This is a genomic window from Streptomyces sp. NPDC051555 (assembly GCF_044454405.1).
Taxonomy (GTDB): Bacteria; Actinomycetota; Actinomycetes; order Streptomycetales; family Streptomycetaceae; genus Streptomyces.
This window is the reverse complement of sequence record NZ_JBITDP010000001.1, coordinates 749310-806980: the sequence shown is the minus strand read 5'-3', so window position 1 is coordinate 806980 and position 57671 is coordinate 749310. Positions and strand designations below refer to the sequence as shown.

The window sequence follows — 57671 nt, the reverse complement described above, 5'->3', positions numbered from 1 at the left end:
AGCCGGGCGGGAGCCCCGGGGCCGCGGGGATGCTCGGCGCGGCCTGCGTCGGCGCGGCGGCCACCGCGTGACCGGTCGGCGCGTACGGGTGCGCGCCGCCCGGGGGCGGGGTGTGCGGGGAGTACTCGGTCGGCGTCGGCGCGACGGACGGCTGCTGCGGGGGCGGGGTGGGCGCGGGGGCGGGGAGTCGCAGCCGCTCGGTGATCGAGCCGGCGACCTTGCGGGGCAGCCAGTCCTCCCCCTGCCGCAGCGGTTCGGGCGAGATCTGCTGGCACAGCTCGATGATCTCGGTCAGCGCGGGACGCGCGGCGGGGTCGCGGCTGAGGCACCGGGTCACCAGGGGCCGCAGCTCCTCGGGCAGCCCACTGAGATCGGGGTCCTCGTGAACGATCCGGTACAGCACGGCGTGTGACGGACCGTCACCGAAAGCGGGGGCGCCGATCGCGGCGTAGGCCATGATCTGGCCGAGCGCGAAGACGTCGGTCGCGGGGGTGATCGTACCGGCCGAGGCCTGCTCGGGCGCCATGAACGCGGGGGTGCCGACGCTGACGCCGGTGCTGGTCAGGGCGGTGGTGTCGGCGGCCCGGGCGATGCCGAAGTCGATCACGCGGGGGCCGTCGGCGGCGAGGAGCACGTTGGCGGGCTTCAGGTCGCGGTGGACGATGCCCGCGCCGTGGATGACGTGGAGGGCCTCGGCGACCCCGACGGTCAGCAACAGCACGCTGCGCAGCGGCAGTGCCCCGTTCAGGGCGACGGCGTGCGCGAGCGAGGGGCCGGGCACGTAGGCCGTGGCCAGCCAGGGCTGCTCGCCCTCGGTGTCCGAGTCGATGACCGGGGCCGTGTACAGGCCCTGCACCCGCTCGGCGGAGCGCACTTCCTGCTGGAAGCGCCGCCGGAACTCGGGGTCTTCGCCGAACTCCGACCGGATCACCTTGAGGGCGATGGGGCGACCACCGGGCGTGTACGAGAGGTACACCTTGCCCATGCCGCCCGCGCCCAGCACCGCGGCGAGGCGGTAACCGCCCACCACGACCGGGTCGTCCGCCTTGAGCGGTTGGAAGAACTCTGCCGAAGGCGTACTGCCCATGATCAACCCATCCCCTGCCGGCGGCGCTTCAGCCCCTGCCGAGGCCGCGAAGTCAACCGCGAGCGTACCCAATGCCGGGGCCGCCGAGGGCCACGCGCAGGGCGGGGTCCACGGGCTCGTCGAAGGTGGTGGCGAGGTGGCGCAGTTCCTCCCGCCGTTCCGGGTCCCCCCGGCCGGTCAGGGCCGTGGCCCAGGCCACCCGGTCCGCGGCGGCGATGCCGGCCGTTTCGTGGAAGAGCGCGTACAGGGCGTACCAGCGGACGGCCGCGTCGTCGTCCTCGGCGAGTTGGAGCAGGGCCTCGACGACCCGGTCCTGCGTGCGGTCGGGATCGGCCAGCGCGGGCAGCGCCGCGGCGACCCCGAAGCGCACCGCCTGCTCCGCGTGCGACCGGTGACCGAGGACGAGGTCGAGGGTCTCCCGGGCCTCGTGGTAGCCGAGGACGGAGAGCATGCACCCGAGGACCCAGTAGTCGGGTTCGCTCGGCAGTTCCGCCACGACGACCGCGATGGTCTCCGTGCGGAAGGGCCGGCTGCCGTCGGCGGCGCGGGGGCCCAGCTCGCGCAGGACCCGTGCCCCCAGTTCGCGCTGCGCCGGCTCGTCGTGGGCCAGCAGGCCCGCGGCCCGCTCGAAGACCTCCCGGGTGGGGCGGTCGAGCAGGAGCAGCAAGTGGGGTGCGGGCCCCTCGTCGCCATCGTCCCGTTCGATTTCGACCAGGGCGCTCGCGAACAGCTCGTCCGTGGACGCGCCGGCCCCTCCGTCAGCCACCACGCCCACACACCTCTCCCCCGCTTCCCGACGGCCACCGGACGCCGGACGAACGACCAGTATGCGACGGCCCCGCCGCCGGTGGTCCGGATTTTTGGTGGGCCCAGGGGCTGTCCGGGCGGATGTCCCGCGGGCGTCGCGGCGCCCGGCACGCGCTACCCGATGGTCACCACGCGCGCCCACGGGGGCGGTGTGTCCGGCTCGTAGTCGGGGTTCTCCTCGTCCATCGACCCGTCGCGCGCATCCCGGGGGAAGAGGCCCACCACCGTCCGGCACGGCGGAGGAGTCGCGGGCCAGGGCGTCTGGCCGTCCGTCAGCACCACGATGACGTCGGGGCGGGGGCTCGCCCGCAGGGCCGCGGCGAAGCCCGTGCGCAGGTCCGTACCCCCACCGCCGACCAGCGCGATCCCCTCGGCGCCGCACAGCGCGTGCACGGTACGGGCCGCCGCGTCGCACGACACCACGGTCACCAGGTCCCGACGGCCGCCCACCGCACGGGAGATCGCCGCGACCTCCAGCAGCGCGCCGCCCAGTTCGGCGTCGCTGACCGACCCGGAGGTGTCGATGACCACGCAGACCCGCGGCGGCCTGCGGCGCAGGCTCGGCAGCACCACCCCGGGCAGGCCGGCCGAGCGCCGCGAGGGGCGGCCGTACGTGTAGTCCTCGCCCGCGCCGGAGCCGGCGGCGGCCGAGCGGACCGCCGCCCCCAGCAGCTCCCGCCACGGCAGCGGCGCGTGGAAGACCTCCTCGGCCCAGCGCCGCCAGCTCTTGGGGGCGCTGCCCGGGCGGCCGGTGATGCCCTGGGCCACGCGGAACCGGACCGCGTCCCGTTCGTGCTCGGTGAGGCCGTGCGCGCCGTCCGGTCCCAGGTCCCATGCGCGGTCCGACCCGTCGGCGCCGCTGCCGCAGTCCAGCCAGACCATGCCCTGCGTGAGCGGCCCGAGCCCGAACTGGCGGAGGTAGTCCTCCATCAGTTCCCCCGGAGCGAGCCCCAGGGTCCGGGGCAGGACGGCGCCTTCGGGCTGGACCAACCCGTCCCCGAACACGTCGTCGTTGATCTCGCAGTCGGCGGCGATGTTCATCCGCAGCCGTTCCCCCGGGCCGCTCAGGCCCCGCTCCCGCGCGACCCGGTCGCTGCGCCCGTGGTGGTCGCGCAGCAGGTGCGAGACCTCGTGCACCCAGACCCCGGCCAGTTCCTCCACCGGTGTCCGGGTCACGAACGCCGGGGAGACGTAACACCGCCAGTGCCGGTCGACGGCCATGGTCGGCACCCGCCGCGACTCCACGACGTGCAGGGCGAACAGCGCCGTCGCCACGTAGGGGCGGACCCGCGTGGCGTGCAGCCGGGCGGCGTAGAGCTTGTCGAGGTCCAGGGCTCGCGCAGCCTCATATGCGGGCGGCGCGCTCGGGGCGCGTCGCGCGCCGCCGCTCACCAGGACCCGCCGGACCGCGTCGCGGCAGCGGCCCGGGCGCTCGCGCGGTCCGCCCGGCGGGACAGCGACACGGCTCCGGCGAGCCGCTCGATGGAGGCCGGAACGTCCCACTCGTCCCGGCGCAGGGAGGCGAGCGCGGTCGCGGGGACGACCACCAGGTCCGGCGCCCCGGTGTCCAGCGCCTTGACCAACAGCTCCCACGCGGCGTCCCAGCGGGGCTTGTCGGGGCGCACCCGCACCGCCTCCACCACCGCGTCGAGGCAGGCCTGGCGCAGGTCCCCGCGCTGCGGGAGCTCGGCGCCGGCCGGGTCGGCGAGCAGGGTCTCGGGGTCCGGCAGGTCCATCCGGTCGATGCCGGCCAGCAGTTCCAGCCCCGGACCGTCGCCCACGGCGCCGCGCACCAACAGGGAGAGCACCTCGCGGGAGGAGCCGGCCGCGGTCGCGAAGGCGACCAGGGACAGGGTCATGTCCCAGCTGCGCGGGGACGGCCAGGGGCCGCCGCGGCGCGCTTCGTTGCCGGGCAGCCGGTGCACCAACGCGGGGCGGGCGGCCAGGAGTCCGCACACCGCGCGCCGGGCGAAGTCGACCGCGTGCGGCAGCCGCTCCGGGTCGAGCCGGGGCAGCGTCGCGCGGGGCCAGGTGCCGCCGAGTCCGCGGACCACGACCTCGTGGTCGTGGGTCCACTGGAGGTGGACGAACCGGTTGGCCAGCGGTGGGCTCAGTTCCCACCCGTCGGCCGCCGAGGCGCGCGGGTTGGCCGCGGCCACGATCCTCACTCCGGGCGGCAGTTGCAGTGCGCCGATCCGCCGCTCCAGTACGAGACGGAGCAGGGCGGCCTGCACGGCCGGCGGCGCGGTGGACAGTTCGTCCAGGAACAGCAGCCCGCGCCCGGCCCGGACCAGGCGCACCGCCCAGTCGGGCGGGGCCATCGGGACGCCGTGTCGCGCGGGATCGTCCCCGATCACGGGCAGGCCGGAGAAGTCGGACGGTTCGTGGACGCTGGCGATGACGGTGGTCAGCGGAAGGTCCAGGGACGCGGCGAGCTGGGTCAGGGCGGCGGTCTTGCCGATCCCCGGCTCGCCCCACAGGAGGACGGGGAGGTCGGCCGCGACGGCCACGGTCAGCGCCTCCAACTGGACGTCCGGGCGCGGCTCGGTGGTGGTGTCGCGCAACAGGGCGAGCAGTTCGGCCGCGACGTCGAGCTGAGCAGGCACGGAAGCGGGGGCGGGCGCGGGCGCGGGCGCGGAAAGGGGCATGGAAACGGGCATGGAAAGGGTCATCCTTCATCACCTGTGCAGCGTCGTGAGGGGGGGGACGGTGGGACGGGGTGGTCCCCCGGTTCAGCGAGTGGTCGCCCGCCGCGGCCGCGTACGGGCGGCGGGCCGGCGGTGGGCCGCCGGGAGGAGGCGCCCCGGGGCCGGGTCCATCAGGCCCGCCCGGTACAGCCCGTACGTGATCCGCCGGTCGGCGGCCGCTTCGAGTTCGTCGCGCAGGGGGCCGCCCCGCAGCAGGGCGTCGGGCCCGAGCAGGCCCTCGACGACGGCCAGTGCGCCGGCGGTGTCCCCGTGGTCGAGGCGTTCGCGTACCCCGGCGAGGCAGTCCGGGCGGCGGTGGGCCAGGTCGATCTCCCGCAGGCAGGGCAGCGGCGTCCCGGTCAGCGCGACCAGTAGTTCCTCCCGCCGGATCTCGGCCGGGTCGTGGTCGAGCGGGGCCAGGACCCCGTCGACCAGGCCGATCCGGTGCCGGGCCCCGCGGCAGTCCACCAGTCGCGGCGCCGGCGCCGGCGCCGGACCGCTCGGTCGCGCGGCCGACGGGTGGCCCGGTACGAGCGCCGGGGCGACCAGCGGGTGCAGCCGGTCGGCTCCGATCAGCCCGGCCGCGAGCAGCTCCAGGTCGGGCGGCACCCAGGTCGACGCGTCGGGCAGGAGCGGCGGCTCGACCGTGCCCCGGGCCTCTCCCGCGTCGCGGTAGCGGTATCCGTGGTGGTGCCGGTCCGGGTCGACGTACAGGTCCAGTCGCTCCCGCGTCCCGAGCCGGACCGTGACGGTTCCGGTGGACCGGCCCTCGGCGCGCAGCAGGATGCCCGCCTCGGCCGCCCACCGGTGCGCGGCCCAGGGTTTCCCCGGCGGGAGCGGACCGAAGGGGTCGGGTTCCCCCGCGAGCGGACCGACCCCGGAGCGGATCCGGAAGTCATCGGTCCGCCGCGCGTCCCAGAGGTGCCGGTGCAGGTCGAGCCGGAAGCGCGGGTGGGGTCGGGCGTGCGGGTGGCGGCGGACCGCCGCGTCGGAGCCGTGCGGATCCCAGAGCGCGAGGCCGATCCGCTGACCGGCGTCCGCCCAGGCGGGCGGGGTCCGGGCCACGAGGTGCAGGGTGCGGGGGCCGTCGGGTCCCGTGGCCTCGTACCGGGCCAGGGCCACGGTCAGTCCCGGGCGCAGCAGTCCGTCGGGGGCGACCCGCGGCAGGTGCCAGCGCAGCAGGTCCGGAGCGAGGTGGCGCAGGTCGGCCCTGATGCGGGCGGCGAGTTCCCTGCCGTGGGCGCGTGCCACGTCGCGCGGCCGGAGGTCGACGTCGACGTTCGCGGCGGCGCAGGCGGCGGCCCAGTCCCCGGCCAGGCGGCGGGCGGTCGCGGTTTCGATCATGGAGGGCGGCACGGCGTACTCACGCACGCGCAGCCAGCGGGCAAGGCGGGAATTCCCGGTCGCGGTGTCGGTGGGCATCAGCACTCACCTTGCGCGGACGGGTCCCCCGATCTCTGCATCGTTTCGGTGATCATCGCGGTGAGCGTACCGCTCTCCCGCCGGCGTCCGCCAGGGATTTGCGGCCCGGGATCCGCGGGCCGGGTGTCGTGCGTCACGTCCCACCCCCGTCCCGACGGACCACCCCCGTCCCGACGGACCGGCCAGCGGCCCGCCGGGACGGGGACCCGTCAGGTGCGGTAGGCGAAGTACACCGCGTTGGGGTACGAGGCGATCAGGCTCGCCAGGGACTTCCGGTAGGTGTTCGTGGAGTGGTACGTGAGGTAGGGCGTTCCCGCGCTGCTCCGGTACGTCACGATCATCGAGTGGTCCTTGGACCCGTCCCGGTTGAAGTCCATCTGCAGGATGTCGCCGACGTCCATCTGGTAGACGTAAGCCAGGTTCGGAGCACGGTTGTTGGAGTTCGTGAACCATGCCCACTCGTTGGCGCCCGCCCAGGAATCGGTCTGGAGGGAGCCGTCGTACCACCAGTTGCGGTAGTCCGAGGTGGTCCCCGAGACGTTCTTCCAGCCGCCCGCCTTCAGGGACTGGCTGATGAAGTTGGTGCAGTCCCCGCCGGCTCCGTTGAACTGCCGGTACGCCGGGTTGTAGTTCTTCCAGTACTTCTCGGCGTAGGTGGCCATGGCCGCGTAGTCGTACGCGCCACCGGTCTTCGCCTTGGGCTTGGCCGGCGCGGGGTACTTCGTGGACGCCGGGGTGCCGTCGGGGTAGGTCTGACCGTCGTCCTTGACGACGGCGGCCTTGGCCGGGGTCGGCTCGTTGACCGCGACCGGGCCGTTCTCCTTGGAGGCGATCGAGGTCAGCTCCCAGGCGCCGCCCGGCTTGCCCACGAGGTTCAGCTCGTAGCGCGTACGGAAGCCGGTCGTCGTCGGCTCGTCACCGCGGACCTTCTTGTAGGTCAGGGTGGTCTCTTCGGTGACCTGCACGACCGCCTTGCCCTTGGTGACCGTGGCCTTGTCCACGGAGACCTTGGTGTCGGCGGCGCTGTAGGCCTCGCCCAGCGCCTTGAGGCGCGTCTTGCGGGTGCGCAGCGACGAGAGCGCTTCGGTCTCGTCCTTCTGCAGCTGGGGCGACATGCGCGTCTTCTGGCCCGAGGTGGCGGGGCGGTGGCCCGGCTGTTCCTCGACGAGGGCCTCGGTGCGCTGGGAGAGCACGTCGTCGGCTATGCGGGCGAAGGCCTTCATGTTCGCACTGTTCGAGGCGTGCGTCTGAGGGGCCTCGCTCGCGGAGGAGGAGGGCAGGAATGCGTACGACATGACTGCGGCCAGAGCCACGACGCCGATGGCGGCGGGTCTGAACGTCTTTGGTATCACAATAGTTCCCCTTGTCACCGGTCCACACGAACCGGCGGGCGGAATCCTCGCACAGCCGACGTCCCCGCAGAATTCCCCCTGCACGACCCCGTCCGGATCGGTGCCCGTCTGTGCCCCCGCTGTGCCCTCACTGTGAGACGGCGCGCACGAAGGGTCCGGAGTGCGGTAGACATGCAGACAAGTTCTATATTCGTATGAACAATCCATGCGCGGCGGGGGCTGCGGTGACCACGGGGGAAGACAGCTGCCATGCCTGACACCGACGACGCCCCGGACTCCTCCGTGACGGAATCCCGAGCCGCCCTCAAGGCCGCCCGCAAGGCCCGCGAGCGGGCGCGCAACCGCAAGCGCATGGGCGTCGGCGCCGGCGCGGTCGCCCTCTGCGCGGCCACCGCGACCACCTACGCCCTCACCCTCGGCGGCGGCTCCGCCGCCGGCGGGGACGAGAAGACGGCGGCCGCCGAGCTCTCGGGCGGGCAGAACGGCAAGGCCGCGGCGGCGCGCGACGAGGACAAGAACTGGGACGGCAAGGTCAAGGTGCTGGGGGACGGCTCCACCTCCTACACCGGGCCGCAGCCGGGCCAGCTCAAGCCCGAGAAGCTGAAGCCCGGCGAGAAGCCGCCGCAGTTCGTGGTGTTCTCCTGGGACGGCGCCCTGGAGGGCGACGACCACCTCTTCTCGCACTTCCGTCAGGTGGCCAAGGAGAACAAGGCGCACATGACGTTCTTCCTCACGGGCATCTACCTGCTGCCCGAGAGCAAGAAGATGCTGTACACCCCGCCGCAGCACAGCCCGGGCTCCTCCGCCATCTCCTACCCGACCGTCCCGCACGTGAAGACCACGCTGGAGCAGCTGCGCGGCGCCTGGGGCGACGGCGACGAGATCGGCTCGCACTTCAACGGCCACTTCTGCGGGCCCAAGGGCGGCGGGGACTGGAGCCCCGCCGAGTGGAAGAGCGAGATAGACCAGACGTACTCCTTCATCAAGAACTGGAAGACGAACACCGGGTTCACGAACGTGGCACCGCTGCCCTTCGACCCGGACCGCGAGGTGGTCGGCGGCCGCGCCCCCTGCCTGGAGGGCCAGAAGAACCTCCTGGAGGCCGCCAAGCCGTACGGCTGGCGCTACGACGCGAGCTCGTCGGGGGACTTCCAGCTGTGGCCGTCCAAAATGAACGGCATATGGAACTTTCCCCTCCAACTCGTCCCCTTGCAGAACAAGGAGAAGCAAGTCCTCTCCATGGACTTCAACTTCCTCTACAACCAGTCCGGCGACAGCACCAAGGGCGATCCCACCAAATACCCGGAATGGCTTGAACAGACCCGTATGTCCTATCTGAACGGCTTCAACCGGGTCTACAACGGCAGCCGGGCACCGATGTACATCGGCAACCACTTCGAGGACTGGAACGGGGGCATCTACATGAAGGCCGTCGAAGACGTCATGAAGGACGTCTGCCCGCGCCAGGAAGTGCGGTGCGTGTCGTTCCGCGAGCTGGCCGACTGGCTCGACGTCCAGGACCCGAAGGTCCTGGCCCAGCTGCGCCTGCTCGATCCGGCGCAGGCCCCGGAGTGGCCGACCCTGGTCAAGTAGCCCCGCCCGCGGGCGGCCCCGAGCCGCCGCGCTCACGCCTCCCAGGTGACCGGGAGGGACTTCACCCCATGGATGTCCGCGGCCTCCGGGCGCAGCGGGACCTCCTCGGCGGGTACGGCCAGGCGCAGCCCGGGGAAGCGCGCGACCAGCGCGCCGAGCGCGACCCGCATCTCGATGCGGGCCAGCTGCGCCCCCAGGCACAGGTGGATGCCGTGACCGAAGGCCAGGTGCCCGCCGTCCTCCCGCGCAAGGTCGAGCGCGTGGGGGTCGGCGAAGCGCTCCGGGTCGCGGTTGGCCGTGTTGTAGGACAGGACCACGGTGGTGCCGGCCTCGATGGTCCGGCCGCCCACCTCGACGTCCACGAGCGCCGTCCGCATGAACGACTTGGCGACGCTCAGGTACCGCAGCAGCTCCTCCACGGCCTGGTCGATCAGGCCGGGATCGGCGCGCAGGGCGGCCAGTTGCGCGGGGTTCCGCAAGAGCGCGAAGGCGCCGAGGGCCAGCATGTTCGCGGTGGTGTCGAAGCCGGCCGCGAGCAGGATCAGGGCGATCCCCCGCAGCTCCTCCTCGCTCAGGTCGCCGGCGGCGAGTTCGCTGAGCACGTCGTCGGTGGGGGCGGCGCGCTTGGCGGCCACCAGCTGCGCGAGGTACTCCTGGGTCGCGGTGTAGGCCGCCATCAGCTCCTCGTCGCCGGTCTCCCCGCTCATGAAGGTGTCGATCTGCTCCTGGAAGGAGTCCCGGTCCTCGTAGGGCACCCCCAGCAGCTCACAGATGACGATGGTGGGGATGGGCTTGGCGAAGGCGGTCACCAGGTCCGCCGTCGGCCCGGCCGCCTCCATCGCGTCCAGGCGCTCGGCGGTGATCTGCTCGATGCGTTCGGTGAGCATCCGCATCCGCCGCGCGGTGAACTTGCCCACCAGGGGCTTCCGGTAGCGCCCGTGCTGCGGCTCGTCCATGAGCAGGAACTCGCCGGGCGGCGCCGGCGGGAGGCTGAAGTCGACCACGTTCAGGAGCTCCTTGCGCGAGCTGAACCGCGGGTCGGCCAGGACGGACCTGACCAGGTCGTATCCGGTGATGAGCCAGCCGGGCGGGCCGCCGGGGTGGGCGTAGCGGCTGATGGGTCCGTGCTCGCGGGCCTCGACCAGTTCGGCCGGCGGATCGAAGGGGCAGCCGGGCCGGCGCTCGCTCGGCAGCGCCGTGACGGTGTGGGTGGATCCGCTCATGACCGTTCCTCATCTCTCGACATCTCGTGTTCACACATGCCGAAAGCTACGTTGCGTTCACGACGTCGTCAATCACCAAATGCCCATCAGCGCAGGCTTTCCCAGGCCATTGACGGTGAATTGATGCAATGACCCCAAGACTGAACGCAACGATGCGTTGCAATGAACCACGTTGAAAGCAACCGTCACCGGCGCAGGTCGAGCATGTGGAAGACCTTGTCGTGGCGGAGCGCCCCGACGGCGACGAAGTCCGGCAGGCGGCCGTATTCGGTGAAGCCCAGCGACCGGTACAGGTGCAGGGCGTTGTCGTTGTCGCCCCGGGCGTCCAGGGTGAGGACCTCGATCCCGGCCCGGCGGGCATCGGCGATCAGGGCCGCGGTCAGGGCCCGGCCGACGCCGCGTCCGTGGGCGGAAGCGGCCACCGCGAGCTTCTCCAAGTCGGCGTGCGGGCGGTGGGTCGCCCGGGCGTAGCGCTGCCAGTACCCCAGGCCGACCAGCCGACGCCCGACGTAGGCGGCGCGCAGGGCCGCGTCACCGGCGTGCGCGGCGCGGACCACCCCGTCGAGGAGCTCGGCCACCTCGTCCGGGGAGGGCGGGTCGACCCATCCCAGGGCCGCGCCCGCCCGGACCAGCTCCGCCAGGATCCCGTGGGCGGACTCCGCGAAGCGCGCCCCGAGTTCGGGGTCGGAGGTCAGCTCCGCCGCGTCGAGGAGAACGGGGCCGCCGGCACCGCCGTCGATCGTCATCGTGTTCATGATCGGCAGCCTACGAGGCCCCGGGCACTCACCGGCGGGGGCGACCGCGCGACGGCGCTCGGCAGGCTCCGGGCGGCACGGCGAAGGCCCCGGACTCCTTGCGGAGGCCGGGGCCTTGATCGAGCGCTGGGCAGGCCTTGCACCTGCATCCCCCCACAGGAAGTGGGGTGCCTTTCCTTGGACCACCAACGCGAGCCCACCGCCGGGAATCCCGGCCGCGAGAACAAGATCAATCGTAGCGCACCCCCGAGGGGTCACCGCACCGCCTTGATGTACTCCGCCCACAGCTCGACCGCCCGGTCGCTGCCCGGGGTACCGGGCGCGTCCGCACCGAGGCCGGTCAGCGGCAGCGGGATCAGGTCGGTGAGGGACATCCGGTAGACCACCACGGCGGTGGACTCCTGCCCGGTGTTGGCGACGAACCAGCCCGCGGTGTTCGCCGCGGTCGTCCCGGTCTTGCCCGCCGTGCCCGGGTGCGTCCTGCTCACGGCCTTCGCCGAGCCTTCGGTGACGGCGTCCCGCAGGGCGTTGGTCACCGACGCGGCCGCCGTGGCCGACATCGCCCGGGCGGGCTTGGGGGCCACGACCGGCAGCGCGCTCCCGTTGCGCGTGATCGAGCGCACCGAATAGGGCTCGGTGTGCATGCCGGCGGCGGCGAAGGTCTCGTAGGCCCCGGCCATCCGGATCGCGCTGGGCGTCGAGTTCTCCCCGAGCGCGAAGCCGGGCACCTGGGGGCCGAGGCTCGCGCCGAGCAGTCCGGCGCGCTGGGCCAAGCCGTCGACCCGGTCGAGTCCGACGTCGAGGCCCAGTTGCAGCATCGGGGTGTTCACGGAGTCGGCGACGGCCTGGCGCAGGGTGACCTGGCCCCAGCTGCGGGCGCCGTCGTTGCGTCCCTTGACGACCTTGCCGCTGCGGTCCCAGTAGGGGCCGTCGGGCGTCTGCACGGTGACCTGGTCGTTGCCGTCGTAGAGGGAGGTCGGGGCGACCTTGGTGCGGGGCTTGCCGCGCGTGCGCAGCACCCCGTCGTCCAGCGCGGTGGCGTACACGAAGGGGGTGAAGGCCGTGCCGACCGGGATCGTCGTCGCGTTCGATTCGTTGAAGCCCTGCTTCAGGTAGTCGGGTCCGCCGTAGACGGCGAGCAGCCGCCCGTCGGGGGCGACGCTGGCCGCGCCGATCTTCGCGTACGTGTCGGTGGTGGGCCGGTGCTCGGCGTCGAAGTCCTTCTGCGTCTTCTGCACGGCCGCGGTGAGCGCGTCCATGCGGGACCTGTCGAAGGTCGTGTAGATCTGGTAGCCGCCGAGGTCGAAGTCGGCGTCCTTGATGTGCCCCGACTTGATCGCGTACGCCTTGGCCAGCTCCACCAGGTAGCCGGACTGACCGGTGGCGTCGCTGGCGACGGACCGCTCCACGGGGTCGGGGAACTTCGTGTACTTCGCGCGCTCGGCCGCCGTGAGGTTGCCGGTCGCGACCATCCGGTCCAGCGTCCAGCTCCAGCGTTCCACCGCGCGGGCCCGGTTCTCCTTGCTGATCGCCGGGTCGTAGAGGGCGGCGCCCTTGAGGAGCGAGGCGAGGAAGGCGCCCTCGCTGGCGTTGAGCTGGGATACGTCCTTGCCGTAGTACGCCTGGGAGGCGCGCTGGATGCCGTAGGTGCCCCGGCCGAACCAGCTGGTGTTGAGGTAGTCCTGCAGGATCTGCTGCTTGCTCTTCTGCCGGTCCAGTTTCACCGCGAGGAGGATCTCGGTGAACTTCCGGGAGACGGTACGGTCCTGGTTCAGGTAGGCGTTCTTCACGTACTGCTGCGTGATGGTCGAGCCGCCCTGGGTCTCGCCCCCGGTCACGGCGGCCTTCACCGCGCGCAGGAAGCCCGAGGGGGAGACCCCGGGGTCCGAGTAGAAGCTCGCGTTCTCGGCCGAGAGGATGGCGCCCTGGACCGGCTCGGGGACCTTCTCCAGCGGCATTTCCTGGCGGCTCACCCAGCCCGTGCGGGCCATCTTGGAACCGTCGGACCAGTAGTAGACGTTGTCCTGCTGCTTCGCGAAGGAGTTCAGGTCGTCGGGTATGTCGGTGACCGCGTAGGCGCAGCCGACGAAGGCGAGCGTGGCGAGGAAGCCGTAGAGGCACGCGCCCAGCCATTGGCGCCAGGACGGGATCCACCGGCGCCAGTCGCTGCGCCCGGGCCGGGGGTAGTCCGGCTTCATCCGCCGGGCCAGCGGTCGCGCGCGGGCGACGAGCGGCGCGAGGGCGGGTGCGAGCGCGGCCCGGCGGGCGGCGACCCACGCGGCCGCGCCGGCACGCTCGGTGCGGCGCTTGCGCCGACGGCCCGCGGGGGCCTTGCGCCCGGCCCCGACCCCGGCGGTCGCCCGATCGTCGCCCGACCCCTGGTCTGCTGCCCCGCCGCGTCTGCTCACGCCGAATGTCCCCTCTGCCGCCGTACCCCCTCACCTTAATTCGCTCGTACGAACCTCCATGACGCCGGCCCGGTCGATGGGACCCTTCGGCGGGCGGTCGGCCGACCGCTCCCCGCACCCCTCCCGCTCCGCCGCCGTTATATGCCGGTGGGTGACCTACGATGCGGACATGAGCGATCGTGCGATGCAGGAACCCACCCTCCTCCTCCTGACCGCGCTCGCGGACGAGCCCCGGCACGGCTACGCCATCGCCCGCGAGGTGGAGAAGATCTCGGACGGTCGGGTCAAGCTGCGCACCGGCACGCTGTACGGCGCCCTGGAGCGCCTGCTCGGGCAGGGCCTGATCGAGGTGCACGAGGAAGAGGTCGTGGACAGCCGCCTGCGCCGTACGTACACGCTCACCCCGGCCGGGCGGGAGGGCCTCGGCGCCGAAGCGAAGCGGATCGCCGCGACGGCGCGCGAGGCGACCCGGCGCCTGGGCGTCACCGGCGGGGCCACCGGCGGCGTCACCGGCCGGGCCACCGCGTGAGCCTGCCGCTGCTGCGCCTGTACCCGGCCAGGTTCCGCCGCGAGTTCGGCGACGAGATAGCCGAGGCCTACCGCGAGGCGACCGAAGGGGCCGACCGGCGCACCCGTTTCCGGGAGGCCGCCGACATCGCGGCGCACGCGTTCCGGCTGCGACTGGGCGCCGGCTCCGCGCAGCCGGGCGGGCGGCTCTTCGCCGCCGTGTCGCCCTACGCGCTGGCCGCCACGGCCTCGTACGCCGCCTTCAACCTGATCTCGACGGTCTCCGACTGGCAGATCAGCCACAACCCCGACTTCCTCGTGCCGCTCACCTACGCCACGAGCGGCAGCTACGTGGTGGCGCTCGTCGGCGCGGTACTGGCGCTGTGCGGACGTGCCTCGGGCGCCCTGTGGTCCCTGGTCGGCATGATCGCCAACGCCCTTTGCGTCCTCGTCGTGGTGCTGCCCGCCGACCTGCCGGTGCCGTGGCAGCTCCCGGCTTTCCTGCTGCTGCCGCTGGTGTCCGCCGTCCTCCCGCTGGCCTGCCCGCCGGACCTGCGGCCGCCGCGCCGGATCCTCAGTACCGCCGGGGTGGTGGCCCTGGTCCTGTGGGCCCCGCTCGCGGTCTTCCTCTTCGCCCTGCTCGACTCGAAGGGGATCGGGCTCTTCCTGCACTGGCGGTACGGGGTCCCCGTGCTCGCGGCGCTGGCGCTGGCGGGCCGCTACGCCCTGTCGGGGCTGCGCACCGCGCCTCAGGTCGCGCTCGCCGCACTGCCCTTCATGATCACCAGCTTCTTCGGCGGCGTGGTCGACGGGGACAGCATCCCCTCGATCCTGCTGCTGATCGCCATCACGGCCTTCGGCGTACGGCAGTGGCGGAGGCGGAACTCCGGGACGCCCACACCCACCTGAGACCGGCCCGCGCTGACCTGTCACCGGCGCTCGGGGCCGTACGGGCCGGGTCAGCGCGCGCTGACCCGGATCTTGGACTGGCCGTGGCCGAGCTCCTCCCAGTCGTCCATGAACCGGGCCGCGAGTCCGTGCCGGGCGGCCAGGGCGATCAGGGTCTCGGTGCGGTAGTAGAAGTCCTCGCGCAGCACCTGGTGCTCGGAACCGGTGGTGCGGTCGAAGGTGAAGTCGAAGTGGCCTCCCGGCGCCAGCACCCGGCCGACGTGCGCGAGGCACTCGTCGATGACCTCGATCGGCGAGTGCGAGAACACGCTGTGCGCGTGCACGACGTCGAAGTGGGCGTCGGGCAGGAAGTCCAGCGTCAGGTTCCCCGTGATGGTCAGGTGCGGGACCTTGTCCTGGAGCCCCCGCTCGGTCAGGGTCTCCTTCGCGGCGATCAGGATGTCGGGCGAGATGTCGATGCCGTAGTAGTGGCCCGGCTCCAGGTAGTCGATGAAGCGCCAGCCCGCGCGCAGGTTGCCGCAGCCTATGTCCAGCATCCTGGCGCCCGGCGCGAGGTCGTGCCGCAGCAGGTAGTCGAACTGCATCCGGCCGAGCGCGAGCCAGCGTTCGTGCGTCTGACTGCCCACGGCGGCCTCGGGGTTGCGCCGGGTGTCCGAGGCCATCACCGCGCGGTAGTAGCTCACGTGGTCGGGGTGCTTGAAGGCCAACCAGCGGTCGCGCGCGGCCCGCTTCAGGTACGGGGCGATGCGGTGCGGGCTGCTCGCGGCGTACCGGACCTTGTGGGCGAGCGACGCCCGGTTGGCGACGAGGTTCTTCTTGCTGGCCATGCCTGCTCCATCTCCGTCACACGCCGAGTCCCCGGCACGCACGGCGGCGTCGACCGCCGCCGGACCGGGATTCATGTGGCCACTATATGCCGGTGAACGACATATGCATGTCGCGGGGGGATGCCCCCGGGCTCTTCGGGGTTTCCCGGGGTTTCCCGGATCCGTCCCCGGGAGGAGACGGCCGCCTCCTCGACGGCCGAACCGGGGTGCACCAGGCTCGAACCGACCCGCTCCCCCGGCGAAAGGGAACTCCCATGCACACCGCGCTCCTCAGCAGTCACACCCGTACGTTCGCGAAGGCCGGCACGGCGGTCGCGGTCGCCACCCTGCTCCTGTCCGCGACCTCGACGGCCACGGCGCACGCCGCACCGGCCGCGCCCACCGGCGCCAAGGCGTACGTGCAGCGCTGCACGGACCTCGGCAACGGCACCCTGTGCATCGACGTCAACGGCCGGGTCGGCGCGCAGGGCGTCATCGGCGTCGGCTACTGGAAGCGGGCCGGGGACGCCGTCCACGTCCGGCTCGGCTGGCAGAACACCACGGGCGGCGCCGCGAACTTCAGCAGGAACGTGCACGGTCCGCTGGTCCCGGGAACCGACACGGGCACCGAGACCTGGCGGACCTACCTCGCCGCCGGCTGCGTGTACCCGCTGCTGGAGGTGGTCGGCCAGGGGACCCTCAAGGGCAAGGAGGTCTGCGTTCCCTCCTGACCGGGACGACCTGACGGGGCGACCTGACGGGGCGGAACCCCCATGCGCGGCGCACCGGATTCCAGGACGTCACATGGGAATCCGTACCTCCCCCGTTCACCGTCTGGTGAGCTTCCCGTCGCCCGTGGAGAGGAGGTTCGCGCCATGGACCTTCCCAGCTTCGGCATCCCCGAGAAGCTCGCCGCCCGCATGAACATGGCCGAGCAGCACGACTACCTGCGCGCGAAGTTCACCCGGCGCGGCGCCCTGCGCGCGGGAGCGCTCACCGCGGCGGTGGCCGGAGCCGGACCGACCACCGGGGCGGCCTCCCCGCCTACGCGGCCCCCACCGTGGTGACCTCCACCGCGCGGCGCGGCGTCGACGACTCCCTGGCCGCCCCGTTCGGCCGCCACCTGCAGTTCGGCGCCGACCCCAGGACGCAGATGCGGGTCTCCTGGCAGACCCCCTTCGCGGTGAAGCAGCCACCAAGGGCGGGACGAAGGCGACCGAGACCGTCGAATGGTCCGGGTGCGGTACACCGACCACCCCTCCCTCGCGGTGGAGGTGGAAACCGGCCGCACCCCGAAGCTGAAGGTCAGCACCTCGCCGAAACGGGGCAGCGGATCGACCACTTCGAGATCCAGCGCGGCCGCTGAGCCGCGCCGGCGGGCCGGTCGGGCCGGCCCGCTCGGCGGTCAGCGGTCCGTCGTCAGCGGTCCGGCGTCAGCGGTCCGCCCTCAGATCACCACGACCGCGTCCGGTCCGCTGTCCGGCTCGAAGCGGATGACGACCGACTTGTAGGCGGGGGTGTTGCTGATGTCCGAGGTGTGGTCGAGGGGCACCAGGACGGTCGCCTCCGGCATGTAGGCGGCCGCGCATCCCCGCGCCGTGGGGTAGGGGACCACCTTGAAGTGGGCGGCCCGGCGCTCCCGGCCGTCGGGCCACTCGGAGACGAGGTCGACGAAGGACCCCTCGGTCACGCCGAGCGCGGTGATGTCCGCGGGGCTGACCAGGACCACGCGCCGTCCGTCGTGGACGCCGCGGTAGCGGTCGTCGAGGCCGTAGATCGTGGTGTTGTACTGGTCGTGCGAGCGCAGCGTCTGGAGCAGCAGCCGCCCTTCGGGGACGTCGAGCACCACCATGTCGTTGACCGTGAAGTTGGCCTTGCCCGTGTGGGTGGGGAAGCTGCGCGCGTCCCGGGGGGCGTGCGGCAGCACGAAACCGCCGGGCCGGCGCACCCGGGCGTTGAAGTCCTCGAAGCCCGGGACCACCCGCTCGATGCGGCCGCGCAGCCGGTCGTAGTCGGCGGCGAACTCCTCCCAGGGGACGTCGTCGTCGGGGCCGAGCGCCGCGCGGGCCATCGCGCAGACGATGGAGGTCTCCGAGCGCAGCATCGGTTCGGGCTTCAGCCGCCCGCGCGAGGCGTGCACCCGTCCCATCGAGTCCTCCACGGTCACGAACTGCGGCCCCGCCTGCGTGCGGTCCTCGTCCGAGCGTCCCAGCGTGGGCAGGATCAGCGCGCGCCGGCCCGTGACCAGGTGGGACCGGTTGGGCTTGGTGGAGATCTGCACCGTCAGGGAGCAGCGGCGCAGGGCTTCCTCGGTGACGGGGGTGTCCGGGGCCGCGGCCGCGAAGTTGCCGCCCATGCCGACGAAGACCTTCACCTTGCCGTCGCGCATCGCCTTGATGGCGCCCACCGAGTCGTAGCCGTGGTGGCGCGGCGAGGTGAATCCGAACTCCTCGCCGAGCGCCCGGTGGAAGGCCTCGGTGGGGCGTTCGTAGATGCCCATCGTGCGGTCGCCCTGCACGTTGGAGTGGCCGCGGACCGGGCAGACGCCCGCGCCGGGGCGGCCCACGTTGCCGCGCAGCAGCAGGAAGTTGACGATCTCCCGCAGCGTGGGCACGGAGTGCTTGTGCTGGGTCAGGCCGAGCGCCCAGCACACGATCACGCTCTTGGACTCCAGGACCATCCGCGCGGCCGCTTCGATCTGCTCCATGGGCAGGCCGGTGGCGGCCAGCACGTCGTCCCGGTCGGTGGCGCGGGCGTCCTGCTCCCAGTCCTCGAAGCCGAGGGTGTGCTCGGCGATGAAGGACCGGTCGAGGACGGTGCCCGGGGCCTCGTCCTCGGCGCGCAACAGCAGCTGGTTCAGGGCCCGGAAGAGGGCGAGGTCGCCGCCCGTACGGATCTGTAGGAACAGGTCGGTGAGCTTGGTGCCCTCGCCCACCACGCCGCGCGGGCGCTGGGGGTTCTTGAACCGTTCCAATCCCGCTTCGGGCAGCGGGTTCACGCTGATGACCCGGCCGCCGTTGCCCTTGGTCTGTTCGAGCGCGGCCATCATCCGCGGGTGGTTGGTGCCGGGGTTCTGCCCGGCGACGATGACCAGGTCGGCGTGGTGGATGTCCTCCAGGGAGACGCTTCCCTTGCCGACGCCGAGGGTTTCCACCAGCGCGTCCCCGGTGGCCTCGTGGCACATGTTGGCGCAGTCCGGCAGGTTGTTGGTGCCCAGGCGCCGGGCGAGGAGCTGGAGTGCGAAGGCCGGTTCGTTCGGGGTCCGTCCGGAGGTGTAGAAGACGGCCTCGTCGGGCGAGTCGAGGGCGGCGAACTCCTCGCCGATGATCTCGTACGCCCGCTCCCAGCTGACCGGGACGTAGTGCGTGGCGCCTTCGTCCAGCAGCATCGGGTGGGTGAGCCGGCCCTGTTGGCCGAGCCAGTAGCCGGACCTGCCGAGCAGGTCGGCCACCGCGTGTGCGGCGAAGAAGGCGGGCGTCACCCGCCGCCGGGTGGCCTCCTCGGCCACGGCCTTGGCGCCGTTCTCGCAGAACTCCGCCCGGTGCACCCGGTCCTCCTCGGGCCAGGCGCAGCCGGGGCAGTCGAAGCCGTCCGGCTGGTTGACCCGCAGCAGGGTGCGGGCACTGCGCAGGACGCCCATCTGCCGCTGCGCCAGCCGCATCGCGGTGGTCACCGCGTGCACGCCGACCGCGTGGTGGCTGGGCTCCGTGATGCGGGGGGCGTCCTGGGCGGGATCGGATCCGGGCGCGCGGCCGGCCATCGTGCTCCTTGGGTTGGTACCGGACCCGCCGCGCCGTGGGCGTCGTCCCGCGGGGCACGGTGGGACCGCCGGTGCGTTCTCCGTATCGGCCTTCGAAGGCTACGGGGGCGCGAGCGGCCCGATCATGAGGCGAAGGCCCCGCCGTCCCCACGACCAAGGGACCCCCGTCCACGTGCCGAAGGGCCGTGCCGAAGGCCCGTACCGGGCCGGGGGCCCGGCCGCCGTCACTGCGCGTCGGGGCCCGTGAGGAAGGTTCCGTCCGCGGTGTAGGGCCAGGCGTTGGACACGCAGCCGTCCAGCCCCTTGATCTGCTGCATCATCACCGGCGCCGGTCGGCCGGGGCCCGGGCACCCCATGTGTCGGCGGTAGCCGATCATGTGGCCCACCTCGTGGTTGATGATGAGGTGCCGGTACTCGGTGGCCGGTCCGTCGTACTGCGGCGAACCCTGCGTCCAGCGCTTGAGGTTGACGACGACTCCCCCGGTGACCTCGCAGTTCAGCTCCCCGCGCGTGTTGCCGACCGGCGCGCAGAGGGTGTCGGTGGTCTTCGGGGTGGCGATCTTGATGGTGACGTCGGCATCGGTGTCGACCAGCTGGAACCGGGCCTGGCCGTGCGCGGCCCAGCTCCTCGGGTCGGAGAGGATCGCCTGGATCTCCGTGGCCGCCTGCACCGGCGACACGTCGACGCCGTCCTCGACCTCGACCCGGTAGCGGCGCAGCGGCCCGCCGGTCCCGATGACGGCTCCGGACGCCTGCGCGCTGGTGAAGGTGCCGGGCCCGGAGGCGGGCACCGCGGGCGAACCGTGCGAGGGTGCCGGTGCGCCGCTCCCGGGCCGCTGGGATAGGGCGAAGCCGCCGGTGAGCGCCAGTCCCAACAGGGAGAGGGCGATGACCGGCAGCCGGCTGTGCCGCGCTGCCACGGTGTGGATCCTGCCTTTCCTGGGCGCTGGTCACGGCGATCGGCTGCGCCGGGCCGGTGCGTCCTTCGAGCAGTCTGGGAGACCGACGTTTCCAGCATCGCGGGGTCACCGGTCGGGAACCGCACGATCATGTATCAACCGCGTATCAACGCCCGGAACGGCTGGTTCCGCGCATTCCGTGTATTCCGTGTATTCCGTGTAACCCACCGCCCGGGAAACCCGTTTGACGCCCCGCCGTGTCCGACGGTCGGATGGTGCGTCATGAGCACGAGCGCGGTGGGCGCGGAACAGATGCACGCGGACAGCCACCCCATCGACGAGGGCCTCGTACGACGCCTGGTCGCCGGCCGGTTCCCGCGGTGGGCCGGGCTGCCGGTGCTGCGGAGCGCTTCCGCACGGCCCTCGGCGTGGACGACGCGACCTGGCTGCGCGGCCGCGCCCGGGCCATGTCCCGGGCGGTGATCGCGCTGCCGTACTACCGGAACACCAACCCGGCGATGGCCCGCAACGCCCGGCACGTGATCGCGGCGGTGCTGGAGCGGGGGTGACCCCGCCGGCCGGGTCACGGGGTGGGGCCAGGGGGCGGGGTCAGGGGGCGGGGTCAGGGGGCGGGTCGGGCGGTCGGGTCCGCGAAGGGGGCCTCGGGTGCGAAGGCGCGTGCGGCGAAGCGCTCGCCGATGCGGCGGTGCGTGGCGGCGTCCGGGTGCAGCTCGTCGGGGAGCGGCAGCTCGGCGTTGTCGGCCTCGCCGTAGAGCTCGCGGCCGTCCAGGTAGTGCAGGTTCGGGTCGCAGGCCGCCCGCTCCGCCACGATCCGGGCCAGTTCCTCCCGGACGACGCCGAGGGTCAGCTTGCCGCTCGCGCGCTCCGCGGGGTCACCGGTGGCCAGGAAGCGCAGTCGACCGGCGCTGAAGGCGGCGAAGTCGGGGGCGCTGGGACCCGGGGTGTCCTCGTGGATCGGGCACAGGATGGAGGAGACCACCAGCAGCGGCGCATCGGGGTGACCCTCGCGGATGGTGTCGAGGAAGCCGTGGACGGCGGGACCGAAGGCTCGCAGCCGCATCAGGTCGGTGTTGACCAGGTTGATGCCGATCTTGAGGCTGATCAGGTCGGCGGGGGTGTCGCGCAGGGCGCGGGCGGTGAACGGGTCGAGCAGGGCGCTGCCGCCCAGGCCCAGGTTGGTCAGCTCCACCCCACCGAGGGCGGCGGCCAGCGCGGGCCAGGTGGTGCTGGGGCTCGCGGCGTCGGATCCGTGACTGATCGAGCTGCCGTGGTGCAGCCACACCCTGCGCCCGCGGTCCGGCGCGGGCTCGACGGGCGCGTCGGAGCGCAGGGCCACCAGACGAGTGCTCTCGTTGTGCGGCAGCCAGATCTCCACGTCCTTGTCCGCGTCGGCGAGGCCGGAGAAGCGGAGGGTGCCGACCGGGCCGGGCTGCTCGGTGGTGGTGCCCGCGGCCAGGTCGATGGTCAGGGTGGTGCCCCCGGCGACGCCGGCCCGCCCGGCCAGGTTGCCGTCGACCAGCAGGTCGTAGACGCCCTCGGGGCGCGGCGGGGCGCCCACGTAGACGCGCTTGGTGGGCAGGGCGTCGAGTTCGAGGACGGTGGCCCGGGTGCGGAAGACGAGCCGTACGCCGGAGGGCTGCGACTCCGCCATGGCGAGCTGGCCGTCGACGTTCTGGGCGCGGGCCCGGGCGGGCAGCCGGTGCGGCAGGACGCCCTGTTCGGTGTGCTCCAGGTCCAGCGCTCCGCGCAGGAGGTCCGCGGTGATCGGTGTGGTGATCCAGCGGTGCGTGCTCATGGTGTCGTCAGCCTGTCCGTCGAAGGGCTCGCATCGCCCGGATGCGGCGGTGCGCCACCGCTGTGCGGCGGCGTGGTCCAGCTGCGCAGGAGGGCGTCCAGCCGGTCGAGGATCCACGACCAGGTCTCCTGCGAGTCGGGAGCACTGTGGCTGAAGCCGCCGGACAGCTCCAGGGTGACGTAACCGTGGAACACACTGCCCAACAGCCGGACCGCGTGCGTCTGGTCGGGCTCCGTCAGGTCGTACCCGCGCAGGATCGCCCGGGTCATCCGGGCGTGCCGGCCGCCCGCGCTCGCGGCGGCCGCCTCCGGGTCGAGCGGGAACTGCGCCGCGGCGTAGCGACCGGGGTGCTGCCGGGCGTAGTCGCGGTAGACGTTCGCGAAGGCCGCCAGGGCGTCCTTGCCCGCCCGCCCCGCGAGGGCGACGGCGACCGCGTCGGCGAGTTCTTCCAGCGCGAGCAGGGCGATCCCGGTCTTGAGGTCGTGGGAGTTCTTCACATGCGAGTACAGGCTCGCGACCTTGACGTCGAACTGTCGGGCGAGCGCCGAGACGGTCACCTGCTCGAAGCCGACCTCGTCGGCCAGCTCCGCCCCCGCCCGCACCAGACGTGCCGTGGTCAATCCCGCGCGTGCCATGGTCATCCCTCCATCAACCTGAAGTCATTATTGATTTACCTAAAAGCTTTAGGCAAATTCCGCACTCCTTGGTCTCTCCGGGTCGATCCCGCGAGCCTGGAGGAACGCGGCGCGGCGGCCCTCGTTACCCACGCATGACGTGCGTCCGCGGCGCCCCCGCGGTGTTGCGGCGGTGACGGCACGTCACCGAACGAGGGAGGCTCATGGCCCCGTCCATCACCCTGTCCGCCGTCCTGGCGACAGCCCTGCTGAGCATTCCCGGACCGACCACCGACACCACCGACACCACCGCCGGCACCATCGGCACCACCACCGCCGACGCAGCCGCCTCCGCCCCGCGCGCGGAGCAGGCCCGGCACGACGTGGGCCTGTTCGGCATCAAGGCCGCGGACCACGCGGCGGCGCAGGAGTTCACCGCCGCCGGCTCCCGTCTCGACCGGGTCGGCTTCTACCTGACCAGCGCGGCCTCCACCGGCACGGTGACCGTGCAGGTGCGCACCGCGCTGGACGGCGCCGCGTCCGCCGTCGCCACCCGGACGCTGGACCTGGCCGCCCTCGGCGGTGCGGGAGCGGGCTGGATCGAAGTTCCGTTCGGCGCACCGCTCACGGCGGGGAGCCCGTACTACCTGTTCGTCCAGGCCACCACCCGCGAGGGCAAGGCGGTCGTCTGGCACGGAACGCGGACCGCGGATCCCGGGGCCCCGGTCAGCTGGAACTACGACCGGGCCTACTGGGGAGGTTGGCACGCCGACGCCGCCCGCCTGGCCTTCCACGTCAACCCCGTCGGCGCCGACCGCTGCGGGGAGAGCGAGCCCTGCTACGTGCCCACCTCCTCGCTGGCCGCCCGTACGGCCGGGCTGCTGACGAACCAGCAGGTGACGGAGGCCGTCGCGCCCTCGTTCGCGGTGGGTGCCGGCTACGTCGAGGGCAGCAACGTCCTGCGCCTGCCGTCGGGCCGCTGGCGCCACCTCCCCGCCGGTCGCGGGGCGTCGGTGGTGACCGAGGCCGACGACCCCGGTGCGCTGAAGCAGATCGCCGAGAGCCGTGCCTGGCTGGCCGCCGGCAAGGTGCCCGGGTCGACGCCCGCGCGCCGGGAGGCGTCCCGGCGGGCACTGCTGTCCATGCGGGCCCTGCTGCGCCCGAACGGGGCGTTCGCCGCCGCCTGGTCACAGGCGTGGGAGTACTCCTGGCCCCGCGACGGCAGCTTCGCCGCAGCCGCCTTCGCCGCGACCGGCCACGACGCCGAGGCGTACCGGATGCTGCGCCACGACCAGGCGACCCAGCGTCCGGACGGCACCTGGGAGGCGCGCACCACGCTCGACGGCGCGGGTCCGCCCGACGGGCGGACCTGGCAGCTCGACGGCAACGGCTGGGTGCCGTGGGCGACCTGGCAGTGGTACCGGGCCGCACCGGCCAAGGACCGGGCCGCCAGGCTCGCCGCGCTGTACCCCATGGTCCGCAAGGCCGCCGACCACGCGGCCGACTCGCTCGACGCGGACGGACTGCCGCCCGCCGGACCGGACTACTGGGAGCTGCCGACGGACACCGCCAACATCGGCACCGCCGCGCCCCTGCTCTCGGGGCTCAACGCGGCCGCCGACCTCGCCCGGACGTCCGGCCAGGGCGCCGACGCGACGCGCTGGGCGACGGCCGCCCGGCGCCTCGCCGACGGCATCGCGACGCACTTCGCACCGCTGGGCTACCCGCGGACCAGCGACGGGCTGCACGGCCGTGACAGCGCCGCCGCGTTCATGGCCCCGCCCTTCAACACCGCGCCCGCCGACCTGGCCACGGCCCTCGACTCCACCCACCGCGCACTGCTGCTGCCGAACGGGGGGCTCACTCCCGGCAACGACCCCGGGTTCAGTTGGGGGGCGTACGCCTGGACGCCCAGCACCACCTTCTTCGCGCTGGCCTGGGCCGGTACGGGTGAGCGGCAGAAAGCCGAACGCGTCCTGGACTGGGTCCTGTCCAAGCGCAACGGGCTCGGCGAGCTGTCCGAGACGGTCAACGGCAGCGGGCGGCCCTCCTCGGTCGCACCGCTCGGCTGGACCGATTCCCTGGTGCTCCTCACCGCCCTGGCCCTCGACGGCACCCCGGCCCCGACCCCACCCACGGCGCCGGCGCCGTAGGCCGTCCCCTTCGGATCTTGCCGGGCCGGGGGCCGAGGCAGGGCTCCCGGCCCGGGCGTCGGGGCCGGACGGGCCACGGTCCGCCGGGGTGCGGCCGCGTCGTCCCCCGGCGCCGGTCCCGGTCCTGCGGTCCTGCGGTCCTGCGGTCCTGCGGTCCAGGAGGACTTCGTCTGCGCGCTGCTGCACGAGTGAGGTCCAGCGGGTGCGGGGTCCGCGCCGGTGGGGGAAGCTGGGAATGCCGCAGTGCCTACGGCGGGCAGAGTGGTGAGGAAGGCCCTTCGTGAACGATTCAGCAGCCGAACGTCCCGCGCGCGCGTCCCGGCGCAGGGCGCGGATGAGCACGGTGTTGTGCGCGGCGGTGGCCCTGACGGCCGTCGCCGCTGCCCCGGTCGCCGCGCACCCCGGTGGGATGTCATCGGCGCGGGCGCTGGAGCGGCTGGACCCACCGGACCCGGTGGTGGTCGTCGACTGTTCCGCACAAGCCCGCATGCGCCCCCAGGAGTACCTCCTGGCCTGCGGTGACGGGAACAACCACCTCGTCGACCTGCGGTGGGACACCTGGGGCGCGCGGACCGCGACGGCCACCGGCACCGACATGGTGAACGACTGCCGCCCCTACTGCGCGGCCGGCCGTTTCCGCGCCTACCCGGTATCGGTGACGCTGAGCGACCCCCAGACCTGGCCCGCGCACCCGGACGTCCGGCGCTTCACGACGATCAGGCTCCTCTACACCGACACCGCGCCGCCCCCGGTCGCCAAGGACGTGACCTACAAGCTCGTGTACTGAGGGCACCCGAGCGGGGGCAGAACCATCGGTTCCGCACCTCGTCGCGACCCGGCGCGTCACGGCTGGGATCGGCACCCGCGGACGTCCGTTGGCTGTTTCCCGGTGGCCTCCCCGGGCACCCATCGGAGATGATCGGCGTCGCTCGCTGCCTCCTCACCTCGCTCGCTGGTCCACCTGCCCGTGCGGGGGAATCCCGGCCCCTCCCGAGAGCTGCCGGAGAACTGCACGCGGCAGCTCGATCTCGTACTGCTGCACCACTCGCTCCAGTTCGCACCCTCACGCTGGAAGGAGATACGAGGACGGCTCGGCCCAGGGCGTCCGCGGACCGTGACGCTGCCCGGCCCACGGCACACCGACGAAGCCCTGATCGACCACGGGGCACGGCTCCATCAGGAGAACCGGGATCTGTTCCACCAGCATCTCCACGCCGAGACCCTGTTCATGACCGGCAGCGCGGAGGCGTTCGGGGAAACCGCCCGGCACTTCTTCGACGTCGCCCGAAGCGGACCCCGCTACGTCCCCGTCCGTCCCGGCTACCCGCACTTCTGCACCGAACTCCACTCCAACGACGGCATCCTCGGCGACGCGCGCGAGATCCGCATCGAGTACTGCGACCAGTGGGACTCGCGCCGCCAGTTGTCGTCGGTTGTCCTCCCTGAGGGGGACGGGACTACGCGGGGACGGGGCGGGCCGTCCCGGAAGTGACGGCGGATCTGGGGACCTTGGGGGTGGGTTCAGGCCAGGTGTCTTGATTCCAGGTGGTACGCGTGGGGGACGGAAGGTCGGCTCTTGGGAGGGATCCGGTCTCACCAGCTCGTCCAACACAGTGGAGGTGCACGCGATTTCACCTGACGAAGGAACGGCACCACGCGCATGAAACCTCTCGCACCGCTGCTCGCCACCGCCGGGCTCCTGGCCACCGCTCTGCCCGGACTCGTGGCGTCCCCGGCGTCCGCCGCCCAGACGCCCGAATATCTGCGCCAGAAGCCGGCGTGGCACCGTTGCAGCCCCGATCGGCCGGCGGAGTACGAATGCGCGACCGTCAAGGTGCCGCTCGACTACCAGCGCCCCGAAGGGCGCACCCTCGACGTCGCCATATCCCGGATGAAGAGCGAGAACCCGGCCAAGCGGCGCGGCGTCCTCCTCATCAATCCCGGCGGCCCGGGGACCTCGGGCCTCCTCCGGCCGATACGGGCGAACACCGAGATACCCAAGGACGTCCGCGACCGCTACGACCTCGTCGGCTTCGACCCGCGCGGCGTGGGCGAGAGCAGCCCGATCGGCTGTGGTGAGCTGAGCGAGGCGGAGGTGGGCGCCGGCGGGGCCTACCGGCCCGAGACCTTCGCCTCGGACGTGGCCTGGGCCAAGGGGATCGCCGACAAGTGCCGTGAGAAGTCGGGCGATGTGATCCCGTACATCACCACCCGCAACACGGCGCGCGACATGGACGTCATCCGCGCCGCACTGGGAGAGCGGACGATCTCGTACCTGGGCTACTCCTACGGGACGTACCTCGGCACGGTGTACTCGCAGATGTTCCCGGAGCGCACCGACCGGTTCGTCCTGGACAGTGGCGTGGACCCGGGACGGACCTGGCGCGGCATGATCCAGGTGCAGGGGACCGGGGCCGAGCCCGCCTTCGAGCGGTGGACCCGATGGGCGGCGGAGCGCTCGGACACCTACGGGCTCGGCACCACGCCCGAGGCCGTCTCGGCCACCTTCTGGGCACTGGTGGCGCGGGCCGACCGAGAACCCATCAACCACTACGGACAGAGGATGACGGGCGACGACATCAGGGCCGACCCGTCGCTCTACTTCGATCCCCAAGCCGCCTCGGTCGTCATCAAGGGCATCAGGGCGTCCGCCGACAAGGCGCCCCAGCCGCCGGTGAACCCCGCTCCGGGCGGCACCGCTCCGGGCACGAGCGGGAAGGACGCCGGCAAGAAGGGGCCCGGCGCGCGGTCACCGCTCGGCGGTGTCCGGGCCGCCGGCCCGGGCGTCGACGCGGCCGGGGCCTCGGAGGTGCCGGACGCCACTCCCGCCGGCAACGCCACCGCCGCGTACTGGGCCGTGGTGTGCGGGGACGCGGACAACTGGCCCCGCGATCCGGACCAGTACGCGCGGGAGGCGGCGCAGGACAAGATCAAGCATCCGCTGTACGGGGACTTCGCCTCGAACATCAAACCGTGCGCCTTCTGGCAGCGGCCGCTGGAGCCCGCCACGCCCGTGAAGACCCGGGCCGATGTCCTGACCGTGCAGAACGAGTGGGATCCGATGACCCCGCTCAGCAGCGGCCAGGGGCTGCACCAGGCGCTCAAGGGATCGCGGATGGTGCTCGCGCTGGGCGGTGTGGGGCACGGCGTGTACCTCTCCACCCCCACGGCCTGCGCCAACATACCCGTCAACGCGTACCTCTCGACGGGCCGGCTGCCCGCCAAGGACGTCACCTGCCACAACCCGCCGCCCACCCCGAACCCGGAGGGTGCCGGAGCCCGCTGAGGACGGAGCCCGCGCCGCTCGCCGTCAAGATCGACTGCGTCACAGTTCCGCCCCAGGGGCCCAGTGGCCGAGAACGCGCGCGGAGCATGGCGGGAACCGCCATCTCCACTGGTCGGCGGCGTGGGCCGACCTGTGGTGTCGGCCGCACGGGCACGCGTCGTCCGACCATGCGTGTAACAGGAAGGTATGAGGGCAGGGGCGGACGGAACGGATCGGCACTCGGACGGGTCCTGTGGATCAGAAGTGCCCGCTCCCACCGGCCCGTTCGGGCCCGAGCCGCTCCGGCTGCCAACCGATCCCGAGGAAACAACGATGCGCGTCCACAAGATCACCTTCGCCGCCGTGGCCGTCGCCGCCGGTCTCTCGCTGACGGCGTGCCAGAACGGCGATGACGCCGCGGCACCGGGTGGCGGCCCGTCGTCCGCGTCCACCGCCTCCCCGGCCCCGTCCGCGCCGTCGACCACGGGCGGGGCCGACCAGAGCGGTGGCAAGGGCTCCCCCGCGGTCGCGGGCGGCAAGGGCACGGCGGCCGGGACCGGATCCGACAAGGGCGGCGCATCCGGCTCCGACAAGTGCCGCACCGGCGACCTGGAGATCACCGCGATCGACAGCACCATCGGCGGCGACACCGACGGTACGGTCGCGGTGCAGTTCAAGAACCACGGCAGCCGGGACTGCACGCTCTCCGAGTACGCCGGCGTCGATCTGAAGACCGACGCGGGGTCGATCTCCGCGAAGCGCACCGGCCAGCATCCCGGCCCGACCACCCTGAAGAAGGGTGCGGCGGTCTCCTTCGGCGTCACCTACCCGCTCAACACGTCGGGCGGTTCCGGCGTCCGCGTCACCGGCCTGGTCGTCACCCCGCCGGACGAGACGAAGTCGGTCAGCCTCGCCTGGCCGGGCGCCGCCACGCTGCCCGTCACGGACGGCAGCGGCTCCCCGGTCAAGGTCGGCCCGATCGGCAGCGCCGGCCAGGGCGGCTGACCCACCGCGAAGCGTCGTACCGCTCGCGCTCCGGGCTGACGCCTCAGGCTCGGCGCAGGCGGACGGCGAGGGCGGCGATGTCGTCGTCGAGGCGCCCCCTGCTGTAGTGCAGGAGATCGCGGTGGAGGGCGCTGAGGAGTTCGCGGGGCGGCGTACCGGGTTGTCGCCGCATCCACGTCGTCAGCGGGAAGAACTCGCCGTCGCGGGCGCGCGCCTCCGCGATCCCGTCGGTGTACAGGAGCAGCAGGTCGTCGGGGGCGAAATCGAAGGTGTCGACGGTGTAGTGGTCGCCGATCAGCTCCGCGAGGCTCAGCAACGGCGACGGCGTCGCCGTTTCGAGTACGTGCAGCCGGCTGCCGTTCAGGAGCAGTGGGGGAGGATGTCCGCAGTTGAGGATGTCGACGTGGCCGCCCTCGTGCGGGATCTCGGCGAGAAGCGCGGTGGCGAAGCGTTCCATGGCCCCCTCGGGCGGAAAGGCCGCGTTGTACCGGGTGCTGCTGGCGTCCAGCCTGCGGGCGACGACGACCAGGTCCTCCTCGTCGTACGCCGCCTCCCGGAAGGCGTTGACGATCGCGGCGGCCGCCCCCACCGCCGGCAGGCCCTTCCCCCGCACGTCGCCGATGAGCAGCCTGACCCCGTACTTCGTGTCGACGACCTCGTAGAAGTCCCCGCCGATGCGCGCCTCCGCCGCGGCCGCGAGGTACAGCGACTCGATCTCGACGCCGCCGATGCGGCGCGGCAGCGGGCTCAGCACCACCTGCTGCGCGGCCTCGGCGACGAGCCGCACCTGGAAGAGCGTGCGCTCGCGCTGGAGCCGGGCGTGGCTCCCGTACGCGGCAGCGACGGTCACCGCGATGATGCCCGCGGCCGTCCACCACGTCCCCAGGTCGGGGAAGACGAAGCCGAGGCCGATCATCAGCATGAGGCAGACCGTCCCGAGCAGGACGGTGGGCAGGACCGGCCACATGGCGGCGGCGAGGGCCGGCGCCGCGGGCAACAGTCGACTGAAGGCCATCTCCGGCGGCGTGGCATAGGCCAGGCTGGCGATGACGACGGTCAGGACGACCGGCGACAGACGCACGAGGCTTCCCGGGTCGGGGCGCCTACGGAGCCGCGGCCGTCCGGACTCGATCACATTGACCAGAATATAGGCGCATCGGGGGTACGGCGCTCCGACCGGCGTCACCGTCCGCTCACGCGGGACGACTGCCGGGCACCTTCCACCACAGCAGCCAGGCCCCCGTGCCCAGGATCAGGACGTTGGCCAGCATCATCAGGGGGCGCGTGGTGAAGCCGATGTCCCACCAGCCCAGCAGCCGCCGCAGCAGCTCCTGGGTGAGGAAGTACAGCGCCACGTCGGCGACGATGACGACGGCCCAGCAGACCGCGGGGCTCCAGCGCGGCCTGGGCAGGGCGTGCGGCAGACAGAGCACGAGGGTCACGGTGAGCGCCGCCGTCCCGTGCCCCCGGCGCACCACCTCACCCAGGTCGTTCCAGGGCAGGACCACGCCGGTGACCCACAGCAGCGCGTAGCAGCCGACGAGGCGCAGCAGGCGGGCCGTGGCCGGGGACGGTGGGGCGGTACGGGCGGTGGGCCGGGTGGGGTCCGGGGGCGCGGCGTCGAGCACGGTGGGGCGCGGGGGACCCGCCGGGGCGGGGGTCGGCCGCTCCTGCGCCAGCGCCTGCAGCGCGGTCAGTGCCTGCGCGGCGCCGATCCGGTGTTGCGGGTCCTTCGTCAGCAGCGCCACCAGCAGCGGGGCGAGCGGGCCCGCACGCCGCGTCGGCCGGGGTTCCTCGGTGGCGACGGCGATGCACAGCGCGGTGAAGCTGGGCGCGCTGAAGGGGGGTACGCCCTCGACGGCGCAGTAGAGGGTCGCCCCCAGCGCCCACAGGTCGGTCGCGGGTGCGGGCGACCCGCCCGTCAGCTGTTCGGGGGCCATGTAGGCCGGGGTGCCGATGAGCGCACCGGTGCGGGTGAGCGCCGTGGTCGCGTCCGCCGTGTGCGCGATGCCGAAATCGGTGAGGACCACCCGGTCCTCCGTCAGCAGGACGTTGTCCGGTTTGACGTCCCGGTGGACGACGCCCGACGCGTGGGCGCGGCCCAGTGCCTTCAGCATCGCCGCGCCGATCTCCGCGACCCGCTGGACGGGCAGTGCGCCGTCGCGCGCGACGGCCGCGGCGAGGGAGGTGCCGCTCACGTACTCCATGACGATCACGGGCGCGCCCTCGTGCTCGACCACGTCGTGCACGGTGATGATCCCGGGGTGGTTGAGCCGCGCCGCCGAGCGGGCCTCGCGCACCACCCGCCGGAGCAGGACGTCCCGCTGATCGCCGGTGGTGCCGGGCGGGAGCGTCACCTCCTTGATGGCCACCTCCCGGCCGAGCACCTCGTCCGTCCCCCGCCACACGCGGCCCATGCCGCCCTGGCCGACCAGCTCCAGGGGCCGGTAACGACCCCCGATCAGTACACCGCTCACCTCGGTCACGGCGCCAGCCTACGGCCCGAACTCCCGGCGTTCGCATGGTAGTCCGGCCGGTCCAATCACCGGCCGGGCGGTTCTGTAGGGTCGGGTGATCTACGAACGCGGGGGAAGAACATGTTCACGTCCACAGCACGGGGTGCGGCGATCGTCGTCGCGGCCCTGGCGGCGCTCACCGTTTCCTGCGGCCCGGGTCCCCAGCGGGCCGAGCCGGCCGCGCCGACCACCGCGGGCACCGCCGCCACCGGCGCCACGAGCCCCGCCGCGAGTCCCGCCACGGGTGCCGCCACCGAACCCACCACCGGGGGCTCGCCGTCGGCCAGTGCCCCGGGCCCGACGGCAGGGGCGGCCGACCCGGCGACCGCGCCCCCGGTGAAGGTCCGCGACGCCTTCGCCGGGCTCCAGGCGACCCTCGGCGGCTCCTGCACGCCGGGCGAATGCGCCTTCTTCCTGGGCCGGGTGTACGACGAACTGCACCAGATGGACAGGTCCATGAAGGCGGACCCGAAGGGACCGGGTCACTTCCCCGAGCCGATCGCCCTGATCGCGAAGCTCGACATGGAGCTCGCCGGCGACCGGTCCTTCGACAACCTCAAGGAGCACCAGACCCTGCTGATCGGCACCAGGGACAAGGTCAACACGTGGATGCAGGGCCACCCCGATGACTACCGGTGACTACCGCTGACGACCACCGCTGACGACCACCGACGACCCGGTCGGCCGTCAGCAGTCAGCCGTCGGCCTGCTCCTGGGCCCGGTAGCCGGCTCGGACCAGGGCGAGGGCCGCGCGGTGCAGGGCGTGGGGAGTGGCTTCGAGCCGGTGCGGCCCGGAGGTGAGCCGGTACCACTCCTCCGCGCCGGTGTACTGGATCTCCACCAGCGCCGGGCCGCCCGGCCGGGCGCTGGTGCGCAGGGTCAGGTCCCCGGTGATGACCCCGACCTCGTCGGTCATCGCTCCGCCGGGTCCCGCGACGACCTCGTCCACCCACTGCTCGGCGGCGCCCGCCCCGTCGTCGGTCATGAGGCGCAGGTGTCCAGCATCGTCGTCAGCATCTGCTTCTCCGCTTCCGTCACCGTCAGTCCGTACGTCGACTTGACGGTGGTCCAGGCCCGCCCGTACTGGCACCAGGCGCTCTTGTCGGTGGGCTGCCAGCTGTCCGGGGTCTGGTCGCCCTTGGACCGGTTGGAGGACGCGCTCACCGCGATCAGCTGCGGGCGGACGAGGTCGTTGGCGAACTCCTTGCGGCGCTGCGGGTCCCAGGCGGCGGCGCCGGAGCGCCACGCCGCGGCGAGGGGCACCATGTGGTCGATGTCCAGCTTGCCCGCGTCGGTGATCGTGACCCCGTCGTAGAGGCTGCGCCAGGTGCCGGAAGCGGCCTTGCAGTCCGTGTTCAGGGTGACGTCCTTGCCGTCGCGCTTGATGACGGTCTCGCGCGTGTCGCACTTGCTGCCCTGGTCGATCCAGTGCGTGAACTTGTCCCGGGAGTACCCGGACATCGAGCCGACGGGTGCGACCTTGAGCGCGGCCAACTGGGTGCGGGCCACCTGCACGGTGACCATGCCCGGCAGGACGTCCCCGGTGACCGGCTTGCCGTCATCGCCGCCGGAGCCCTTCTTGGACGCGGACGGCGAGGGGGATTTGGCGCCGGACGCCGACGCCGACGGCTTCCCGTCGCCCGCCCCCCGGTCGGTCGCGGTCTGCGAGCACCCGGCCAGGGCCAGCAGAACCGTTACCGCCAGGATCCCACCGGGCACCCGCATCTGACGTCCCATGTCCCCCACCCCACCCAGAACCGCACCGAACCCGTTGTCCGGTTCACCCTACCCAGTACCGATACTTCTCAAGAGGCGGGCTCGCCCGCACTCCTGCCCCACCGTCACCACGGGGCCGCCCGCACCGCCGCCGACACGGCAGCGGGGCCGCGGCCGACCCTACGGTCGACCGCGGCCCCGCTGCTCCGGGGTGTTCAGCGCAGGGTGGGGATCACGTCGCGCGTCTCGTCGACGCCGACGTTCGCGCTGCGGCGGGCCAGCGGGACCGCCGGCGCCTCGTCAGCGCAGACCGTTCCCCGCGCGGGCAGGGCCAGAGTGGCGAGGTAGTCGTTGACGAGCGCGCTGACGCACGCGCTGCGGTTGTAGGCGGTGTGTCCTTCGGCGGCGAAGGTGACCAGTCGTCCGTTCTCCAGCGTCCCGGCAAGGGCCACGGCGTCCTGGTACGGGGTGTCCGGGTCCCCGGTGTTCCCGAGGACCAGGATCGGCGCGGAACCCGCGGCCCGGTAGGAGCCCTCGAAGCGGCTCGCGCGCTCCGCCGGCCACTGGGCACAGGTGGGCGCGTGGTTGTGGTCGTAGGTGGGCGGCCCCAGGCCGATGGGGGTTCCCAGCAGCGGCGTCGTGGCGGACTCGGCGCCGACCATCGCGCCCAGGAGCAGTCGGCTGCTCGGGTAGACGCGGTCGGCGCACTCGACGGCCATGTTGACGTTGAGGAAGTCGAAGGAGCCGGGCGAGGGCGGGTTCAGCAGCCAGGTGGTCCGGTGCTCCTGGGCCGCCCGCAGGCTCTCGCCCAGGGCGGGCCAGATCTCCTTGCCCGAGTTGATGTTGAACATCATCCGGTAGGCGAGGGTGTAGCCGGTGGCCGGGCGTCCGCTCGCGGTGACGACCGGATCGGCGTCGAGGTCCCGCTTGAGCTGTTCGAAGGCCTGCCGGGCCTTGCCTTCACCGAACCCGCAGGTCGCGGCAGTCTGCGAACACCAGTCGAGGAACCGGCCGACCGCGGCGTCCAGGGCGACGAACTGGCCCGCGTCGTAGGCGTACGGGACGTCCGCGTAGTGCCGCGGGTCGTAGGAGCCGTCCAGGACCATGGCGCGCACGCGCCGGGGGAACTGGGCGGCGTAGACGGTGCCGACGTAACTGCCGAAGGACCGGCCGTAGAAGGTGAGCGTCTGCTCGCCGAGGGCCTGGCGGAGCAGGTCGATGTCCTTGGCGTTCGAGGCGGTGCCGATGAACGGCAGCAGGTCGCCGGAGCGCGCCTTGCAGGCGGCGCCGACCTCGCGGCCCTGTCGGACGGCGAGTTGCAGGGCCCCCGGGCCGGGGACGCCGCGCGCGGCGTCGACGGCGGCCGCGTACTCCTGGTCGTTCCAGCACTCGATCTGGCCGCTGCGCTTGACCCCGCGCATGTCGTAGCCGACGACGTCGAAGCCGTCCCGGAGCGATGCGGGCAGCGCGTCGTAGCTGTCGCGCGCGAAGTCCACTCCGGAGTTGCCGGGGCCGCCGGGGTGCAGCAGCAGGACGCCCGTGCGGTGGGCCGGGTCGGCGGCGAGGTGCCGGGTGACCGCGATCGGGATGGTGCGCCCGGTGGGCTCGCGGTAGTCGAGCGGGACCTGGGCGGTCGCGCACTCGAAGCCGTCGCCCGGGTCGGCGCAGGGCCCCCAGGTCAGCGTGGGAACGGGCGGGGCGGCGGCGAGCGGCGTCGCCCCGGCCGCGCCGGGGATGCCCCCGAGGAGGGCCGTGACCGCGACCAGGACGAGGGATATCCCCCACACCCCTCGCTTGCGCGGATGGTCGGTCGAGCGGGTCTGCATGCGGGGCAACTCCCTCTGTGGCAGGTCGATGAGGCCGCGCACGAGGTCGGCGGGCACGGGGTCGGGGGGAGGGACCCCTGCCCGCCCTGGCTCGGCTGAGCAGCGGCACGCCCAGGTTGCCACTCGCGGACCCGGCCGGGATAGACGCCGAGCCGTACAAGATCCGGAACGATCGGCCCCGTTCCGCCCCGCCCCGCTCGCGAGGGGCGGGCGGGTCGGGGCGGGCGTACGGGTGCGGGTACGGTACGGGCCTCAGCAGCCCGGGGCGCCGGTGCCGCCGCGCTGCGGCAGGCTCAGGTTGGGGGCGGAGTTCGGCCAGGTCAGCGAGACCGTCTTCGTCTTCCCGTCCGGCTGGATCTCCACGACGGGGGCCGGCTTGCCCACGGGGTTGCCGTCGACGCCGAAGGACAGCCAGCCGCTGGCGCCCGGCAGCATCTGCGCGCAGTAGAACTGGTGCAGGATGCCGGTCTCCAGGCCCGGGTTCTTCAGCCCCGCACTGTCCTGTCGGGCCGCGCTGATGGCGGCCACCGTGGCGTCGTGGGTGAGCATCGCCTGGCCGTTGGCGAGGTCGGCCGGGTCGAAGGCGAGGGCCGCCGCGTCCCCCTGGGTGGTGAGGCGCTGGCTCGTGCACGGGTCGGGCCGTCCGGTGTACGCCGCCCAGAACTGGTCGTAGTTGTGCTTCGCGTCCGAGCCGGGGCACGCGGTGCCCCACTGGTCCGGGCTGGCCAGCGCCGTGTAGGCCACCGCGACCCGGCCGGAGGCGACCCCCTTGAGGACCGCTTCGTCGTGGATGGCCTCGGAGGCGTCGTCCCCGGCGAGGATGTGCAGCTGGGTGATCCCGCAGGGCGAGCCCTGGACCCAGTTCTCCACGAAGGCGCCGAGGTCGCGGCCGCGGCCGGCGAAGTAGACGATCGACGGCTGGGCCTGGCAGAGGTTCGCGTGCATCAGGTTGAACTGGTTGATCAGGTACGCCTTGCGGCCGGAGCCGCTGGGCAGGCTCTTGGGCGAGGTGTACGGCAGGACGGTGACGGTGCGGTTCGGCGCCTGGAGGCGGACCTTCGCCTCGGCCGCGAGGGTGGCCGTGTAGTCGTCACCCACGACCCCGTCGGCGACCACGGCGAGCGAGCTCACGGCAGGACGCAGCCCGGCGACGTACTGGTTCGCGGCGATCACCGAGTCGGTGTTGGTCGGCGAGACCCGGAACATGTCCGTGATCAGCCGCTTGCCCGCCGGGTCGGTGGGGTCGAGGTTCATCGAATTGCCGGTGACCGTCGAGCCGATGACGGGGATGTGGAGCTTGGCGGAGATCGCGGCGGCGGCCTGCCGGGTCTCCTCGGTGCTCTGACCGAGGCCGACGACGGCGGAGATGTGTTCGGCCTCGGCGTGCTTCTCGATGCGGGCCACCGTCTCCTTCCACGCGCCGTACTGGCTGCCCATGTTGGCCAGGTAGAGCTTCACGCCGGGCGTACTGCCGTACGCGGCCGTGTTGTTCGCCCGCCAGACGGCGGCGACGGCCCCTTCGATGTTGGGGTAGAGGGAGTCGTAGGTGAGGGTGTCCACGTCGGCGACGGGCGAGAGGTCGAGCAGCAACACCACACTGCTGGAAGGACCCTTGACGGCCGCGTTGGACGTCTTGATCATCTCCTCCAGCTTGCGCATGCGCTCCGGTTCGGCCTTGGTGAAGGGGGCGCTCTCCAGGTTCACCCCTACGCAGGCCGGCGGGGAGCCGGCCGCGGTCATCCCCGACCCACAGCTCAGGGCGGGCCGGTTGAAGTAGTCGTAGGTCCAGCGGGCGCCGAAGACCACACCGGCGAGGACGACGAGGGCGGCGGCCAGGGACAGCACCGGATGACGGCGCAGTCCTCCGAGTCGAGGATTGTGGACACCTACGGTCATGAACCACTCCTAGCGGTGCGCCCGGGCCCGCCCCTCGGCGGGCCCGGAGGGGTCAGGCGAAGAGCGCGCCCGCTTGCTGGAGTGCGCTGACGTCCAATAAGCGGGAGTTGTGCGACAGCCGTTCGAAGCCTTCTTCGATCTGGGCGTCCCAGCCGTGGCTGTGTTCGGTGAGCGGGTCGTTGTAGAGCCAGAGCAGGGCCAGCAGCTTGGCCGTGGCCACCGTCACCACGCCGCTCCCCCGCCCCTCGATCCCGGCGAGCAGGAGCGCGTACACCTGCGGGGCGGACCGTTCGTGGACGAACCGGCAGGGCGCCGACGCCAGGTAGTCGAGCAGCCGCACCCACGCCCGGTGGTCACGGTCGAAGCGGGCGGCCAGCGCGTCGGCCACCGGGGCGAACCGGCCCAGGCACAGCTCGTAGAAGAGGCGTTGCTCCTCGACGGCCTCCGGCGTCCGGCCGCGGGCCGCCGACATCGCCGCCAGCGCCTCGGCCTGGCGGACGAACACCCCGTCCCAGGGGTCGACGGGCGGCGCGTCGGCCTCCCCGGGCGTCCGGGCGCGGCCGCCCGCCGGCGGTTCGGCGGGCGCGGCGGACAGCGCGGTCAGGACGCAGCGGCTCAGCCACGGGTGCAGGGCTGGGGGCCGGTCCGCCGGACCCCAGCCGACCTCGCGGATGCGGGAGGGCGCGTGGGCGTGCGTACTGACCCACAGGTTGCGGCGGAGCAGCTCCAAGCTGTGCGGGAGGTCGGTGAGTTCGGCCGGCACCCACGGGTCGTCGGCGGTGCGCGCGTCGGCGAGGTAGGCCGCGGCCAGCACGATGGCGGGCGGCGGCGTCCAGCGCTCGGCGGGCACGGCGAGCCCCTCGGGCAGGCTGGTCTGCAGGGCGCGCGACCACAGCGGTCTGCCGCCCGGGTCGAGGGCGGCGGGCAGGGATCTCTCGATCGCGGTGGCGTCGCCGTCCGGCAGCGCGCCCTCGCGCTGTTCCTTCACCGCGGTGACGGCGCCCCAGTGACCACCGGTGAGCCGGTGGGCGACGGAGGCGGCCAGCGGCGGCGCGAGCGGTCCCGGGGCGCCGGTGACGTACCCGACCTGGTCCTCGGTCATCGGGTCGAGCCACACCGGGTACCAGTGGGACGCCACCGAGTCCGGGTCCGCGGCGGCGCCCGCGTCGTCCTCCCGGGCCCACTGGGCGCGGTCGGCGCGCGCGAGCAGGGGGACGCGGCGCTGCGAGGTGCCCGCGATCGGGGTGGTCCGCCAGGGCTCGCACCAGCGGGTGGTCCACTCGGGCTGCCACTGGTCGCAGGCGGCGAGCACGACGAGCGGGTCGGGCTTGGCCGAAGCGCCCTGTCCGGTCTGCCGGTTGCGGATGCGCGCGTTGATGAGGGCGCCCAGGAAACGGCGTCCGGCGGCGGTCTGCGCGCCGTCCACCAGGAGGACCCACGCGTGGTCGTGGCGCCCGCGGGCCGCTTCGTGCTCGGGCACCTCGCAGGAGCAGGTGGACCGCAGGGCCGGGTGGCGTTCGGCCTGCTCCTGGGCGTCGGCGAGGAAGGCCGAGAGGAGCGGGGCCACGGCGGCCGAGCGCGACGCGGAACTGAGCCGGATCAGGGCGTCGACGTAGCCGGCGTCCTCCGCCTCCGGGATGCTGACATGCCAGCGCAGGGCGTCGCGCAGGCCCCAGCGGGCGGCGCTCTGGAGCAGGGAGCCGATGACGGGTCGGGCCTGGTCCCGGACGGCGGCGACCACTTGGCTGCCGGTCCCGGAGACCAGCGGGCTGAGCGCGCCGGTGGCCACGACGTCCATGGTGGTGACCGCGGCGCCCGCGACCCGGGTGGCGAAGCGGCCCGGCCGGGTGCCCCGCGTGTAGGCCTGTATCAGCCCCCTGATCTGGTCGGTGGCCCGGGTGCGGTCGGTCTCCAGGTTCTCGTTGAGTGCGAGCAGCCCGAGGGCGAAGCGGTGGAAGACGGGGCTGCGGCGCAGGGTGTCCCAGCCGCGCATCATCTGGAAGGCCGCCAGGGTCGCGGCGGACACCGGGTCCACCGGGTTCTCGTTGAAGTCGAGGTGGGCGTGCACCACCGTCGAGCCGCAGCCGTGGGACAGGTTGGCCAGCAGGGTGGACTTGCCCGATCCGCGCGGTCCGAGCAGCGCCATGACGGGCTGCCGCTGTTGTGGATAACGCCAGATCATGTGCCGCAGGAACGCATCGGTCCCCTGCGCGTGGCCCGGCTCCGTCGTTGCGCTCACCATTGCCCCCGCCCCCCAGCTGGTCGCGTCGCCCGCGTCGACGCAACGGAAGTAAACACCGAACGGACGCTCCGTGACGGGCATACCGCGGATATTGAGGATCGCGAGAACTGCCGCGGCCGGGGCTCGTGTTCGGCGCTGCGGGGCCGCAGAATGCCAGCACCCCCACACAGGTCGAGGAGTTGATGTGCGCACACTGCCCCCTTCCGCGACGGCGCCCGGGCGCCGGAGCGGGATACGACGGTTCGTGACCACCGCTTCACTGGGCGCGGCGGCGCTCGTGATGACGCTGCCGGCGCTCGCCTCCGCCGACGTACTGCCCTCGCTCCCGCAGGACGCGGACGGGCTGGAACAGACGTTCTCCCCGGCCTACGACTACGACCGGGACGGCTGTTACGCCACCGCGGCCATCAGCGGCGACGGGCGGCTCAACCCCGGACTGAAGCTCGGCGGGGACGTGAACGGGCACTGCCGGGACGCCGCGCAGCTGCAGAACTCGAACACGTACGCGCGCGAGAAGTGCGACAACGGCTGGTGCGCGGTCATGTACGCGAGCTACTTCGAGAAGGACCAGGCCACTCTCGGCCCGGCGGCCATCGGGCACCGGCACGACTTCGAGCACGTGGTGGTCTGGATCAAGGACAACCAGGTCCAGTACGTGTCGACTTCGCAGCACAGCGGCTGGAAGTGGTACCCCCGCTCCGCCGTCCGCTTCGACGGGACGCACCCCAAGGCCGTCTACCACAAGGACGGCGCCTCGACCCACTTCTTCCGGCTGGCCAACAGCAATGACGAGCCGCCCGAGAACCACACCGGTGGCTGGTTCCACCCCCGTCTCGTCGGCTGGAACGGCTATCCGGCCGGCCTGCGGGACAAGCTGATGAACGCGGACTTCGGCGCGGCCACCATCAAGATCACCGACGGCCGTTTCGGCGACGCGCTGAACGCCGCCAAGCCCCCCATCCCGTTCAACGCCTACAGCTAGGGCCGTGGGCCTGTGACCGGGAGGCGGTCGGGAGCCGCCGGCCGGACGGTCGGGTGAGCGTCAAGCGGAGGAACTCCTCTCCGTTATGCGTACGTCCCTCCCCTGCGGGAAAGTACGCCCCGTGCCGACCGATGATGGGACGACCGGTGGATTCCCGGCGGAGCTGCGGCGCATGCGCCAGCTGCGCAAGATGTCGCTCTCGGCTCTTGCCCGCTCCGTCCACTACAGCAAGGGGTACCTGAGCAAGATCGAGAACGGCGGCAAGCCGCCGACCCCCGACCTCGCCCGCCGCTGCGACGAGGCGCTCGACGCCGGCGGTGAGCTGGCCCGGCTGGTCCCGGCCCAGCGTCCGGCGGCGGGCGCCGCCGCGCGCACGGACGAAGGCCGCGCGGCCGAGGGCGGGCCCCCACCGGGATCGGCCGCGGTCTGCCCCTACCGGGGGCTCGCGGCGTACGGGCCCCAGGACGCCCAGTGGTTCTTCGGCCGGGACGGGGACACGGCGGAGCTGGCGGCCCGGCTGGCCGAGCGGATCGGGCAGGGGGCGCTGGCCGTGGTGGCCCCGTCGGGGGCGGGGAAGTCCTCGCTGCTGCGGGCGGGCCTGCTGCCCGCGCTGCGGCGCGGGGTGCTGCCGGTGACGGGAGCGGGTGACTGGCCGGTGGTGCTGTGCACGCCGGGTGCGCATCCGCTGAAGGAACTGCTGCGCTGTGCGGCCGAGGTGCTGGGTGCGGCGGCCGCGGGGATCACCCCCGAGGAGTTGGCCGGGCGGCCGGAGGTGCTGCTGGAGGCGGCGGTGGCCGCGCGCGGGCGGGGCGGACTGGTGCTCGTCGTCGACCAGTTCGAGGAGGTCTTCACGCTCTGCGAGGACGACCGGGAACGCCGCTCCTTCGTCCGGGTGCTGCACGTACTGGCCGCGGCCGCCGGGTCGGCCCGCGCGCCGGCCGACCCGACCGGCGGGGCGAGCCGGGACCGGGGGCCCGGTCCGGTGCACGGGCCGGGTGCGGCCGGCGCGGTGGACGCCGGCGCCGCCACGACCGCCGTGGTGATCGGGATCCGCGCGGACTTCTGCGGTCACTGCCTCGACCACCCGGAGCTCGTCGAGGTCTTCACCCACGGGCTGTTCGCCCTGGGACCGATGTCCGGCGCGCAACTGCGCGAGGCGATCACCGGACCGGCCGACCGGGCCGGGCTCAGCCTGGAGGGCGGCCTCGTCGAACTGCTGCTGCGCGACCTCGGGGACGGCTCCGCGGCCGACGCCGGATCGCTGCCGCTGCTGGCCCACACCCTGCTCATCACCTGGCAGCAGCGCGCCGGTACGACCCTGACGGTCGCGGGATACGAGATGACGGGCGGCATCCACGGAGCGGTCGCCCGCACCGCGGAGTCCGTCTTCGGCCTGCTCGACCCGGCCGAGCGCCGGATGACGCGCGAACTCCTCGTCCGGCTGGTCCACATCGCCGAGGGTTCGGCGCAGACCCGCCGACCGGTGGAGCGCGGTCGGCTGCTGCGCCAGTTGCCCGAGCCCGCGGCCGGGGGCCGGGCCCTCGACGCCTTCATCGAGGCCCGGCTCGTGACGGCGGGCGGCGCGACCGTGGAGATCACCCATGAGGCGCTGCTGCACGCCTGGCCGCGGCTGCGCGAGTGGACCGAGCGCGACCGGGCCTCGTTGCGGATGCGTCAGCAGCTCTCCGAGGCGGGGGCCGAGTGGGCCGCCGGAGGGCGCGATCCGAGCCTGCTCCACCGGGGGACCCGGCTGGCGGGCGTACGGGAGTGGCTGGACCGGGCCGCCGACCGCTCCGGGCTCGGGCCCGAGGAACAGGAGTTCGTCGACGCGTGCGAGGCGGAGGAGGACCGGCGCGAGCGGGCCGTGCTGCGCCAGAGCCGGGTCCGCCGGGCCATGGTGGTCACGCTGGCCGGGTTGCTCGCCGTCGCCCTGACCGCCGGGGCCCTGGCCCTCCAGCAGCGGTCACAGGCGGTGGACCAGCGGCGCACCGCGCAGTCCCAGGCGATGGCGGTGCGGGCCGGGCTGCTCGCGGCGGGGCAACCCGAGGCGTCGATGCTGCTCGCGGCCGGCGCGTACGGCACCGCGCCGACCCCGCAGGCGCGCGGCGCGCTGCTGAGCACCCAGGCGCAGTACTTCGCCGGCCGGCTCCCCGGGCACGAAGGGCCGGTCAACTCCGTCGCCTTCAGCCCGGACGGGAAGCTCATCGCCTCGGCCAGCTCGGACACCACCATCCGCTTGTGGGACGTCGCCGCGCGCACCCCGGTGGCCACGCTGCGGGGCCACACGGGCCCGGTGACCTCGGTCGCCTTCAGCCCCGACGGACTGCGGCTGGCGACGGCGAGCGCGGACGGGACCGTGCGGCTCTGGGACACGACCGCGCACCGGATCACCGCGACGCTGACGGGGCACCGCGGTGCGGTGCGCTCGGTGGCCTTCGCTCCGGACGGCCGGACGCTGGCCAGCGGCGGCCTCGACCGCACCGTCCGGCTGTGGAACCTGCCCGAGGGCACCTTCCGGGCCGTGCTGACCGGGCACGAGGACACGGTCATGGGCGTGGCCTTCAGCCCCGACGGCGCCACGGTCGCCTCGGCCGGAGCCGACCGCACCGCACGCCTGTGGAGCGTCGCCGGGGAGCGGCAGGTGGCGGTCCTCGCCGACCACACCGACCAGGTCCTCGGGGTCGCCTTCAGCCCGGACGGGCGCACGCTCGCCTCCGGCGGCGCCGACCGGACCGTACGGCTGTGGGACCTGCCGGCGGGCACGGTGCGCGCCGTCCTCACCGGGCACGGCGACGACGTCAACAGCGTCGCCTTCACCCGCAGCGGTGACACGCTCATCAGCGGGAGCGGCGACGGCACGGTGAAGCTGTGGGACCCGGTCACCCGCAAGACGGTCACCACCCTGTCCGGCCACACCGACTACGTGCAGGCCGTCGCCGCCGGACCCGGGCAGGAGTTGGCCACCGGCGGGTTCGACCAGTCCGTGGTCCTGTGGGACCCGGGCCGGACCGCGCTGGCCGCGCGGCCGTTCACCGAGTCGTGGCAGTCGGCCTTCTCCCCGGACGGGCGGCTGCTGGCCGCCGCCGAGGCGGACGGCACCGTGCGGATCTGGGACACCGCCCGGCGTCGGCTGCTCAACACCCTGACCGGGCACGACGGTTCCGTCTTCGCCGTCGTCTTCTCCCCCGACGGGCGGCTCATCGCCTCCGCGGGGGCCGATCGGACGGTCAGGGTGTGGCAGGCGGCGACGGGCGAGCCGTACGCGAAGCTCACCGGCCACGTCGGTTCCGTGTTCGCCCTCGCCTTCGCCCCCGACGGCCGGGAACTCGCGTCGGCGAGCGCCGACCGCACGGTCGCGCTGTGGAACGTGGCGTCACGGCAGCGCGACGCCGTGCTCGAAGGCCACCAGGACTTCGTCAACGCCGTCGCCTTCAGCCCGGACGGCCGGACCCTCGCCACCGGCAGCGACGACCTGACGGTGCGCCTGTGGGACGCGGCGGAACCCGGGCACCCGCAGCGCGCCGTGCTGCGCGGGCACACCGGATCGGTGCGCGGGATCGCCTTCGCACCGGACGGACGGACCCTGGCCAGTGGGGGCAACGACGGGCTGGTGCGGCTGTGGGACATCGGACGGCGGGCGGCGGGCGGCACCCTCGCGGGCCACAACGGCTCGGTGCGGGCGGTGGCGTTCAGCCCGGACGGCGCGGTCCTCGCGAGCAGCGGCAGCGATCAGACCGTGAAGCTGTGGGACCCCGTGGGCGACCGTCAGCTCGCCACGCTGAGCGGACACACCGGCCCCGTCTGGGGAGTCGTCTTCGACCCGGTGCTCCCGGGCACGCTGGCGAGCAGCAGCAACGACGGGACCGTCCGGCTGTGGAACACGGACGTCACGCGGCGCAGGACCGAGTTGTGCCGGCTGGTGGGTGACACCGGGAGCGCGCGGTGGGCCCGGATCCTGCCGGACGAGCCGTACCAACGGGTCTGCCCGGCCCGGCGGTAGGGCGGCCGCGGGCCCCTGGGGCCTTGTGGTCCCCGCGTTCCCCGCGGTCCCCGTCGCCCCCCGCGGGCGCCGAAGGGGGCCGTTTCCCGGGGGTTTCCCGTTTCCCACTCGTACGGGCGACGCGTGGCTCCTCGACACGGACCCCGGCCGCGGACCAGTCTCGGAGCACCGCAGCCGGTGACCGCATTTCGGTCCCGGCACTCGCGGCAGCACCACGAAACGGGGGAACGCCAGCATGCGCAGCATCCTTTCCAGAGCGAAACGGTCCGCGGTCGTCGCGGGGATCCTGGCGGTCTGCGCCGCCGGGGCGATCGCTCAGCCCGCCGCGGCGGCGCCCGCCGCGCCATCGGCGGTGTCGGCCCGCCCCACGCAGGCCGAAGCCGCCTGCGGGGTCCTCGCGACCGGGGCCTCGGCCGCGGCGGAGGCGGCGGTCCGGGCGGCCTGCACGCAGATCGGCGTCTGGTACACCTGGGGCGGCGGCCACGGGCCACAGCCGGGCGCCACCTACGGTCAGGTCGACCCCACCGACCCGGCCAGCGAACACGATCCCGAGCGGATCGGCTTCGACTGCTCGGGCCTGGTGCGGTACGCCTACGCCCAGGCCACCGGACAGGACCCGCTGGCGGGCAACGCCAACAGCCAGTACTACTCGCCACGGGTCTCCGTGCGCATCCCCGCGTCGCAGGGGACCGGGGCGCTGCTCCCCGGTGACCTGCTGGCCTGGGGCGGCGACAACGGCATCCACCACATCGCCCTCTACCTCGGCGCCGGAAAGATGGTCCAGGCCAAGCAGTCCGGCACCCGCGTGATGGTCAGCGACCTGAACACCGGCGGGGACTACAACGGGGCCGTGCGGATCGCCGCCACCCCGGGCCAGGGCACCAACTTCTCCACCTGGGGCACGGACGTGTGGACGCACACCGAGCCGTCCACGACGAGTCCGCGGGCCGTCAAGTTCCCCGGGCCCACCCGGATCCGGGTCAGCTGCCAGAAGCACGCCCAGTGGGTGGACGCCGAGGGCTACCACAACGACGCCTGGTCGTACCTGCCGGACTACAACGCCTGGCTCACCAACATCTACATCCAGGGGCCGGCCTGGCTGGACGGCGTCCCGACCTGCCGCTGACCGGCCCACCTCCGCACACACGGTTCGTCACACACAGTTCGTCATCAGAGGAGCACGCAGTGAACGCACGCAAGAAGCTCGCCCTCCTGGCCGCGTCCGGCACCCTGGCCCTGGGCCTGGCCGCGTCGGTCGCCCCGACCGCTTCGGCCGCGCCCGCCGCGTCGTGGCACGGCTGTCCGTCCGGCGCGGTCTGCATCTACCCGCAGGACGCCGGCTGGAACGGCGACCGTCCCAGCCTCACCTACTACAGCTACGGGGCGCACAACCTCTCCAACCAGTACGGCAACCACTACATCGCCAACAACCAGACCGGCGGGGCCACCATGAGCACCTGCACGGGCTACAACGGCGAGGGCCGGCAGGGCAACCTGGCCGCGGGGACCTGGATGATCAAGGACCTCACTCCGATCAACTCGATCACCCTCCAGCCGTAGCCCGGCCGCTCCACGACGCACCGCTGCCCCCGGCACCCCCGGGGGCAGCGGTGCGTCCTCCCGCGCGCGCCCTCCGATGACCGACCCGGCTTCCGGACCGCCGGATTCCCGTGAGAGGGTCGGGCCGGTCCGGACGTCGGAGCACACGAGGAGGCCCGGGTGACCCAGGACATGCACGCGGGCGTGGTGCTCGTCGCGGACGACGACGCGGCCATCCGCCGCTCCCTGGAGCGGGGACTGCGCCTGAGCGGCTTCACCGTGCTGCTCGCCGAGGACGGGATCGCCGCCCTCGACCTGTTCGCCGAGCGGTCCCCCGACGTCCTGGTGCTGGACGTGTGCATGCCCGGCCTGACCGGTACGGAGGTCTGCCGCCGGCTGCGGGAGCGGGGGGACGCGACGCCCGTCCTGATGCTCTCGGCCCTCGACGAGCTGGCGGACCGGGTCGCCGGTCTCCAGGCCGGCGCCGACGACTACCTGGTCAAACCCTTCGCGCTGGAGGAGCTGGTGCTGCGGCTGCGCGCCATCCTGCGGCGACGACCGCAGCAGACCCTTTCGGAGGTGCTGCGCGAGGGCCCGCTGGTGATCGACCAGGCGACCCGACAGGTGCACCACGACGGCGTCGAACTCCACCTCACCCGAAGGGAGTTCGAGCTGCTGGTGCAGCTGGTCCGCAACGCGCGGATCGTCCTCACCCGGGACCAGCTGCTGGACCGCGTCTGGGGCTACGACTTCGAGGTGCGCACGGACGCCGTCGACACCTTCGTCAGCTATCTGCGCCGCAAGCTGGAGGAGGGCGGGCGCCCGCGCCTGATCCACACGGTCCGCGGCGTCGGCTTCGTCCTGCGCGTGCCCGGGGAGGACGGTCCGTGAAGCTCGCCACCCGGATCGCGCTCTCGGTGACCGTGGTCGTGCCGTTGCTGGTGCTCGGCGCCGGCCTGCTGGTGCTGGGGCTGGTCAGCCGGGACCTGCACCGCCAGCAGGACACCCGGCTCCAGGACCTGGCCGCCGCCGCGCTGCCCGACGTACGGACCCTGCTCGCCGCCGACCTGCGCGGGCGACCCAAGGTGGAGCAGAACCAGCACCGCAAGGTCCTGGACGCCGTCCTCGACGCCGGGATCCGGGTGCGCTCCGCGGACGGCGCCGACGTCCTGGAGGGCGGCCCGCAGCCCGCCGACCCGGCCCGACTGCCCGAGCCGGGTACGGACGGACCCGTCACCGTACGGGCCAAGGGCCACGCCTGGCGGGTGCTGACCGTCCCGGTGGCCGGGCCGGCGCCGGGGACGTTGTGGCTGTTCACCCCCGCCTCGGCCGCCGATCCGCAGCTGACCGCGGTGCGCGGGCGGGTCCTGCTGGTCGCCCTGCTCTCGGCCCCCGTCTCCGGCCTGCTCGCCCGCGCCCTCGCCGGGCGCGCGACCGCCTCCGTGCGGCGGCTGAGCCGGCGCGCCGCGGCACTGGACCCGGGGGCCGGCGCGGCCGCCTTCGCCACCGCTCCTGTCAACATCGCCGAGGTGGACGAACTGTCCACCGCCATCGGCCAGTTGCTCGCCCGCTACGAGGAGCAGGCGGCGCGGACGGCGCAGGCGCTGGACACCGCCCGGTCGTTCTCCTCGGCCGCGTCGCACGAACTGCGCACCCCGCTGATGAGCATGCGGACCGACCTGGACGTGCTCGCCGCGCACCCCGACCTCTCCCCCGCCGAGAGGGCCGAAGTCGTCAAGGACCTGCAGGACGACCACGCCCGGCTGCTCGAACTGCTCACCGCCCTCCAGATGCTCGCCCGGGGCGATCTGGTCGAGGCCTCGGCCTTCGGCCCGCTGGACCTCGCCGAACTGGTGGACACGGCGGTCGCCGAGGTCGCCCGGCGCCATCCCGGGGCCCGTACGAGCACCGATCTCCCCGCGGAGCTGCGGGTCTTCGGCTGGGACGCCGGGCTGATGATCCTGCTGGCCAACCTGCTGGGCAACGCGGTGGTCCACGGTCACCGGCCGGACGAGGCGCCGGTGGTCCGCGTACGGCTGCGCGCGCAGGGCCCGTACGCCGTGCTCACCGTGGACGACGAGGGCCCCGGCATCCCGCCGGAGGACCATGACAGCGTCTTCCGGCGCTTCCACCACCGGCCCGGCAGCCCCGGGTCGGGCCTCGGGCTGACCCTGGTCGCCCAGCAGGCGGCGCTGCACGGCGCCGCGGTCACCATCGGGACCCCGGAGGGCGGACCGGGCGCCCGGATCGAGGTACGGCTCCCGCTGGCCGCCGCGGACGGCGGGGCCCTCCCGGCGCTACCGGCGCGGCGCGACTGGATCTCCCGGGGCGACGCCCCGGCGGCCGGTCCCGCGGCAGGTCCGGCGGCCCGTCCGGCGGACTCACAAAGAAACCACAAGGACGGTCCTTAGCGTCGGGCGCGGCCGGCCCGTCCGGGTGCCGGCCCGTCCGCACCTGAGGAGACACGACCATGCCCGCGAACCGCACGACCGTTGCCGCGATCGGCGCCCTCGCCCTGGCCGGAGCACTGCTCGCCGTCGCTCCCGCGCAGGCCGACTCCTCCCCCTCCGGCTCGGGGAAGGACGGCAAGGGCGCCAGGTCCGCGCCGAAGGGGGACGGCTCCAAGGAGATCTGCAAGCGCCTGCCGAAGACCAAGGGCCGGGTCGACGCCGCGATCACCCGCCTCGGCGGCGACGCGACCGTGGCCGGCTCGGTCACGCGCCTCGAACAGCGCGTCGCCGCTGCCAAGACCGCCGGCCACACCGAGGTCTACACCTACCTCAACGACCGCCTCACCGCGCGCAAGGCCCTGCTGCCCACGCTGCAGAAGCGACAGGGCGACCTCAAGGCCGTGAGCACCTGGTGCGCGGCCCCGGACGCCAAGTGAGCGTGGCGCACCGCGCCGCCGCCGCGCTCGCCGTCCTGGCCACCGGGGCGGCGCTGCTGGTCACCGGATGTTCGCCGGGTACGGGCGCCCGTCCCGCGGCGGAGCGGTCCGCCGGGGCGGGCGACGACGCCCAGCGGGCGCAGATGCAGCAGAAGCTCGACGACGCCGACAAGGCGGCGGCCGATGCCGACGCGGACGCCGGCCGCGGCGACTGACGGACTCAGCCGGCCACGGGCACGGTGGCGGGGGCCGCGTCGAGTTCCCACGCGTGCCGCTTGAACTCCCGCACGAAGTCGGGGTGGTCCTCCCACTGTCGGGCCACCCCGCGCAGGACGTCCCAGTGCTGTTCGACCGCCTGGTCGATGACCCGGCGCACCGCCGGTTCGGCGGTCGGGCGCTTCTCCAGGAGCCCCTTGACCGCGGACGCCTCCAGCACGGCGTTGCGCAGCGCGCGCAGCGCCCGCGAGGTGTCGTCCATCCCGAATCCGTTCTCGCTGCCGGTCTCCTCGGCGAACAGCGGGGTCAGGCGCTCCTCGATGAACGCGGTGATCCGCTCGAAGTGCCGTACATCCATCGGGAACTCCCTCTCCTGCCGCGCGGGGGCGACGAAACGTGTGTCAGAGCGCAGTTCTATCAGCGCGCCCCGGGGCCGTCCCACCGCGGGTCGGACCGTACGCGCCGTCCGCCCCGCCCGCCCCGCCCGGTCAGCGGCGGCGCAGGGCACCCCGGACGAAGGCCGCCTGTCCGGCGTGCTGGAGGTCGTCGGCCAGGACGCTGACCAGGCGGGCTCCGAGGGTGACCGGCGGATCCCAACGCTCGTCGACCACCCGGTCCAGGTCGGTGGCGGCGAGACCGCGCAGGAAGGCGACGGTCTGCTCGTGCACGGCGTCGAAGTACCCCAGCAGCAGCGCGTCCGAGTCGACCCGGACCGAGCCGACCTGCCGGGCGGTGTGACCGTACCCGGTCGCGTCGACGGGCAGCGGCAGGTCGAACCGGTCGGCCCAGCCCCCCGCGGTCCAGACCTGCTCCCGCTCCGCGACCTCCGCCACGTGGTCGTCCTGGACCCGCGTCAGATGCCACACCAGCCAGGCGATCGAGTTCGCCTCCGGGTCGAGACGGGCGCCCAGTTCGTCGGCCGAGAGCCCCTCGACGCTCTCGTGCACCACCTCCCGGATGCGCCCGAACGCGTCGGCCAGTACGTCGGTGGCCTTCATGGATCCTCCTCGTCCGTGCTGTTCGGCGCCGCCGGTCCGGTGGTCGCCGCCCGGCCACCATGCCCGGCCCGCCGCCCGCGGGGGCGCGAGCGACACGCGGTCGCACCGGGTCGAGGACGTGTGCGCGCGGGTCGGTCGGCGGGGTGACGGCGCGCGGAGGTGGGGTCCGGGTCGGGCACCATCTATGCCGACGGGGGCGGTCACCGGGAGCTCCCGTACCGCAACCGCGGCGGCCGCCCGGGCCGACGCCACTTCGACGACACCGCGAAGGTGATGCACGTGAGCGCGATCAGCATCGGTCAGGCCGTGATTCTGGGCGTGGTCGAGGGGGTGACGGAGTTCCTGCCGGTCTCCTCGACCGGGCACCTGAAGATCACCGAGGGTCTGATGGGGATTCCGGTGGACGACAAGGCCGTCGTCGCCTTCACCGCCGTGATCCAGGTGGGGGCCATCGCGGCGGTCCTCGTCTACTTCTTCAAGGACATCGTGCGGATCGTCTCCGCGTGGGGACGGGGCCTGCGCGATCCGGAGGAGCGCTACCACCACGACTACAAGTTCGCCTGGTGGGTCATCTACGCCACGATCCCCATCGTCGTCGTCGGGCTGGCCGCCAAGCCGCTGATCGAGGGGCCGCTCGCCTCGCTGTGGGTGGTGGCCGGCTCCCTGATCGTCGGCAGCGGCCTGATGTGGGCGGCCGACCGGATGGGCCGCCACAAGCGCGGCGAGGACGACACCTCGCTGAAGGACGCGATGCTCGTGGGCTCCTCGCAGATCCTCGCCCTGCTCTTCCCCGGCTTCTCCCGCTCCGGCGCCACCATCTCCACCGGCCTGATCCTCGACCTCGAACGCGTCGCCGCCACCCGCCTCTCCTTCTTCCTCGGCATCCCCGCCCTCACCGGCGCCGGCCTGTACGAGCTCAAGGACGCGGTCGGCGCCGGGGTGAGCGCCGTCCCGCTGCTCGTGGGGACGCTGGTGTCCTTCGTGGTCGCCTACGCCTCGATCGCCTGGCTGCTGAAGTTCGTCGCGAAGCACTCCTTCAACGCCTTCGTGGCCTACCGCGTCGCCGTCGGCGTGCTGCTCTTCGGCCTGTTGGGAACGGGCATCCTGCGGGCCTGAGGCGGCCGGCGCGCGTGCGACCACCGCCCGATGGGCAGGGTGAGCCCTGCGGACGTACTCCTGGAGGGAGCGGATATGCGAGGCGGCGGTTCGGTCGCGGTGATCGGCGGGAGCATCGCGGGCTGTGCGTTCGCCGCGGCGGCCGTGCGGGCCGGCGCGCGCGAGGTGGTGGTGCTGGAGCGGACCCTGGGGCGGCTCCAGGACCGGGGGCTCGGGCTCTGCGTCCACGACGAACGGGCCGCCGAACTGGCGGCCACCGGCGCGCTGCCCGGCAAGATCGCCGCGCACCGGCTGGTCAGACGCCGGTGGGTGGTCCGGGACGCGGTCGGCGCGGGCGGGCACTCGGCCGGCGCGGGCGGACGGGTGATCTGGGAGCAGCCGTTCCCCTTCCACTCCTACCACTGGGGTCTGCTGTGGCGCGGGCTGCGCGACGGGATGCCCGCCTCCGTGGCCTACCGCCAGGGGGAGACGGTCACGGCGGTGGTCCGTTCCGGCGACCGGGCCGAGGTCCGCCTGGACTCCGGCGCGGTCGAGCGCTACGACCTGTCCGTCGGCGCCGACGGCTACCGCTCGGTCGTGCGCCGGACCGTCTGCCCCGAATCGCGTCCCCGCTACGCGGGATACGTCTGCTGGCGCGGGAACCTCGACGCCCGCGGGGCCGCCGCCCTCGATCCGTCGGCCGGGGCGTGGGACGACGCGGTCACCACCGTCTGCTTCCCCGGCGGGAGCTGCGTGGTCTACCGCATCCCGGGGCCGGACGGCCCCCGGGTGAACTGGGTCCTCTACGCCACCCCGCCGCGCGGCGCGCTGCGGCTGGACGATCCGGCGAGCGACCCCACGAGCTTCCCGGCCGGCCGGCTCAGCCCGGAACTGGCCGCCCACCTGGCCGCGCTGCTGGCACGGGAGTTCCCGCCGTACTGGGCCGCCGTGCTCTCCCTGACGAAGCCGGAGGACACCTTCGTACAGCCCATCTACGACCTGGAGACCCCGCGGACCACGTCGGGGCGCCTCCTGCTGGGTGGTGACGCCGCCACCGTGGTGCGGCCGCACAACACCAGCGGGGCCGCGAAGGCCCTCCAGGACGCGAGCGCCTTCGAGAGCGCCTGGCGCGGGGCCGGTTCCTGGGAGGGGCTCTTGCGGGGCTACGAGGAGGCCCGCGGCCCGGCGGGGCGGGAGCTGGTCGCGCTGGCCCGCCGGCTCGGCCGGGCCCAGGTGGAGCGCACGCCCGCGTGGGCCACGATGAACGAGCACGACGTGGAGTCGTGGTGGCGGGAGCAGCTCGGCGGGGCCGCGGGGATCGGCGGACAGTCGATCGAGCCCACCGGGGGCAACTCCTTCGAGTGAAAGATCCGACCCGCTCCATCCGGCGCGGCCGCCGGGCGCGAAGGAGGGGTGCGCGGGTGACGGTTGTCGGCACCGCCACCCGCGCTCCGGACCGTCGTCGGCCGGGCCCCGTGGGTCAGACACCCCCCAGGGCGGCGGCGAGCTGGGTGCGTGAGCGGACGCCGAGCTTGCGGTAGATCCGGCTGAGCATGCCCTCGACCGTCTTGACGGAGAGGAAGAGGTACCGGGCCGCGTCCTGGTTGGACGCGCCGCGCCGCACGAGGTCCGCGAGGCGCGCCTCCGACTCGGTCAGCTCGGCGCGGCCCGCGGCGGACCCCGCGTGCGGGGCGGCTGCCGCGCGGTCGAGCAGGTCCCGGGTGATCTGTTGCCAGGGGCGGGCGCCGGTCTCCTCGAAGACGTCGAGGGCCGTCTCCCAGGCGGTACGGGCGGCCGCCTGCCGGCGTCGGGCGCGCTCGACCCGGCCCAGGGCGACCAGGGTGCGGGCCCGTTCGAGCGGCAGGTCCAGCCGCTCGAACCCGGCGGCGGCGCGGCGCAGGCAGTCGGTGGCCTCGTCACCGGCGGCGGCCGGGGCGCCGCCCGTACGACCGGGGGCGCGGGCCAGGAGCACGCCACGGGCCCGGGTCAGGGCGGCCCCCGTCCCGCAGTCCGCGCCCGGCGCGCCCAGCGCGGCCCGGGTCCGGTCGAGCAACTGCCGCGCCCGGGGGAGCTGCCCGGCGCGGGTGAAGGTCTCGATCGCGTCCGGCTGCCACCGGAAGGTGCTGGGCTCCGCCGGCGGTCCGTTCTCCTCCGCCTCGGCGAGGGCGGTGAAGGTCGCCGCGGCGCGCGCGATCTCCCCGGTGTGCAGGTGCACCGCGCCCGTGATCCAGAGGTTGCGGGCGACGTACAGCCCGTCCCCCTCTTCCCGGGAGGCCCGGGCCCCGCAGGCGGCGGTGCGCAGCGCGGCCGTGAACGACCCGGCGGCGCTCTGCGTCAGGGCGGCGGTGTACCAGGCCGGCCCCATCGACAGCGCCGCGGTGGTGGACAGCCGCACCGCCCGGTCGGCCCAGGCGAGGGCGGGGCCGCAGGCGCCGAGGCGGGTGTCGACCTCGGCGAGGCTGCGCCAGACGTCGACGAGGTCCTCGGCGTTCCCCTCGTGCTCCGCGAGCGCGAGGAGCGCGGTCAACCGGCCGCGCGCTTCGTGCAGCCGGTCGTCGAAGACGGCGTGCCGGGCGGCGAGGTACTGGGCACTGTTGCGGATGCCCGACTGCTGGGCGGGGACCCCCAGGGCGAGGGCCCGGGCCAGGGTTTCGGGGGCGTCGGCCGCGCCGAGGACGCGCTCCATGCGGGCCCGCATCGTCAACGCGGCCGCCTCCAGCGGGCGGTGGCCGCCGCAGCGGGCCAGTTCGGCGGCGCGCGTGGCCGCGCGCAGGGCCCGCTCCGGTGCCCCGTGCGCGATGTTGGCGACGATGGCCGCCCTGATCTCCACGGCGGCCAGCAGCTCCGGGTGGCCCGCGGCCAGCTCCCGGCAACGGGCCAGCAGCGGCTCCACGCCGGCCAGTGCCTGGCCGTGCGCGTCGACGAGCGCGAGCAGCGCGGTGACCTGGTGGACCGGTTCGGCCCGGGCCGCGATGACGGCGTCGGCCGCCTGCCGGGCGAGGTCCGTGGCTCCAGCGGCCGCGGCTTCCCGCGCCGAGGCGGTGAGCCTGCGCGTCCGCGGAGCGGGCCGGTCCACCGGGGTGATCTCGGCGGCGAGCAGGAAGAGTTCGGCGGCCAGCGCCCGCTCCCCCGCGTCGCGCGCGACGGTCGCGGCGAGTTCGGTGTCCTCCGCGAGGCCCTGGTCGGGGCGGTCCTGGGCCAGGGCGCGGTGCCGGGCCTCGTGCACCGGGTCGCCCACCGCCAGCGCGAGGGTCCGGTGCGCTCGGGAGCGCCCGCGCCGGTCCTGTGCGCGGGCGGCGGCCCGGGCGAGCGCCGTCGCGGTGAAGTGGACGCCGCCTCCGGGGCCGGGGCGCAGCACCCCGGCCTCGACGGCCTGCGCGAGGTGTTCCTCGGCGTCGGGGCGTCCGGCGCGGAGCAGCAGGGACGCGGAGGGACGTACGGTCAGCGCGGCCAGCATGAGGGTCCGGCGGGCCTGCGGGCCGAGGGTCTCGCGCAGCCAGGCCGCCGCGGCGGCGACCGCCTGCGGCGGCAGGGGCGGGCAGTGCCCGGGCTCCGGCGGGAGCTGGGCGAGGGCGTGGCAGGTCAGGGCGGTCAGCAACCGGTGGCCGCCGCAGTGCCGTTGGAGTGCCGCGGCCCACCGGGTGGGCAGATCGTGCGCGGTGAGCAGGGCGGCGCTCTCCTCGGTGTCCAGCGGGGCGAGGTCCACCTGGGGCGGATGTCCGCCGAGCAGGTCGGTGGCGGCCTGTGCCCGGCCCTGGGTGCGTTCGGTCACGACGGCCCGGAGGCGGGGCGCGGGCAGGGTCCGCAGGGCGTAGCCGAGGGCGTCGACGCTCTCGGGGTCGAGCCATTGGACTCCGTCCACGGCGAGCAGGTGGGCCCGGCTACCGAGCAGCGCGGTCAGCGCGAGCCGGAGGGGGAGCCGGTCCCCGTCCGCGAGGGGGCGCTCGTCCGGCCCGCGGTGCAGGAGCCGGTCGACCAGCCGGGCCTGCCGGGGAGCCAGGGTCCCGAGTTCGGCCGCCGTGCGGGAGGAGAGCAACTGCGCGAGCGCGCCGAAAGGTTGGCCTTGGTCGCCGCGCGCGGTGGTGATCCGCAACGTGCTCCGATCGGCGGACCCGGGCAGCGCGCGCAGGACCCCGTCGAGGACGGTGGTCCGACCCGCCCCCCAGGGCCCCGCCACCGCGACCCGCCCGCCGCGCCGGAGCTCCCGCAGGGCCCGCTCCACGGCCCCCGCACCCGGCGGACCGGAGCCCGCGCCCACGTCTGCGCCCACCTCGAACCTCCCGACAGGGCACGGTAGGCCGCCCGCACCCCGACCACAACGACCGCGACCGGCTCACCCGGGATCAAGGGTTTCCCCTGGTGCCCCGGCCAGGGCCCGACGGGCGCCACGACCGGGGCCCGGCCGGCACCCCGGCAAGGACCACGGCTCGTGGCGGGCCCGTGCCCCGGCTCACCCCACCGCGACCCGGGTGACGGGTGTGGGTGATGGTGCGGCCCGGTTTCCGCAGCCAGCGCGGAGCAGGGGGCCGGGACCCCGCGGGAGCCGCAAGGGATTCCTCCGATGACCCCGACACCCGCTCCGGCGGACGCTGTTGGCCGTCCCCAGGTCTCGGCCCCGCGGCTCCCCCCGCGGGTCCGGCCTCCGTGCCGGGCGATCGCACCGGCACGCCCCCCACGAAGGGATCGTCATGCGCACTCTGCCCACCGGGCCCCTGCGGTCCGCCGTCACGACGGCCGTCGCGGCCGTCGTCCTCGGCGGACTGGGGGTCCTGCCCGCCGGCGCGAGCCCGGCCGATCGGACCGCACCCGCCCCCGCACCCTCCGTATCGCCCCTGGTCCTACGGTCGATGCAGCGCGACCTCCAGCTCTCCGCCGACGAGGTGCGCGCCCGCGTCTCGGACGAGGCCGCCGCCGCGCGGGCCGCCACGCTGGTGCGGGGACAGGTCGGCGACCGGGTCGCCGGGTTGTGGTTCGACCCGGCCACCGGGCTGCTCAACGCCGCCGTCACCGGCGCCGCGGACGCGGCGACCGTGCGCGCGGCCGGAGCCGTGGCCCGGGAGGTGCGCTACGGCCGCGCCGAACTCGACGCCGCCGCCCGCGCGGTGACCCGTACCGTGGGCGCCGGCGTACCGGGCGTGCTCTCCTGGGGCCCCGACGCGCGGGACAACCGCATCACCGTCACCGTGGACCGCACGGTGGGCGACGCCTCCACCGCCGCCTTCCTGACCCGGGTCGCCGCCCTGGGACCGATCGTCCGGATCGCCGAGAGCGCCGAACACCCGCGCCAGCAGGCGGACGTCGTCGGCGGCGAGAAGTGGGTCCCCGGTACGGAGAGCCCCTGCTCCATCGGCTTCCCCGTCACCCGCACCAGCGGTGGCGCCAAGGCCTTCCTGACCGCGGGTCACTGCACCAACGACGCCGACCAGGCCGCGTACGGCAAGGACGGCACCCGGGTCGGCACGTCCAACCGGAACGGCACGGGCAGCGTCAACGCCCGTGAGGGGGACATGGGGATCGTCGACGTGGACCAGGCCGGCTGGAACGTGGTCCCCACCGTGTCGGGGTACGGGCAGGGCGACGTCACCCTCACGGGCTCCGCGGACGCCGTGGTCGGCACCGCGATATGTCGGTCCGGCCAGACCACCGGGATGCGTTGCGGCGAGGTCACCAAGGTCGACCAGAGCGTCGACTACGGCAACGTGGTCATCGACGGCCTGTCCTACTCCAGCGCCTGTTCCGCCGGTGGCGATTCGGGCGGCTCCTACGTCACCGCGAGCGGCGGCAAGGCGGTCGGTCTGCATTCCGGTGGCGGCAGCGCCACCTGCACCTCGGGCTCCGGCGAGAAGTTCACCATCTTCCAGCCCGTGAACGAGGCCCTGAGCAGGTTCGGTGCGAGCCTGGTCACCTCCACCCCGCAGCCCGGCGGCGTGACCGTGGCCGCCGTCTCCGCGCAGTCCGGCGTCGTCGGCGCCGCGGTCGAGTTGCGCAACGCCGCGGAGGGCGGCACCGCGCCCTACACCTGGACCGCCTCCGGCCTGCCCGGCGGCCTGGCCATCGCCGCGGCCACCGGAACCGTCACCGGCACGCCGACCACCGCGGGTTCGTTCCCGGTGACGGTGACCGCCACCGACCGCGCGGGCAAGGCCGGTTCCGCCTCCTTCACCTGGACGATCACCCCGGCGAACAGCACCGGCCCGGTGCTGCGCAACCCGGGCAACCAGGTCGCCTACATCGGCAAGCCGGTCGGCCTCGCGCTCCAGGCCACCGGCGGGAGCGCGCCGTACGCCTTCAAGGCGACCGGCCTGCCGGCGGGGCTGCGCGTCACCCCCTCGACCGGCCTCATCACCGGGTCCCCCACCGCCTGGGGCTTCGGCAGCAGCACCGTGACCGTGACCGACGCCGCGGGCAGGTCGTCCTCGGTGACCGTCACCTGGAACGTCTACTTCTAGGGCGGCGACCTCGACGACAGGCCCTGGGCCGCCCGACCCCGGGCGTGCCGTCTGACGTGGGACGTTGACGACAGGCCCGGCTGAGGGAACCAGGTATTCCGCTTTTCTGGAGTACGGTCGTGGGGGGGGGGGGGGGGGGGCGCCCCGCGCGCCCCCCCCCCCCCCCCCGCCCCCCCCCCGGCGGCCCCCCCCCGCCCCCCGCCGGGGGGGGCCCCCCGCGCCCCCCCCCCCCCGGCGCCCC

Annotated in this window: 45 protein-coding genes and 2 pseudogenes (1 of these 47 only partly in view); 23 read left to right on the top strand and 24 right to left on the bottom strand. The window is 73.8% G+C overall.

Annotation, left to right across the window (positions count from 1 at the left end; all coding sequences use genetic code 11):
* The 6 genes from ACIBEA_RS03445 to ACIBEA_RS03420 all read right to left on the bottom strand — a co-directional run.
* Positions 1-1087: the 5' portion of a serine/threonine-protein kinase gene (locus ACIBEA_RS03445; RefSeq protein WP_399257423.1), read on the bottom strand. It extends 725 nt beyond the left edge of the window; the window shows 1087 of its 1812 coding nt (coding positions 1-1087); the start codon lies at positions 1085-1087; the stop codon falls past the left edge of the window.
* A 52-nt stretch (positions 1088-1139) separates the two neighbouring features.
* Positions 1140-1856, bottom strand: a complete 717-nt coding sequence (locus ACIBEA_RS03440) for a hypothetical protein (RefSeq protein ID WP_399257421.1) — start codon at positions 1854-1856, stop codon at positions 1140-1142.
* 152 nt (positions 1857-2008) lie between these two features.
* Positions 2009-3286 (bottom strand): VWA-like domain-containing protein, encoded by a 1278-nt coding sequence (locus ACIBEA_RS03435; RefSeq protein WP_399257418.1) that lies wholly within the window; start codon positions 3284-3286, stop codon positions 2009-2011.
* Positions 3283-4554 carry an AAA family ATPase gene (locus ACIBEA_RS03430; RefSeq protein WP_399257416.1) on the bottom strand — a complete coding sequence of 424 codons (1272 nt, stop codon included), beginning with the start codon at positions 4552-4554 and terminating at the stop codon, positions 3283-3285. The genes ACIBEA_RS03435 and ACIBEA_RS03430 overlap by 4 nt, the downstream gene beginning before the upstream one ends.
* A 72-nt stretch (positions 4555-4626) precedes the next feature.
* A complete protein-coding gene (locus ACIBEA_RS03425) occupies positions 4627-6003 on the bottom strand; it encodes a hypothetical protein (protein ID WP_399257414.1) in 1377 nt (458 codons plus the stop codon).
* A 209-nt stretch (positions 6004-6212) separates the two neighbouring features.
* Positions 6213-7298 carry an amidase domain-containing protein gene (locus tag ACIBEA_RS03420; protein ID WP_399257923.1) on the bottom strand — a complete coding sequence of 362 codons (1086 nt, stop codon included), beginning with the start codon at positions 7296-7298 and terminating at the stop codon, positions 6213-6215.
* A gap of 306 nt (positions 7299-7604) precedes the next feature.
* On the opposite strand from ACIBEA_RS03420, the gene ACIBEA_RS03415 reads away from it, so the two are divergent.
* Positions 7605-8948 (top strand): hypothetical protein, encoded by a 1344-nt coding sequence (locus ACIBEA_RS03415; protein WP_399257412.1) that lies wholly within the window; start codon positions 7605-7607, stop codon positions 8946-8948.
* 32 nt (positions 8949-8980) lie between these two features.
* Here the strand turns inward: ACIBEA_RS03415 and ACIBEA_RS03410 are convergent, their stop codons facing one another.
* From ACIBEA_RS03410 to ACIBEA_RS03400, 3 genes are all read right to left on the bottom strand, one after another.
* A complete protein-coding gene (locus tag ACIBEA_RS03410) occupies positions 8981-10171 on the bottom strand; it encodes a cytochrome P450 (RefSeq protein WP_399257410.1) in 1191 nt (396 codons plus the stop codon).
* Positions 10172-10356: 185 nt separating this feature from the next.
* A complete protein-coding gene (locus ACIBEA_RS03405) occupies positions 10357-10926 on the bottom strand; it encodes a GNAT family N-acetyltransferase (protein WP_399257408.1) in 570 nt (189 codons plus the stop codon).
* A gap of 254 nt (positions 10927-11180) precedes the next feature.
* Positions 11181-13334 (bottom strand): transglycosylase domain-containing protein, encoded by a 2154-nt coding sequence (locus tag ACIBEA_RS03400; protein WP_399257406.1) that lies wholly within the window; start codon positions 13332-13334, stop codon positions 11181-11183.
* 169 nt (positions 13335-13503) lie between these two features.
* Between ACIBEA_RS03400 and ACIBEA_RS03395 the strand changes: the two genes are divergently transcribed.
* Together ACIBEA_RS03395 and ACIBEA_RS03390 are read left to right on the top strand one after the other, a co-directional pair.
* Positions 13504-13863 carry a PadR family transcriptional regulator gene (locus ACIBEA_RS03395; RefSeq protein WP_399257404.1) on the top strand — a complete coding sequence of 120 codons (360 nt, stop codon included), beginning with the start codon at positions 13504-13506 and terminating at the stop codon, positions 13861-13863.
* Positions 13860-14750 (top strand): hypothetical protein, encoded by an 891-nt coding sequence (locus ACIBEA_RS03390; RefSeq protein WP_399257402.1) that lies wholly within the window; start codon positions 13860-13862, stop codon positions 14748-14750. Before ACIBEA_RS03395 ends, ACIBEA_RS03390 begins: the two co-directional genes overlap by 4 nt.
* A gap of 50 nt (positions 14751-14800) precedes the next feature.
* Here the strand turns inward: ACIBEA_RS03390 and ACIBEA_RS03385 are convergent, their stop codons facing one another.
* Entirely contained in the window at positions 14801-15577 is a 777-nt protein-coding gene (locus ACIBEA_RS03385) for a class I SAM-dependent methyltransferase (RefSeq protein WP_399257400.1), read from the bottom strand.
* Between the two features lie 254 nt (positions 15578-15831).
* On the opposite strand from ACIBEA_RS03385, the gene ACIBEA_RS03380 reads away from it, so the two are divergent.
* Positions 15832-16287 carry a hypothetical protein gene (locus ACIBEA_RS03380; protein ID WP_399257398.1) on the top strand — a complete coding sequence of 152 codons (456 nt, stop codon included), beginning with the start codon at positions 15832-15834 and terminating at the stop codon, positions 16285-16287.
* Positions 16288-16431: 144 nt separating this feature from the next.
* Positions 16432-16751, top strand: a pseudogene (locus tag ACIBEA_RS03375) (fibronectin type III domain-containing protein); the annotation flags it as partial.
* 252 nt (positions 16752-17003) lie between these two features.
* Here ACIBEA_RS03375 and ACIBEA_RS03370 read toward each other — a convergent pair.
* Together ACIBEA_RS03370 and ACIBEA_RS03365 are read right to left on the bottom strand one after the other, a co-directional pair.
* Positions 17004-19316, bottom strand: coding sequence for an FdhF/YdeP family oxidoreductase (locus tag ACIBEA_RS03370; RefSeq protein ID WP_399257396.1), 2313 nt, complete (start codon positions 19314-19316; stop codon positions 17004-17006).
* Between the two features lie 224 nt (positions 19317-19540).
* The gene (locus ACIBEA_RS03365; RefSeq protein WP_399257394.1) at positions 19541-20236 is read right to left on the bottom strand and encodes a DUF3152 domain-containing protein; all 696 of its coding nucleotides are present in this window, start codon (positions 20234-20236) and stop codon (positions 19541-19543) included.
* 371 nt (positions 20237-20607) lie between these two features.
* On the opposite strand from ACIBEA_RS03365, the pseudogene ACIBEA_RS03360 reads away from it, so the two are divergent.
* Positions 20608-20784, top strand: a pseudogene (locus ACIBEA_RS03360) (phosphotransferase); the annotation flags it as partial.
* Between the two features lie 53 nt (positions 20785-20837).
* Here ACIBEA_RS03360 and ACIBEA_RS03355 read toward each other — a convergent pair.
* Together ACIBEA_RS03355 and ACIBEA_RS03350 are read right to left on the bottom strand one after the other, a co-directional pair.
* A complete protein-coding gene (locus ACIBEA_RS03355) occupies positions 20838-22031 on the bottom strand; it encodes a GDSL-type esterase/lipase family protein (protein ID WP_399257392.1) in 1194 nt (397 codons plus the stop codon).
* Positions 22028-22666, bottom strand: coding sequence for a TetR/AcrR family transcriptional regulator (locus ACIBEA_RS03350; protein WP_399257390.1), 639 nt, complete (start codon positions 22664-22666; stop codon positions 22028-22030). Before ACIBEA_RS03350 ends, ACIBEA_RS03355 begins: the two co-directional genes overlap by 4 nt.
* A gap of 203 nt (positions 22667-22869) precedes the next feature.
* Here ACIBEA_RS03350 and ACIBEA_RS03345 point away from each other — a divergent pair, with 203 nt between their 5' ends.
* The 5 genes from ACIBEA_RS03345 (at position 22870) to ACIBEA_RS03325 (ending at position 29068) form a co-directional block, all read left to right on the top strand.
* Entirely contained in the window at positions 22870-24798 is a 1929-nt protein-coding gene (locus ACIBEA_RS03345) for a hypothetical protein (protein WP_399257388.1), read from the top strand.
* 280 nt (positions 24799-25078) lie between these two features.
* Positions 25079-25585 carry a hypothetical protein gene (locus tag ACIBEA_RS03340; RefSeq protein WP_399257386.1) on the top strand — a complete coding sequence of 169 codons (507 nt, stop codon included), beginning with the start codon at positions 25079-25081 and terminating at the stop codon, positions 25583-25585.
* A gap of 327 nt (positions 25586-25912) precedes the next feature.
* The gene (locus ACIBEA_RS03335; protein ID WP_399257384.1) at positions 25913-26290 is read left to right on the top strand and encodes a hypothetical protein; all 378 of its coding nucleotides are present in this window, start codon (positions 25913-25915) and stop codon (positions 26288-26290) included.
* Positions 26291-26458: 168 nt separating this feature from the next.
* Positions 26459-28084 (top strand): alpha/beta hydrolase, encoded by a 1626-nt coding sequence (locus tag ACIBEA_RS03330; protein WP_399257382.1) that lies wholly within the window; start codon positions 26459-26461, stop codon positions 28082-28084.
* Positions 28085-28396: 312 nt separating this feature from the next.
* Positions 28397-29068: a DUF4232 domain-containing protein gene (locus ACIBEA_RS03325; protein ID WP_399257380.1), complete on the top strand. Its 672-nt coding sequence runs from the start codon at positions 28397-28399 to the stop codon at positions 29066-29068.
* A gap of 43 nt (positions 29069-29111) precedes the next feature.
* Here the strand turns inward: ACIBEA_RS03325 and ACIBEA_RS03320 are convergent, their stop codons facing one another.
* Both ACIBEA_RS03320 and ACIBEA_RS03315 read right to left on the bottom strand, forming a co-directional pair.
* Positions 29112-30149 (bottom strand): PP2C family protein-serine/threonine phosphatase, encoded by a 1038-nt coding sequence (locus tag ACIBEA_RS03320; RefSeq protein WP_399257378.1) that lies wholly within the window; start codon positions 30147-30149, stop codon positions 29112-29114.
* A 112-nt stretch (positions 30150-30261) separates the two neighbouring features.
* Positions 30262-31554, bottom strand: coding sequence for a protein kinase (locus ACIBEA_RS03315; protein WP_399257376.1), 1293 nt, complete (start codon positions 31552-31554; stop codon positions 30262-30264).
* Positions 31555-31665: 111 nt separating this feature from the next.
* On the opposite strand from ACIBEA_RS03315, the gene ACIBEA_RS03310 reads away from it, so the two are divergent.
* Positions 31666-32223, top strand: coding sequence for a hypothetical protein (locus ACIBEA_RS03310; RefSeq protein WP_399257373.1), 558 nt, complete (start codon positions 31666-31668; stop codon positions 32221-32223).
* Positions 32224-32278: 55 nt separating this feature from the next.
* On the opposite strand, the gene ACIBEA_RS03305 is transcribed toward ACIBEA_RS03310, so the two are convergent.
* From ACIBEA_RS03305 to ACIBEA_RS03285, 5 genes are all read right to left on the bottom strand, one after another.
* Complete coding sequence (locus ACIBEA_RS03305) at positions 32279-32569, bottom strand: hypothetical protein (protein WP_399257371.1); 291 nt, start codon at positions 32567-32569, stop codon at positions 32279-32281.
* A complete protein-coding gene (locus ACIBEA_RS03300) occupies positions 32566-33321 on the bottom strand; it encodes a DUF1524 domain-containing protein (RefSeq protein ID WP_399257369.1) in 756 nt (251 codons plus the stop codon). The genes ACIBEA_RS03305 and ACIBEA_RS03300 overlap by 4 nt, the downstream gene beginning before the upstream one ends.
* Positions 33322-33515: 194 nt before the next feature.
* Positions 33516-35126 carry an alpha/beta hydrolase gene (locus ACIBEA_RS03295; protein WP_399257366.1) on the bottom strand — a complete coding sequence of 537 codons (1611 nt, stop codon included), beginning with the start codon at positions 35124-35126 and terminating at the stop codon, positions 33516-33518.
* Positions 35127-35378: 252 nt separating this feature from the next.
* Entirely contained in the window at positions 35379-37022 is a 1644-nt protein-coding gene (locus ACIBEA_RS03290) for an ABC transporter substrate-binding protein (protein WP_399257364.1), read from the bottom strand.
* A gap of 52 nt (positions 37023-37074) precedes the next feature.
* Positions 37075-39261, bottom strand: coding sequence for a hypothetical protein (locus tag ACIBEA_RS03285; protein ID WP_399257362.1), 2187 nt, complete (start codon positions 39259-39261; stop codon positions 37075-37077).
* A gap of 283 nt (positions 39262-39544) precedes the next feature.
* Between ACIBEA_RS03285 and ACIBEA_RS03280 the strand changes: the two genes are divergently transcribed.
* The 8 genes from ACIBEA_RS03280 to ACIBEA_RS03245 all read left to right on the top strand — a co-directional run bounded on the left by ACIBEA_RS03280 (position 39545) and on the right by ACIBEA_RS03245 (position 48887).
* On the top strand, positions 39545-40246 hold the full coding sequence (locus ACIBEA_RS03280; protein ID WP_399257921.1) for an NPP1 family protein: 702 nt from the start codon (positions 39545-39547) through the stop codon (positions 40244-40246).
* 121 nt (positions 40247-40367) lie between these two features.
* Entirely contained in the window at positions 40368-44246 is a 3879-nt protein-coding gene (locus tag ACIBEA_RS03275) for a helix-turn-helix domain-containing protein (RefSeq protein WP_399257360.1), read from the top strand.
* 235 nt (positions 44247-44481) lie between these two features.
* Positions 44482-45372, top strand: a complete 891-nt coding sequence (locus ACIBEA_RS03270; protein ID WP_399257358.1) for a C40 family peptidase — start codon at positions 44482-44484, stop codon at positions 45370-45372.
* A 59-nt stretch (positions 45373-45431) separates the two neighbouring features.
* Complete coding sequence (locus tag ACIBEA_RS03265; protein ID WP_399257356.1) at positions 45432-45806, top strand: hypothetical protein; 375 nt, start codon at positions 45432-45434, stop codon at positions 45804-45806.
* Between the two features lie 171 nt (positions 45807-45977).
* On the top strand, positions 45978-46676 hold the full coding sequence (locus ACIBEA_RS03260; protein ID WP_399257919.1) for a response regulator transcription factor: 699 nt from the start codon (positions 45978-45980) through the stop codon (positions 46674-46676).
* A complete protein-coding gene (locus tag ACIBEA_RS03255; protein ID WP_399257354.1) occupies positions 46673-48196 on the top strand; it encodes a sensor histidine kinase in 1524 nt (507 codons plus the stop codon). The genes ACIBEA_RS03260 and ACIBEA_RS03255 overlap by 4 nt, the downstream gene beginning before the upstream one ends.
* 59 nt (positions 48197-48255) lie before the next feature.
* Complete coding sequence (locus ACIBEA_RS03250; RefSeq protein ID WP_399257352.1) at positions 48256-48672, top strand: hypothetical protein; 417 nt, start codon at positions 48256-48258, stop codon at positions 48670-48672.
* The gene (locus ACIBEA_RS03245; RefSeq protein ID WP_399257349.1) at positions 48669-48887 is read left to right on the top strand and encodes a hypothetical protein; all 219 of its coding nucleotides are present in this window, start codon (positions 48669-48671) and stop codon (positions 48885-48887) included. The genes ACIBEA_RS03250 and ACIBEA_RS03245 overlap by 4 nt, the downstream gene beginning before the upstream one ends.
* A 5-nt stretch (positions 48888-48892) precedes the next feature.
* On the opposite strand, the gene ACIBEA_RS03240 is transcribed toward ACIBEA_RS03245, so the two are convergent.
* Positions 48893-49246 (bottom strand): hypothetical protein, encoded by a 354-nt coding sequence (locus tag ACIBEA_RS03240; RefSeq protein ID WP_399257347.1) that lies wholly within the window; start codon positions 49244-49246, stop codon positions 48893-48895.
* Positions 49247-49376: 130 nt separating this feature from the next.
* Positions 49377-49886, bottom strand: a complete 510-nt coding sequence (locus tag ACIBEA_RS03235) for a DUF664 domain-containing protein (RefSeq protein ID WP_399257345.1) — start codon at positions 49884-49886, stop codon at positions 49377-49379.
* Positions 49887-50165: 279 nt separating this feature from the next.
* Between ACIBEA_RS03235 and ACIBEA_RS03230 the strand changes: the two genes are divergently transcribed.
* The gene (locus ACIBEA_RS03230; RefSeq protein ID WP_399257343.1) at positions 50166-51002 is read left to right on the top strand and encodes an undecaprenyl-diphosphate phosphatase; all 837 of its coding nucleotides are present in this window, start codon (positions 50166-50168) and stop codon (positions 51000-51002) included.
* Positions 51003-51077: 75 nt separating this feature from the next.
* On the top strand, positions 51078-52346 hold the full coding sequence (locus ACIBEA_RS03225; RefSeq protein ID WP_399257341.1) for a monooxygenase: 1269 nt from the start codon (positions 51078-51080) through the stop codon (positions 52344-52346).
* Positions 52347-52461: 115 nt separating this feature from the next.
* On the opposite strand, the gene ACIBEA_RS03220 is transcribed toward ACIBEA_RS03225, so the two are convergent.
* Positions 52462-55251, bottom strand: a complete 2790-nt coding sequence (locus ACIBEA_RS03220) for a LuxR C-terminal-related transcriptional regulator (protein WP_399257340.1) — start codon at positions 55249-55251, stop codon at positions 52462-52464.
* 418 nt (positions 55252-55669) lie between these two features.
* Between ACIBEA_RS03220 and ACIBEA_RS03215 the strand changes: the two genes are divergently transcribed.
* Positions 55670-57430 (top strand): putative Ig domain-containing protein, encoded by a 1761-nt coding sequence (locus ACIBEA_RS03215; protein WP_399257338.1) that lies wholly within the window; start codon positions 55670-55672, stop codon positions 57428-57430.
* Positions 57431-57671 lie beyond the last annotated feature (241 nt).

Coding starts and splice junctions, on each gene's coding strand:
- ACIBEA_RS03225 (WP_399257341.1), top strand. CDS start 51,078: ATGCGAGGCGGCGGTTCGGTCGCGGTGATCGGCGGGAGCATCGCGGGC.
- ACIBEA_RS03300 (WP_399257369.1), bottom strand. CDS start 33,321: ATGGGACGTCAGATGCGGGTGCCCGGTGGGATCCTGGCGGTAACGGTT.
- ACIBEA_RS03430 (WP_399257416.1), bottom strand. CDS start 4,554: ATGCCCGTTTCCATGCCCCTTTCCGCGCCCGCGCCCGCGCCCGCCCCC.
- ACIBEA_RS03350 (WP_399257390.1), bottom strand. CDS start 22,666: ATGGCACGCGCGGGATTGACCACGGCACGTCTGGTGCGGGCGGGGGCG.
- ACIBEA_RS03295 (WP_399257366.1), bottom strand. CDS start 35,126: ATGCAGACCCGCTCGACCGACCATCCGCGCAAGCGAGGGGTGTGGGGG.
- ACIBEA_RS03355 (WP_399257392.1), bottom strand. CDS start 22,031: ATGAGCACGCACCGCTGGATCACCACACCGATCACCGCGGACCTCCTG.
- ACIBEA_RS03415 (WP_399257412.1), top strand. CDS start 7,605: ATGCCTGACACCGACGACGCCCCGGACTCCTCCGTGACGGAATCCCGA.
- ACIBEA_RS03280 (WP_399257921.1), top strand. CDS start 39,545: ATGACGCTGCCGGCGCTCGCCTCCGCCGACGTACTGCCCTCGCTCCCG.
- ACIBEA_RS03330 (WP_399257382.1), top strand. CDS start 26,459: ATGAAACCTCTCGCACCGCTGCTCGCCACCGCCGGGCTCCTGGCCACC.
- ACIBEA_RS03270 (WP_399257358.1), top strand. CDS start 44,482: ATGCGCAGCATCCTTTCCAGAGCGAAACGGTCCGCGGTCGTCGCGGGG.
- ACIBEA_RS03410 (WP_399257410.1), bottom strand. CDS start 10,171: ATGAGCGGATCCACCCACACCGTCACGGCGCTGCCGAGCGAGCGCCGG.
- ACIBEA_RS03380 (WP_399257398.1), top strand. CDS start 15,832: ATGCACACCGCGCTCCTCAGCAGTCACACCCGTACGTTCGCGAAGGCC.
- ACIBEA_RS03385 (WP_399257400.1), bottom strand. CDS start 15,577: ATGGCCAGCAAGAAGAACCTCGTCGCCAACCGGGCGTCGCTCGCCCAC.
- ACIBEA_RS03235 (WP_399257345.1), bottom strand. CDS start 49,886: ATGAAGGCCACCGACGTACTGGCCGACGCGTTCGGGCGCATCCGGGAG.
- ACIBEA_RS03260 (WP_399257919.1), top strand. CDS start 45,978: ATGCACGCGGGCGTGGTGCTCGTCGCGGACGACGACGCGGCCATCCGC.
- ACIBEA_RS03425 (WP_399257414.1), bottom strand. CDS start 6,003: ATGCCCACCGACACCGCGACCGGGAATTCCCGCCTTGCCCGCTGGCTG.
- ACIBEA_RS03325 (WP_399257380.1), top strand. CDS start 28,397: ATGCGCGTCCACAAGATCACCTTCGCCGCCGTGGCCGTCGCCGCCGGT.
- ACIBEA_RS03405 (WP_399257408.1), bottom strand. CDS start 10,926: ATGAACACGATGACGATCGACGGCGGTGCCGGCGGCCCCGTTCTCCTC.
- ACIBEA_RS03395 (WP_399257404.1), top strand. CDS start 13,504: ATGAGCGATCGTGCGATGCAGGAACCCACCCTCCTCCTCCTGACCGCG.
- ACIBEA_RS03345 (WP_399257388.1), top strand. CDS start 22,870: ATGGCCCCGTCCATCACCCTGTCCGCCGTCCTGGCGACAGCCCTGCTG.
- ACIBEA_RS03290 (WP_399257364.1), bottom strand. CDS start 37,022: ATGACCGTAGGTGTCCACAATCCTCGACTCGGAGGACTGCGCCGTCAT.
- ACIBEA_RS03215 (WP_399257338.1), top strand. CDS start 55,670: ATGCGCACTCTGCCCACCGGGCCCCTGCGGTCCGCCGTCACGACGGCC.
- ACIBEA_RS03305 (WP_399257371.1), bottom strand. CDS start 32,569: ATGACCGACGACGGGGCGGGCGCCGCCGAGCAGTGGGTGGACGAGGTC.
- ACIBEA_RS03310 (WP_399257373.1), top strand. CDS start 31,666: ATGTTCACGTCCACAGCACGGGGTGCGGCGATCGTCGTCGCGGCCCTG.
- ACIBEA_RS03240 (WP_399257347.1), bottom strand. CDS start 49,246: ATGGATGTACGGCACTTCGAGCGGATCACCGCGTTCATCGAGGAGCGC.
- ACIBEA_RS03370 (WP_399257396.1), bottom strand. CDS start 19,316: ATGGCCGGCCGCGCGCCCGGATCCGATCCCGCCCAGGACGCCCCCCGC.
- ACIBEA_RS03250 (WP_399257352.1), top strand. CDS start 48,256: ATGCCCGCGAACCGCACGACCGTTGCCGCGATCGGCGCCCTCGCCCTG.
- ACIBEA_RS03420 (WP_399257923.1), bottom strand. CDS start 7,298: ATGTCGTACGCATTCCTGCCCTCCTCCTCCGCGAGCGAGGCCCCTCAG.